41 protein-coding genes, 1 tRNA gene and 1 other RNA gene (1 of these 43 running past the window's edge) are annotated in these 57,671 nt (G+C 68.5%); 22 read left to right on the top strand and 21 right to left on the bottom strand.

The genetic code is table 11. The features are described from left to right. The 4 genes from CDO81_RS11715 to CDO81_RS11700 all read right to left on the bottom strand — a co-directional run. Positions 1–1,741, bottom strand: partial view of a serine/threonine-protein kinase gene (locus tag CDO81_RS11715; protein WP_088483402.1) — the 5' portion only. 947 nt of this gene lie to the left of the window's left edge; only the first 1,741 of its 2,688 coding nucleotides appear in the window; the start codon lies at positions 1,739–1,741; the stop codon falls past the left edge of the window. After that, positions 1,741–2,319 carry an ECF-type sigma factor gene (locus tag CDO81_RS11710; RefSeq protein WP_088483401.1) on the bottom strand — a complete coding sequence of 193 codons (579 nt, stop codon included), beginning with the start codon at positions 2,317–2,319 and terminating at the stop codon, positions 1,741–1,743. Before CDO81_RS11710 ends, CDO81_RS11715 begins: the two co-directional genes overlap by 1 nt. 79 nt (positions 2,320–2,398) lie before the next feature. Next, positions 2,399–5,197 (bottom strand): phosphoenolpyruvate carboxylase, encoded by a 2,799-nt coding sequence (gene ppc, locus CDO81_RS11705; protein ID WP_088483400.1) that lies wholly within the window; start codon positions 5,195–5,197, stop codon positions 2,399–2,401. Between the two features lie 91 nt (positions 5,198–5,288). After that, complete coding sequence (locus CDO81_RS11700; protein WP_088483565.1) at positions 5,289–6,539, bottom strand: cytochrome-c peroxidase; 1,251 nt, start codon at positions 6,537–6,539, stop codon at positions 5,289–5,291. A gap of 115 nt (positions 6,540–6,654) precedes the next feature. Here CDO81_RS11700 and CDO81_RS11695 point away from each other — a divergent pair, with 115 nt between their 5' ends. The 12 genes from CDO81_RS11695 to CDO81_RS11640 all read left to right on the top strand — a co-directional run bounded on the left by CDO81_RS11695 (position 6,655) and on the right by CDO81_RS11640 (position 22,206). After that, positions 6,655–8,118 (top strand): ATP-binding protein, encoded by a 1,464-nt coding sequence (locus CDO81_RS11695; RefSeq protein WP_158218250.1) that lies wholly within the window; start codon positions 6,655–6,657, stop codon positions 8,116–8,118. Next, positions 8,115–8,804 (top strand): response regulator, encoded by a 690-nt coding sequence (locus CDO81_RS11690; RefSeq protein WP_088483398.1) that lies wholly within the window; start codon positions 8,115–8,117, stop codon positions 8,802–8,804. The genes CDO81_RS11695 and CDO81_RS11690 overlap by 4 nt, the downstream gene beginning before the upstream one ends. A 476-nt stretch (positions 8,805–9,280) precedes the next feature. Then, the gene (locus tag CDO81_RS11685; protein WP_088483397.1) at positions 9,281–12,337 is read left to right on the top strand and encodes a TonB-dependent receptor; all 3,057 of its coding nucleotides are present in this window, start codon (positions 9,281–9,283) and stop codon (positions 12,335–12,337) included. Positions 12,338–12,574: 237 nt separating this feature from the next. After that, the gene (locus CDO81_RS11680) at positions 12,575–13,270 is read left to right on the top strand and encodes a SapC family protein (protein WP_088483396.1); all 696 of its coding nucleotides are present in this window, start codon (positions 12,575–12,577) and stop codon (positions 13,268–13,270) included. A gap of 40 nt (positions 13,271–13,310) precedes the next feature. Continuing rightward, positions 13,311–14,249: a cupin-like domain-containing protein gene (locus tag CDO81_RS11675; RefSeq protein WP_241516964.1), complete on the top strand. Its 939-nt coding sequence runs from the start codon at positions 13,311–13,313 to the stop codon at positions 14,247–14,249. A 24-nt stretch (positions 14,250–14,273) separates the two neighbouring features. After that, complete coding sequence (locus tag CDO81_RS11670; protein WP_206602098.1) at positions 14,274–16,517, top strand: DUF6445 family protein; 2,244 nt, start codon at positions 14,274–14,276, stop codon at positions 16,515–16,517. Positions 16,518–16,589: 72 nt separating this feature from the next. Continuing rightward, on the top strand, positions 16,590–17,516 hold the full coding sequence (gene hemC / locus CDO81_RS11665) for a hydroxymethylbilane synthase (RefSeq protein WP_088483393.1): 927 nt from the start codon (positions 16,590–16,592) through the stop codon (positions 17,514–17,516). Then, positions 17,513–18,262, top strand: coding sequence for a uroporphyrinogen-III synthase (locus tag CDO81_RS11660; protein ID WP_088483392.1), 750 nt, complete (start codon positions 17,513–17,515; stop codon positions 18,260–18,262). The genes hemC and CDO81_RS11660 overlap by 4 nt, the downstream gene beginning before the upstream one ends. A gap of 16 nt (positions 18,263–18,278) precedes the next feature. Continuing rightward, positions 18,279–19,436 carry a uroporphyrinogen-III C-methyltransferase gene (locus CDO81_RS11655; protein ID WP_241516963.1) on the top strand — a complete coding sequence of 386 codons (1,158 nt, stop codon included), beginning with the start codon at positions 18,279–18,281 and terminating at the stop codon, positions 19,434–19,436. Between the two features lie 13 nt (positions 19,437–19,449). Further along, on the top strand, positions 19,450–20,697 hold the full coding sequence (locus CDO81_RS11650) for a heme biosynthesis HemY N-terminal domain-containing protein (protein WP_088483391.1): 1,248 nt from the start codon (positions 19,450–19,452) through the stop codon (positions 20,695–20,697). A 123-nt stretch (positions 20,698–20,820) separates the two neighbouring features. Continuing rightward, positions 20,821–20,897 (top strand) — tRNA-Arg (locus tag CDO81_RS11645). A 184-nt stretch (positions 20,898–21,081) separates the two neighbouring features. After that, complete coding sequence (locus tag CDO81_RS11640; RefSeq protein ID WP_088483390.1) at positions 21,082–22,206, top strand: PA0069 family radical SAM protein; 1,125 nt, start codon at positions 21,082–21,084, stop codon at positions 22,204–22,206. On the opposite strand, the gene CDO81_RS11635 is transcribed toward CDO81_RS11640, so the two are convergent. From CDO81_RS11635 to argA, 14 genes are all read right to left on the bottom strand, one after another. Beyond that, positions 22,203–23,873, bottom strand: coding sequence for a phosphoethanolamine transferase (locus tag CDO81_RS11635; RefSeq protein WP_088483389.1), 1,671 nt, complete (start codon positions 23,871–23,873; stop codon positions 22,203–22,205). The two genes, CDO81_RS11640 and CDO81_RS11635, sit on opposite strands and share 4 nt — an antisense overlap. A 78-nt stretch (positions 23,874–23,951) precedes the next feature. Beyond that, positions 23,952–25,598, bottom strand: coding sequence for a response regulator (locus CDO81_RS11630; RefSeq protein ID WP_088483388.1), 1,647 nt, complete (start codon positions 25,596–25,598; stop codon positions 23,952–23,954). A gap of 260 nt (positions 25,599–25,858) precedes the next feature. After that, complete coding sequence (gene dnaJ, locus CDO81_RS11625; RefSeq protein ID WP_088483387.1) at positions 25,859–27,007, bottom strand: molecular chaperone DnaJ; 1,149 nt, start codon at positions 27,005–27,007, stop codon at positions 25,859–25,861. A 67-nt stretch (positions 27,008–27,074) separates the two neighbouring features. Beyond that, positions 27,075–29,063 (bottom strand): molecular chaperone DnaK, encoded by a 1,989-nt coding sequence (dnaK, locus tag CDO81_RS11620; protein WP_277596046.1) that lies wholly within the window; start codon positions 29,061–29,063, stop codon positions 27,075–27,077. Between the two features lie 53 nt (positions 29,064–29,116). Further along, positions 29,117–29,644: a nucleotide exchange factor GrpE gene (gene grpE, locus CDO81_RS11615; protein WP_088483385.1), complete on the bottom strand. Its 528-nt coding sequence runs from the start codon at positions 29,642–29,644 to the stop codon at positions 29,117–29,119. Between the two features lie 80 nt (positions 29,645–29,724). Then, entirely contained in the window at positions 29,725–30,126 is a 402-nt protein-coding gene (locus tag CDO81_RS11610; RefSeq protein WP_088483563.1) for an RNA-binding S4 domain-containing protein, read from the bottom strand. A 17-nt stretch (positions 30,127–30,143) separates the two neighbouring features. Continuing rightward, the gene (gene hemH / locus CDO81_RS11605; protein ID WP_088483384.1) at positions 30,144–31,250 is read right to left on the bottom strand and encodes a ferrochelatase; all 1,107 of its coding nucleotides are present in this window, start codon (positions 31,248–31,250) and stop codon (positions 30,144–30,146) included. Positions 31,251–31,265: 15 nt separating this feature from the next. After that, positions 31,266–32,237, bottom strand: coding sequence for an adenylate/guanylate cyclase domain-containing protein (locus CDO81_RS11600; protein WP_088483383.1), 972 nt, complete (start codon positions 32,235–32,237; stop codon positions 31,266–31,268). 55 nt (positions 32,238–32,292) lie between these two features. Beyond that, positions 32,293–34,533, bottom strand: a complete 2,241-nt coding sequence (gene rpoD / locus CDO81_RS11595; RefSeq protein ID WP_088483382.1) for an RNA polymerase sigma factor RpoD — start codon at positions 34,531–34,533, stop codon at positions 32,293–32,295. A 384-nt stretch (positions 34,534–34,917) separates the two neighbouring features. Continuing rightward, positions 34,918–36,816, bottom strand: a complete 1,899-nt coding sequence (gene dnaG / locus CDO81_RS11590; RefSeq protein ID WP_088483381.1) for a DNA primase — start codon at positions 36,814–36,816, stop codon at positions 34,918–34,920. 9 nt (positions 36,817–36,825) lie between these two features. After that, the gene (locus tag CDO81_RS11585; protein ID WP_088483380.1) at positions 36,826–39,990 is read right to left on the bottom strand and encodes a putative bifunctional diguanylate cyclase/phosphodiesterase; all 3,165 of its coding nucleotides are present in this window, start codon (positions 39,988–39,990) and stop codon (positions 36,826–36,828) included. 274 nt (positions 39,991–40,264) lie between these two features. Then, positions 40,265–40,561, bottom strand: coding sequence for an H-NS histone family protein (locus CDO81_RS11580; RefSeq protein ID WP_088483379.1), 297 nt, complete (start codon positions 40,559–40,561; stop codon positions 40,265–40,267). A gap of 228 nt (positions 40,562–40,789) precedes the next feature. After that, positions 40,790–41,068, bottom strand: a complete 279-nt coding sequence (locus tag CDO81_RS11575) for an oxidative damage protection protein (RefSeq protein ID WP_088483378.1) — start codon at positions 41,066–41,068, stop codon at positions 40,790–40,792. An 80-nt stretch (positions 41,069–41,148) separates the two neighbouring features. Next, positions 41,149–42,492, bottom strand: coding sequence for an amino-acid N-acetyltransferase (argA, locus tag CDO81_RS11570; protein WP_088483377.1), 1,344 nt, complete (start codon positions 42,490–42,492; stop codon positions 41,149–41,151). An 85-nt stretch (positions 42,493–42,577) separates the two neighbouring features. Here argA and CDO81_RS11565 point away from each other — a divergent pair, with 85 nt between their 5' ends. The 7 genes from CDO81_RS11565 (at position 42,578) to CDO81_RS11535 (ending at position 53,099) form a co-directional block, all read left to right on the top strand. Beyond that, positions 42,578–42,970: a VOC family protein gene (locus CDO81_RS11565; RefSeq protein WP_088483376.1), complete on the top strand. Its 393-nt coding sequence runs from the start codon at positions 42,578–42,580 to the stop codon at positions 42,968–42,970. A 25-nt stretch (positions 42,971–42,995) separates the two neighbouring features. After that, the gene (gene hrpA / locus CDO81_RS11560; RefSeq protein WP_088483375.1) at positions 42,996–46,844 is read left to right on the top strand and encodes an ATP-dependent RNA helicase HrpA; all 3,849 of its coding nucleotides are present in this window, start codon (positions 42,996–42,998) and stop codon (positions 46,842–46,844) included. A 102-nt stretch (positions 46,845–46,946) separates the two neighbouring features. Continuing rightward, positions 46,947–48,752, top strand: coding sequence for a protein kinase domain-containing protein (locus CDO81_RS11555; protein WP_158218249.1), 1,806 nt, complete (start codon positions 46,947–46,949; stop codon positions 48,750–48,752). Between the two features lie 10 nt (positions 48,753–48,762). Beyond that, positions 48,763–51,147 carry a serine/threonine protein kinase gene (locus tag CDO81_RS11550; protein WP_088483373.1) on the top strand — a complete coding sequence of 795 codons (2,385 nt, stop codon included), beginning with the start codon at positions 48,763–48,765 and terminating at the stop codon, positions 51,145–51,147. Between the two features lie 175 nt (positions 51,148–51,322). Next, positions 51,323–51,685 carry a DUF4398 domain-containing protein gene (locus CDO81_RS11545; RefSeq protein ID WP_088483372.1) on the top strand — a complete coding sequence of 121 codons (363 nt, stop codon included), beginning with the start codon at positions 51,323–51,325 and terminating at the stop codon, positions 51,683–51,685. A 38-nt stretch (positions 51,686–51,723) separates the two neighbouring features. Beyond that, positions 51,724–52,638: an OmpA family protein gene (locus tag CDO81_RS11540; protein ID WP_088483371.1), complete on the top strand. Its 915-nt coding sequence runs from the start codon at positions 51,724–51,726 to the stop codon at positions 52,636–52,638. A gap of 35 nt (positions 52,639–52,673) precedes the next feature. Next, positions 52,674–53,099: a hypothetical protein gene (locus CDO81_RS11535; protein ID WP_144397218.1), complete on the top strand. Its 426-nt coding sequence runs from the start codon at positions 52,674–52,676 to the stop codon at positions 53,097–53,099. A gap of 36 nt (positions 53,100–53,135) precedes the next feature. Here CDO81_RS11535 and ffs read toward each other — a convergent pair. The 3 genes from ffs to CDO81_RS11520 form a co-directional block, all read right to left on the bottom strand. Further along, positions 53,136–53,233, bottom strand: an RNA gene (ffs, locus tag CDO81_RS11530) — signal recognition particle sRNA small type. Positions 53,234–53,261: 28 nt separating this feature from the next. After that, the gene (locus tag CDO81_RS11525; protein WP_088483369.1) at positions 53,262–53,648 is read right to left on the bottom strand and encodes a SirB2 family protein; all 387 of its coding nucleotides are present in this window, start codon (positions 53,646–53,648) and stop codon (positions 53,262–53,264) included. A gap of 18 nt (positions 53,649–53,666) precedes the next feature. Continuing rightward, entirely contained in the window at positions 53,667–54,776 is a 1,110-nt protein-coding gene (locus tag CDO81_RS11520) for an AIR synthase-related protein (RefSeq protein WP_088483368.1), read from the bottom strand. 70 nt (positions 54,777–54,846) lie between these two features. Here CDO81_RS11520 and dnaX point away from each other — a divergent pair, with 70 nt between their 5' ends. The 3 genes from dnaX to CDO81_RS11505 form a co-directional block, all read left to right on the top strand. Further along, the gene (dnaX, locus tag CDO81_RS11515; protein WP_088483367.1) at positions 54,847–56,778 is read left to right on the top strand and encodes a DNA polymerase III subunit gamma/tau; all 1,932 of its coding nucleotides are present in this window, start codon (positions 54,847–54,849) and stop codon (positions 56,776–56,778) included. A 16-nt stretch (positions 56,779–56,794) separates the two neighbouring features. Beyond that, positions 56,795–57,121: a YbaB/EbfC family nucleoid-associated protein gene (locus CDO81_RS11510; protein WP_088483366.1), complete on the top strand. Its 327-nt coding sequence runs from the start codon at positions 56,795–56,797 to the stop codon at positions 57,119–57,121. Between the two features lie 133 nt (positions 57,122–57,254). Then, a partial coding sequence (locus tag CDO81_RS11505) for a recombination mediator RecR (RefSeq protein ID WP_088483562.1) occupies positions 57,255–57,671 on the top strand: 417 nt, incomplete at its 3' end.

Below are 57,671 nucleotides of genomic sequence, written 5' to 3'. Positions count from 1 at the left end.
AGCGGCGGAACGCGCGCTCGGCGGCGCCGATGTCTCCGGCTCGCCAGTAGGCGCGAGCGAGGTTGTGCATGACCTGCGCGACGTTGAGGCTGAGCTCGCCCTCGGTCGCCGTTCGCCGCTCCAGGGACGATGCCAGCAAGCGGCGCGCTTCGCTCACCTGGCCCAGGTTGGTCAGGCTGATGCCCAGGCGGTTCTCCGCATTGGCGATGCGGCCGATGTCGGGCGGTCGCCCCTGCAGCGAGAGCGCCAGGGCGCGCCGTGCCGGCGCGATGGCGGCCTCGGGTCGGCCGGTGTTGGCATAGGCCAGGGCCAGGTTGGCCTGCAGCCGCTCTTCCTCGTCGGGGGCGAGGTCAGGATTCTTCAGGCCCTGCTCAAACATCTCGGCGGCCTGCTGCATCTGGCCCAGTTTTTCGTAGACCTCGCCGAGCACGGCCTGCAGCCGGGCCCGTTGTGCGGGCTGGTCTTTCAGCGAGTCGGCGAGTTTGGCCCGGCCCTTGTCGATCAGCTCGCGGGCGGTCACGTCATGGCGGGTGCCTGTGGCCGGGTCGGCACCCTGGAAGAGCGAGATCATGAAGCGGCTGACCTCACGCGTGGTGCGCGCTTCGGCCTCGGCGCGGTCGCGCTGGGCGATCAGGCTGAAGGTGAAGGCGGTGCTGCCCGCAGCCACAGCGCTGCCCACCAGCACCCAGGGCCAGCGCCGGCGCAGCCACTTGGTGGCCACATAGCCTGTACGGCGTGGCAGCGCCGCCAGGGGCAGGTGGGCGCGGAAGCGCCGCAGGTCGGCCAGCAGGCCGCTGACGTCAAGGTAGCGGTCCGCGGGCTGGGCTTGCGTGGCATGCGCGACGATCGCGTGGAGTTCGTGCCGGCGCGGCCGCGGGTTCAAGGGCTTGAGCAGTTCCTCCAGCAGGCGGCCGAGGCTGTAGATGTCGGAAGCCGGTGTGGCCGCTTCGCCGGCTTGCTGCTCGGGGCTGGCGTAGCGGGGGGTGAGGCCGGCGCTCGTGCCGCCTGCAAGCTCGCCGTCCTGGCCGTCAAGGTGGGCGATGCCGAAGTCCAGCAGCATGGCCCGACCATCGCTGCCCACCAGTACATTGCCGGGCTTGATGTCGCAATGCACGATGAGCTGCCGGTGGGCATGCGCGACCGCGGTGCAGACCTGCTCGAACAGTGCCAGCCGGGCGTCCAGTCCCAGGCCCTGCGCGTCGCAGTAGCGGTCGATGCGCTCGCCATCGACGTACTCCATCACGAGGTAGGGGCGGCCCCGTGGCGTGGTGCCGCCGTCGATCAGCCGGGCGATGTGCGGATGGTTCAGCGACGCGAGAATCTGCCGTTCACGCGCCAGCTGTGCCAGTGCGTCGGGCGTGGACCAACCCAGCAGCAGCTTGATGGCGGCCCGCTGCCGGTAGTGGCCGTCGCTGCGTTCAGCGAGGTATACGCGCCCCATCCCGCCGTGCCCGAGTTCTTCGGAGAGCGTCCAGGCGCCGAGCCGGTCGCCGGCCTTGAGCTCCGGCGCTGCAGACTCCAGCGCGGCCGCCTTCAGCGCAGCCAGCGGCGCCGAGAAGCCGGTGGCTTCGGCCCGGTCGGCTTCGAGCATGGCCCAGACGCGCTGCCGCAGCGCCTCGTCCGGCTCTGCGGCCTGCAGGCGTGCCCGCTGCTCGGCGGGGTCGCTGATGTCGCAGACCTCGTTGAACAGCGCCTTGACCCGCGCGTGCTCACTGGCGGTGTCGGCGCCGGTGCTCGTCATCAGGCTTCCAGCTCGCGGCCGAGCTGTTCGGCGAGCCAGGCACGGCCGAAGCGCAGCTCGCGGTCGATGGTGCGGGTGGACACCTCCATCACCTCGGCGATGTCGTCGCGGCTCAGGCTGGTGAAGTAGGTCATTTGCAGCACCTGCATGGCGCGCGGGTCGATGGCTTCGAGTTGCAGCAGCAGCCGGTCCAGCGTCAGCACATCGGCCGCCATGGACTCCTCGCCCACCGACAGGCCGCTGAGCGTGAGCTTCAGGGCGCCTCCGCCGCGCTTGTCGCGCAGCCGGGCGCGCGCGTGGTCGCACAGCACGCTGCGCATCGTCAGCGACACCGTGCCGAAGAAGTGGGCCCGGCTTTGCCAGTCCTGTTGCGGCGTGGCCATCAGGCGCAGCAGCGCCTCGCTCACCACGTCCCCGCGGCTCAGGGACGCATCGTTGGCTGCGCGCAGCCGCGAGGCGGCCATGCGCAGCAGGTCGCGGTGCAGGGTGCGAACCAGACGGTCGAAGGCATCGCTGCTGCCGCCTTTCCAGGCCTGCAACAGTTGGGTGAGGTCTTCGGTGTCGTCCGCCGCGTTCATCTGCGGCGCGAGTTTAGTCAGGCCGACAGCCCCGGTGCGACCCGTCTGCAGGTGACAGGCAATACCCGGGGCGGGACGCTCAACCGGTGTTGCGCAGGCCGGCCGCGATGCCGTTGATGGACAGATGGATGCCGCGCTGCACCCGCTCCATCGCCGGGTCGTCGGCCTGGGTGCGGCGGTAACGGCGCATCAGCTCCACCTGCAGATGGTTCAGCGGGTCGATGTAGGGGAAGCGGTGCTCGATGGAGCGGGCCAGCGACGGGTTGGCCGCCAGGCGCTTGTCGTCGCCGGTGATGAGATTCAGCGCCGCCTGGGTGCGCTCGAACTCGGCCTTGATGGCCGTGAAGATGCGCTTGCCGAGCTTCTTGTCCTCCACCAGTTCCACGTAGCGTTCGGCCAGGGCGAGGTCCGCCTTGGCCAGCACCATGTCGAGATTGGACAGCACCGCCCGGAAGAACGGCCAGCCCTTGAGCATGCGCTTGAGCAGGGCGAGGTTCTTGGCGCGCTGCGTGGGCTCCTCACCCAGGAAGGCTTCGACACCGGAGCCAAAGCCGCACCAGCCGGGCAGGGCCACGCGGGCCTGACCCCAGGAGAAGCCCCAGGGAATGGCGCGCAGGTCTTCAATGGCGCGCGTGGCCTTGCGCGAGGCCGGACGCGAGCCGATGTTCAGCTCGGCGATCTCGCGGATGGGCGTGCTGGCGAAGAAGTAGTCGGCAAACCCCGGCGTGCCGTAGACCAGGCCGCGGTAGGCCGCGAAGCTGGCGTCCGACAGTGCCTGGGCGGCCTGCAGGAAGCTCTTGGGCGCGCTCTGCGTGGGGTGCAGCAGTGTGGCTTCCAGCGTGGCGGCAACCAGGGTTTCGAGGTTGCGCCGGCCGATCTCGGGGTGGGCGTACTTCGAGGCGATCACCTCGCCTTGCTCGGTCAGGCGGATCTGGCCGTTCACGGTGCCCGGGGGCTGCGCCAGGATGGCCTGGTAGCTCGGGCCACCGCCGCGGCCGACGGTGCCGCCACGGCCGTGGAAGAGGCGCAGCGTCAGCGGTCCGACGCGGCGCAGTTCGTCGAAGAGCTCCACCAGCGCGATCTCGGCGCGGTACAGCTCCCACGACGACGTGAACATGCCGCCGTCCTTGTTGCTGTCGGAGTAGCCAAGCATGATGTCCTGCTCGCCGCCGGAGCGGTCCACCATGCCGCGGATGCCGGGCAGGGCGTAGAACTCCCGCATGATGTCCGGCGCGATGCGCAGGTCGCCGATGGTCTCGAACAGCGGCACGATGATCAGGTCGCTGGTGGCGTACTCCGACAGCACGCCGCGCAGCAGGCCGGTTTCCTTCAGCAGCAGGGCCACTTCCAGCAGGTCGCTGACCGATTCGGTGTGCGAAATGATGTAGTGGCGCAGCGCCTCGCGGCCGAAGCGGTTGAGCGCCTCGCGGGCGGTCTCGAAGGTGGCGAGCTCGAACTGGGTCTTCTCGGTGTACGTGGCACCGATGACGCGCAGCGGGCGGGCGTCGTTGAGGAGGCGCAGCAGCAGCGCGCGCTTGGTGGCTTCGTCCAGCGCCGAGTAGTCGCCCTCGATGCGGGCGGTGGCCAGCAGTTCGGCGACGACGAGTTCGTGCTGGTCGCTGCTCTGGCGCAGGTCGAGCGTGGCGAGGTGAAAGCCGAACACCTGCACCGCACGGATCAGCGGCGCCAGGCGCGGGGCGATGAGGGCCTCGGCGTGGTGACTCTTGAGGGAAGCCTCGATGGTGCGCAGGTCGGCCAGCAACTCGTCAGGGCTTCGATACGGGTCTTGCGGCGCGACGGCATGGCGAAGGGCTTCGGTGCCGGTCAGCTCGTGCAGCGTGGCAGCCAGACGGGCGTACATGCCGGTCAGCGCGCGGCGATAGGGTTCGTCCAGCCGGTGGGCGTTCTGGTCGGGGCTGCGCTCGGCCAGCAGTTGCATCTCGGGCGACACGCCGGTCAGGCGCAGCGAGATGGACAGCTCGGCCCCCAGTTCATGCAACTCGGTGAGGTAGTGGCGCAGGGCCACTTCACTCTGGCGCTGCATGGCGCGCTTGAGTGTGGCCGCGCCGACGTTGGGGTTGCCGTCGCGGTCACCGCCAATCCAGTGGCCCATGCGCAGGAAGTTGGGCAGGGCATGGCCGGGCAGGTGTTCTTCCAGCTCCGCGTAGAGCTTGGGAATCTGGCGCAGGAAGGTCGACTGGTAGTAGGAGAGCGCGTTCTCGATCTCGTCGGCCACCGTCAGCTTGGAGTAGCGCAGCATGCGCGTCTGCCAGAGCTGGGTGATGCGGGCGCGCAGCAGGCCCTCGACCTCGCGCAGCTCCCGTTCGGTGGCCGCGCGGTCGCGTGCCTCCAGCAGGGCGGCGACGGCGCGCTCGGCGTCCAGGATGCTCTTGCGCTGCACCTCGGTCGGGTGGGCGGTCAGCACCGGCGAGATGAAGCCGCGCTTGAGCACCTCGGCGATCTCGGTCGGCCGCACGCCTGCTTCGTGCAGGTGCTCCAGGCAGTAGGCGAGTGAGCCGGGCTGCAGGCTGCCGGCGCGCTCATGGATGTCGCGGCGGCGGATGTGGTGGCGGTCTTCGGCGATGTTGGCCAGGTGCGAGAAGTAGCTGAAGGCCCGGATCACGCTGACTGCCTGCTCGCCAGACAGGCTCTTGAGCAGCTTGTCGAAGCGCTTGCCGGCCTCCTTGTCGTGCTTGTGGCGGTAAGCCACCGACAGCTGGCGGATGCGCTCCACCAGCTCGTAGGCCTCGCGCCCCTCCTGTTCGCGGATGACGTCGCCCAGGATGCGACCGAGCAGCCGGATGTCGGCCACCAGGGGCTCGTTCTTGTCGACCTTCTTGTCGATGTCTTGGCGGGCGGGGGCAGCGCGAGGAGGCATGGCGGAGCTTCCGGAGGAGGAGTTGCTATAGGAGAAGTAACGAAGTTACCTCCGCGAGACTCTAGCAGTTTCCTCTCCGGCATGGGCCCTCTCACTGCGTGCCGGCAGGCAGGGCGAAGCCGTCGGTCAGCGTCCGCAGGAAGGCCACGATGTCGGCCGCATCCTGGGGCGTGATGGCCGGCGGCTGCCCGGCGCGCCGGAACGGTGCGCCTCGCTGCACGTTGGTGCGCAGGCCAGCGGGCAGGTCGTTGTAGAGCTGGACCTGGCCGTTCACGGTGGGGTACCAGCGCGCGGGATCGAGGTCTCGCGTCGCGTAGAAGGTCACGACGTCTTCGAGCGTGGCGAAGCTCGCGTTGTGAAAGTACGGCGCGGTCAACGCCACGTTGCGCAGGCTGGGTGTGCGGAACATCCCACACAGGTCATTGCGGCCGGCGAGGTCGCTGCGCTGCGGGCCGCACAGCCCCAGGTCGAAGAACGATGGGTCAGCCGTCGCCTGGCTTCGATTGCGAGGCACGCCGAGGGCGTGATAGCTGAAGTTGGTGAAGAGGGCGCGGCCGATGCCGGGCGCGGGGCGGCTGTCGTGGCAGCTGGCGCAATTGCCGCGCTGCGGGTCGTTGAAGGCGGCCAGGCCACGCTGCTCCTGTGCGGTGAACGTGGTGCGGCCGTCCTGCACGGCGTCGAACTTGCTCGTGAACGGGTGGAATCGCGTGTCCTCCGCCTGGAAGCGGGCGAGGGCGTTGACGGCGGCGTCGACGAGCTGGTCGTCGGTGGCGGCCGCGGGCAGGGCGGCGGCAGCGCGCAGGTCGCCCGCATAGGGCAGGGCGCGCAGCCGCGTCGCCAGGGCGGCGACGTCGGTGTTGGCCATCTCGTCGGCATTGAAGAGCGGGCCGCGGGCCTGTTGCTGGCGGGTGTTGGCCCGGCCGTCCCAGAACAGGCCGCCGCGCGGGCGGCCCTGGGCGTCGAAGCCGAAGGCGCCGGCCTGGTCGAGATAGCGCGCACTCGGGGTGCTGCGCAGGCCCTGGTGCGTGCCATCGGCACCGCCCAGCGGCAGGAAGCCTGCGGCGTCGGCATGGCCACGGGTCTCCACGTGGCAGGTGGCGCAGGCGAGCTTGCCGCTGGCGGACAGGCTGACCTCGTTGAAGAGGCGGTTGCCGACGTCGGCCAGCGTGGGCACGGGGACGGGTGTGGGGGCCGGTGTGCGAGGCGTGCGAACCGCCTCGGCATTGGTCGTGGCGTCCTGGCTTTGTGTTGAGGCGTCGACGGTGGTGCTTCCGCCGCCGCAGCCGCTGAGGCCCGCGATCAGCAGGGCGATGAACCAGGCGGGGCGCAGTCGGGTGGGCATGGCGATCTCCGTGTTGTTGTGGCGTCGCCAGATTGCGGGCCGAGCTGGCGGCCAGCATGGAGAAACTGTGGAGGGCGGCTCCACAGTTGCCGGGCAAGATGTGCGGATGCGTCTCGTGCATCAACTGTCTTTGCTGCTGGTGGCCACCGCGTTGGCGTCGGTCGCAGCCGTGGCCGGCCTCGTGGTGTGGAACCTGCGGGCCGGCTTCTCGGACTACCTGCAGGTGCAGGACGGCGAGCACCTGACGCGCCTGATGGAGGCGGCGGAGCGCGACCTGTCGCGGCGCAGCGTGATGCCGACCGACTGGCGGCCGGTGCTGCGCGACTGGCTCGACGCGGCGCGTGTGTCGTCCGGCCGGGGTGGGCCCGCTGAGCCGCTGCCGGAGGCAGAGCCGCCACCGCCCCGCGAGGCCGGTGCCGACCGCCGGCCGCCGCCAGAGGTGCGGCGAGACCCACCCGGGCGGCGTGACCCTGCCAATTTCGGCCCCCGGGTGGTGGTGCTGAGCGCTGATGGCCAGACGCCGCTGGCCGGTCGACGGGAGATGGTCAACCGACCCGGGCAGGTGCGTGCGGTCAAGGTGAGCGGGCAGACGGTGGTGCTGCTGCGCCTGGCCGACCGGGCGGGCCCGGTCGAGGGTGTCGATGCCAGCTTCTTGCGCCGCCAGTATGTGGGTCTGGCCCTGGTGGGAGGCGGTGTGCTGCTGGTGGCCTTGTTGCTGGCGTGGCGGGTGGCGGTGCGCTGGGCCCGGCCGCTGGCGCAGGCGCAGGAGGCGGCCCGGCGGATCGCTGCGGGCGAGTTCGAGGTGCGTCTGCCCACGCCGCGCGACGGGGCGGGGGCCAGCGAGATCGCTGGCTTGCACGGCGACATCAACGCGATGGCGGCCTCGTTGTCGCGTCTGGAGTCGAGCCGGCAGCGCTGGATCGCCGAGCTTTCTCACGAGCTGCGCACCCCACTGGCCGTGCTGCGTGGTGAGGTGGAGGCCTTGGTCGATGGCATCCGGCCGCTGGACAAGGCTGCGGTCGTGTCGCTGCAGGACGAGGTCAAGCGGCTGTCCCGCCTGGTGGAGGACTTCCATCTGCTGGCCACTTCAGAGCTGCGGGCCCTGCCGTGCGACTTCGACGAGGTGGCGCCCGCAGCCTTGCTGCAGGCGGCCGTGGAGCGGGTGCTGCCGCGGGCCAAGGCGCTGGGCCTTGCGGTGGAGTCGGCGGTGCCTGCCGTGTTGCCCGCCGCGCGCTGGGATGCCGGGCGGATATCGCAACTGCTGGCGAACCTGCTGGAGAACAGCCTGCGCTACACCCACGCACCAGGCCGGGTGAAGCTGTCGGCGCGCGCTGTCGGGCCGGCCGTCGAGGTGCGGCTGGAGGACACGCCGCCGGGCGTGCCGGCCGCCGACCTGGAGCGCCTGTTCGACCCGCTCTACCGCGTGGACCCGTCGCGCAGCCGGGCCTTTGGCGGCTCAGGCCTGGGCTTGGCCATCGCCCGCGCGATTGCCCAGGCCCATGGCGGGCAACTGCGGGCCGAGCCGGCCGCACTAGGCGGGTTGGCGGTGGTGTTGACGTTGCCGGTGAGGCCCTCATGACCGATCTCATCCTCGTGGTCGAAGACGAACCCAAGCTGGCCGCCCTGGTGCAGGACTATCTGCATGCCTCGGGTTTTCGCACCGAATGGCTGGCCGATGGCCGCCAGGCGCTCGAACGCTTGAGGACCGGGCCGATGCCGGCGGCCGTGCTGCTGGATGTGATGCTGCCGGGGCTCGATGGCCTGGAGGTGTGTCGCGCGGTCCGTGTCTTCAGCGACGTGCCCATCCTGATCAACAGCGCCCGGGTGGAAGAGCTGGACCGGCTGCTTGGGCTGGAGCTCGGTGCCGATGACTACGTCTGCAAGCCCTTCAGCCCGCGCGAACTGGTGGCCCGGGTCAAGGCACTGCTGCGGCGCGCGCAAGGGCGGCTCGCGCCGGTGTCGTTGGTGCAGGTCGGCGGCGGCTTTGGGGTCGATGAGGCCGGGCAGCGGGTCGTCTGGCGTGATCACGCCTTGGCGCTGACGCCGGTGGAGTTCCGGCTGCTGCGCCAGTTGCTGCAGCAGCCGGGCCGCGTGTTTGAGCGTGGGCAGTTGCTGGATCTCATCCACGAGGACTTCCGTGACGTGTCGGACCGCGCGGTCGACAGCCACATCAAGAACATCCGCCGCAAGCTCGCCGCGCTGCCCGAAGACGCAGCGCGCATCACTTCGGTCTATGGGGTGGGCTACCGGCTCGATCTCGCGTAGAACACGGCCGGGCCGGTGCCGCGTCGAGGGCTTGGACGGCGCTGTCCACCTGGGGATTCGGGAAAACCACAGCCAGCCGGGGCATTGAACCCGGCCCCTGAATCGTCTATCGTAGACAGCGTTGTCAATTTGACTCTCCGGCGACCCAGTGCGGGTGTCGGCTGAAGCATTGAGATCGCTACCAAAGGTGGTGAGGTCAATGCTGCGCCGCCGCACGGTCTGGGCCTGCAGGCCAGGGAGTGAAGAGGGGCAGCATCCGGCTGGCTTGGCGCGAAACCACAACAGCGGCTCGCGTAAACCCTGAAGTGCAGTCGGGAGCAGGTCAATACAGTCGGTCCGCTATCGGGGCGCTCTTTTTTTGATACGGGCTGATATCGCTACCAGTGCACGAATCAGCAGCGTTATCAAGACGGCTCGATCCCATAAGAATTCATCAGCAATCGGCCCACGGGCCGCAAGAGCAAGCAAGGAGACAAATGAAACACCCCCAGACCCCGAAAACCCGGCGTGCGCCCTCGCAGTCGCGCCGCATGAATCCCGTCGCGCTGGCCTCATCGGTGGCGCTGCTGACCGGCGCTGCCGCGGTGCAGGCGCAGCAGGATGCGGCTTCACAGTCGCTCGAAAAGGTCGTCGTCACCGGTATTCGCAAGTCGCTTGACAGCGCTGTCAGCCTCAAGCGCGAGAACCGCGGCCTGGTCGACGGCATCGTGGCGGAGGACATCGGCAAGTTCCCGGACACCAACCTGGCCGAGTCCATGCAGCGCATTGCCGGCGTGTCCATCGACCGCAATGCCAGCGGCGAAGGCTCGCGCGTGACGGTGCGCGGCGTCGGCCCCGACTTCAACATGGTGCTGCTGAACGGTCGTCAGATGCCGACGTCCGCCATCAACCAGCTCAACGGCGGCGCCAGCGGCTCGCGCGCCTTCGACTTCGCCAACCTCTCGTCCGACTCGATCTCCGCGCTGGAGGTCTACAAGACAGCCCGCGCCGAGTCGCCCACTGGCGGCATCGGTGCCACGATCAACATCAAGACGGCCCGCCCGCTGGACCTGCGCGAGCGCGTGGCCAGCATCGGCGTCAAGGCGAACTACGACGCCTCCGTCTCCCGCCTGCCCGAGGAGCTCAAGGGCAGCAAGGTGACACCCGAGATCTCGGGCATCTACAGCGACACCTTCGCGGATCGGACCGTCGGCATCGCCATCAGCGGCAGCTACTCCAAGCGCAGCTCCGGCTCCAACAATGCCTACACGCAAAACGGCTGGAACGCGTCGGCGGCCGGCACCGGCCCGCTGACCACGGTGGCCCCGGCGAGCAACATCAAGAACGCTCCGACCAGCGGCATCTACGCCTACACGAACGACATGCGCTACTCGCTCACCGGGCTGGAGCGCGAGCGCCTGAACGGTCAGGCGGTGTTGCAGTTCGCCCCGAGCAAGGACCTGAAGTTCACGCTCGACCACACGATGGCCGTCAACAAGGTCAAGGCGCTGAACTCCGAGAACTCCGCCTGGTTCGGCGGCAGCTTCTCCGGCGCCCTGGGCAATTCGCCCGCCACGACCTTCACAGCCGGTCCCATCGCGACGCCGATCACCCAGACGGCCATCTGGGACGGCACGCACGACTACGGCATGAACCAGGGCCAGTTCGCGCAGAAGACCAAGCTGAACTCGACGGGCCTGAATGCCAACTGGAAGGTCAGCGACGCGCTGAGTCTCGAGCTGGACGCCCATTCGTCCAAGTCCAAGACCTCGCCAGACAGCCCCTACGGCACCTACGCCATCCTGGACCTGGCGCTGTTCAACCAGGGCAACACGACGGGCTACTACGACCAGAAGCTGCCGATCATGTCCTCGCCGGGCATGACCTACGACCCGAACAAGACCACGGTCACGGGCTCGCAGTTCAACAGCAACCTGGCCGACCAGACGGTGGACCAGTTCCAGACCCGCGCGACCTACAAGCTCGGCGCCGACGACAAGCTGCTCGCCGGCCTGGGCTTCACCAAGCTGAAGAACCGCGCCGCCAGCGCCAACAACTTCCATGGCGACTGGGGCGGTATCGGGCCGCAGGGTTCGTTCAAGAACGTGCCGGTGTCGACCTCCAGCCTCGGCGGCTACTTCAACCGCATTCCGGGGCATGACGACCCGCGCCTGTACGCCAACTTCTATGTGCCCAACTTCGAGGCCCTGCGCGCGCAGGCCGTGCTCAATGCGCAGAAGTACGGCACGTCGAGCACCGGCAACGTGCCGCTGTCCGCGGCTGCCGCCGAGGCCTATTTCAGCGCGCTGCCGGACTACAGCACCGGCAACGACTGGCGCACCACCGAAAAGTCCACGTCGGCCTTCGGTCAATGGGATCACGCCTTCGACACGGCCATCCCGATGAACGTGTCGGTCGGCCTGCGCTATGAAAGCACCAAGGTCGACTCCGCATCGCAGGTCACGTCCTACTCGGGCACGGTCTGGAATGCCGAGAACGAGGTGCAGCTGACGGGCGGCACGAGCACCTTCGGCAGCAAGTCCGGCAAGTACACCTACTGGTTGCCGAGCATCGACTGGGATGCCGACCTGGCCGACAACGTGAAGGTCCGCGCGAGCTACGGCGTCAACATCGGTCGCCCGGGCTGGGATCAGATGCTGGGTGGCGTCTCGCTGAGCCCTAACGCGCGCTACAACATCGGCGGCACGGGCTCCACGGGTGACCCGGCGCTGAAGCCGCTGAAGTCCAAGAACCTGGACCTCTCGGCCGAGTACTACTACGCCAAGTCGTCCTATGTCGCCGTGGGCGCCTTCTACAAGAAGATCAGCGACTTCGTCAGCACGACGGTGGTCAACACCACCGTGGCGGGCCTGAACCAGCCGGCCAGTGGTACCTATTGGCAGGCGGCGCTGGCGTCCGGCCTCACGCCGGACAAGGCCAAGGCGATCCGCAACTACATCTTCAACAACTACAACGGCCAGACCGGCGTCAAGATCACCGACGCGAGCGACCCGAGCTTCATCAAGGGCGACATCACGGGCGCCGTGGCGGGTGCCCAGCCGATGGTGTTCCAGATCACGTCCTACGCCAATGGCGCCGGCGACAACATCAAGGGCTTGGAGTTCAACTTCCAGCACATGTTCGGCAACAGCGGCTTCGGCGTCTCGGGCAACTACACCGCGGTCAAGAGCGGCCTGAAGTTCATCAACACGAGCCTGGGTACGCAGTCGGGCCTGGTGGGCATCAGCGATTCGGCCAACCTGGTGGGCTTCTTCGAGAACGAGACCTGGTCTATCCGAGGCGCCTACAACTGGCGCGGTGAATTCCTGGCCGCCCGCACCGATGGTGCCGGCAACAACCCGGTCTACACCGAGCCCTACGGGCAGCTGGATGCCTCCATCGGCTACAAGATCGGCAAGAACCTGACCCTCCAGGCTGACTTGCTGAACCTGAACGACGGCTACATCCGCCAGCACGGTCGCACGAAGGAGCAACTCGTCTCCGCGCTGCAGACTGGCCGCCGCTACCTGATCGGCGCACGATATCGGTTCTGAGCGCTCAGTGCGACGCGCAGCGCCTGCCCCGCGGGGCAGGCGCTGCAACCGTCGCTCTTGTTGGCCGGGGCAGGCGCTGGACGCTCGCCTCGGCCAAGTCGTTTCCTGAGATCTTGATCAGCGCCTCGGGTGACTGCCTGACGGCAGAATCACCCGACCTGTCTCGGCAACGCGACCCCGTCCAACCGCTTTCGCGCGCCCGGCCTGCCGCCGACGCCGGAACCCCCGACCCATCCCATGCTGCAACTGCTCAACAACATCCAGCACAAGGACCTTCGCATCGTCACCCAGCGCGGCGCACAGTGGGGCGACGACTTCATGTCCGCGCCCGCGACGGTTGACGAATTCCGCAAGCTCCAGGCGCATTACCCGATCGTCTTCCAGCCCGACGACAAGGGCGGCTTCGTGCCCACCGTGCTCTTCGGCCTTGAGGCGGGCGAGAACCTGTTCCTGGACGGCAAGGGATGGGCCGCCGACTACCTGCCGCTGTCGGTGCAGCGCATCCCGTTCGCCATCGGCGTGGCCGAGGACGAGCTGCGCATGATGATCGACCCGGACAGCCGGCGCGTCAGCCGCGGCGCCGAGGGCGAGGCGCTGTTTCTGCCGCATGGCGGTCTGACCGATTTCACCGAGAACGCGAATGCCGTGCTGCGTGCGCTGCATGAGGGGCTGCAGGCCACGACCGACTTCGTGCAGACCTTGATCCGCCATGAACTGCTGGAACCCCTCGTGCTGGACGTCGAGCGGCCCGACGGCTCCCACGGGCAACTGACCGGCTTTCACATCATTCATGAGGAGCGGCTTGCCGGCTTGAGCGCAGACCACGTGGCGCTGCTGCATCAGGCGGACTATCTGATGCCCATCTACATGGCCGTGGCCTCGCTTTCCAACTTCACTTCGCTGATCCAGCGCCATCTCGCCCGCGGGGGTTGAGGCGATGCAGGCCGAGGCACTCGGGGCCATCCCTGCTGACGTGCTGCAGTCCACGCAGCCGGTGTTGCTGCCCGGCCTGGTGGTGCATTGGCCGCTGGTGCAGGCCGCAAGGCGATCGGACGCAGATTTCTGCGACTACCTGCGGGCCTTCGACTCCGGGCAGCGGCTGATGACCTGGCGAGGCTCGCCGGCCATCGGCGGCCGCTTCTTCTACAACGACGATTTCTCCGGCTTCAACTTCGCGCGCGAGGGCCACACGCTGGGCGCGGTGCTCGACGAGCTGTTGGCGGGCTCCGCCGACGCCGTCTACATGGGTTCAACCGCCATCGACGGCGCCTGTCCGGCGCTGCGCCAGCACAACGACCTGCCCGCATTGGCTGGCTTCAACCCGCTGGTCAGCCTGTGGCTTGGCAACCGCATCCGGGTGGCGACCCACTTCGATCTGCCCGACAACATCGCCTGCGTGGTGGCGGGCCGGCGCCGCTTCACGCTCTTCCCGCCTGATCAGGTGGCCAACCTCTACATCGGCCCGCTGGACCTGACGCCTGCCGGCCAGCCCGTGAGCCTGGTGGACCAGGCCCGGCCCGACCTGGCTCGCTTTCCCCGTTACGCCGAGGCCTTGCGGCATGCGCAGGTGTTTGACCTGGAGCCGGGGGATGCGCTCTTCCTGCCCAGCCAGTGGTGGCATGGCGTCGAGTCGCTGGACCCGGTCAGCGGGCTGGTGAACTTCTGGTGGCGCCAGTCGCCGCCCTTCATGGACACGCCGCTGAACACCTTGATGATGGCGTTGCTGACGCTGCGCGACCTGCCGCCGGCCCAGCGCAACGCCTGGCGTGCGCTGTTCGACCATTACGTGTTCGATGCCAACGGCGAGACGGCCGCACACATCCCGCCCGGCGCCCGCGGCATCCTCGACCCCATCAACGACCACAGCGCGCGCCAACTGCGCGCGATGCTGCTGAACCGCCTCAACCGATAGCCGACAGGGCGCCGCCCCATGACCATGCCAACCGCTCCGAAGCCCGTCCGACGTGTCGTCATTGCCGGTGGAGGCACCGCCGGCTGGATGGTGGCCGCGGGCCTGTCCAAATGCCTGGGCCAGCAACTCGACATCTGCCTGATCGAGTCCGACGAGATTGGCACGGTCGGCGTCGGCGAGGCCACCATTCCGACGCTGCACCTGCTGCACGAGGTGCTGGACCTCGATGAGAAAGAGTTCATCCAGGCCACCCAGGCCACGTTCAAGCTTGGCATCAGCTTCGAGAACTGGCGGGACGTCGGCCAGCACTACTTCCACTCGTTCGGCCGCACCGGCAAGGGCCACTGGACGGCCGGCTTCCACCACTTCTGGCTCGAAGGCCGTCAGCGTGGCCTGGCCAGCGACTACGGTGACTACTGCCTGGAGCTGCGCGCCGCGCTCGACAACCGCTTTGCGCTGTTGCCCGACAACGGCATCAACTACGCCTACCACTTCGACGCCACGCTCTACGGCCAGTACCTGCGCCGCTACTCGGAGGCGCTGGGCGTGCGGCGTTTCGAAGGCAAGATCGTCCAGGTGCAGCAGGCGACCGCGGGTGGTGACATCACCGGCCTGCTGCTGGACAACGGCCACCTGCTGGAAGGCGACCTCTTCATCGACTGCACGGGCATGCGCGGCCTGCTGATCGGGCAGACGCTGGGCGTGGGCTACGAGAGCTGGTCGCAATGGCTGCCCTGCGACAGCGCACTTGCGGTGCAGACGACGTCGGTCGGTGAGCCCGTGCCCTACACACGCTCCATCGCCCACCCCTGGGGCTGGCAATGGCGCATCCCGCTTCAGCACCGGGTCGGCAACGGCATCGTCTTCAGCAGCCGCCACGTGAGCGACGACGAGGCCAAGGCCGCGCTGCTGGCCAACGTCCAGGGCGACGTGTTGCGTGATCCGCGTGTCATCCGGTTCACACCGGGCCAGCGCGAACTCGTCTGGCAGCGCAATGTCGTGGCCATCGGCCTGTCCAGCGGCTTCCTGGAGCCGCTGGAGTCCACCAGCATCCACCTCATCCAGAAGGGCCTGACGCGGCTCGTGGAGCTGTTCCCGGCGGACGGGATCTGCCAGAGCGACGTCGACGAATACAACCGCCAGGCGCGTGAGTCCATCGAGCACATCCGCGACTTCATCATCCTGCACTACCACGTCACCCAGCGCGCCGACTCCGAGTTCTGGCGGCAGTGCCGTGACATGGAGATCCCGGCCTCGCTGCAGCACCGCATCCAGCTCTTCCGCGACTCCGCCCGCTTTGCGCCGGTCGCGGGCGACCTCTTCGCGGAGAACTCCTGGGTGCAGGTCATGATGGGGCAGGGCATTGCCCCGCGCAGCCACCATCCGATCACGCGGCAGATGGACAACGCCAGCCTGGGTGACTTCCTCGGCTCGATCCGAAAGGAGGTGGCGCGCACGACGATGAAGCTCCCCAAGCACCACGAGTTCATCAGCCACTTCTGCCCGGCGCCCGCGCCCTGGATGAACACCGCCGCCGACACCCGGGGTGGCCCCAGGCTCAACATCAACCCAGCGGCCGTCTTCGAGACCCTGACCCTCGACGACGGCTCTCGCGTGCTCGTGGTCGACGACTTCGTGCGCGACCCCGACGCGCTGGTGGCCCTGGCCCAGGTCCAGGCGGGTGCCGGACGGTTCAAGCCGGTGCCCGGCCACCCCTATCCTGGCCCGCGGCTTGACCTGCCTGAGCCCATGGCAGGTGAGCTGGCCGAGTTCTTCGAGGCCCAGGTGCGCGGGGCGCTGCGTGCCGGCGAGCCGCTGGGCATGTCCAGCCGCTTCTCGCGGGTGATGCAGGACCCGGCGACGCTCGACCCGCGCCAGCGCCTGTGCCACCGCGATGGTTCGGGCTTGCAAGCCAACGAGACCATCGTGGCCTCGGTGCACTACCTGTTCCGCGACGCGCGGCTCGGCGGCACGGTGTTCTTCCGCTCGCTGATGTCGGACGCTGACACGGCGCAGTTCCTGCGCGATGCCGGCACGCTGGACGGCCCTGCATTCACCGAGCGCTACGGCATCGCGCCGGGCTACATGACAGCCAGCAACCGCTACTTCGAGGTCATCGGCCGGCTGCCCGCGCGCTGGAACCGGGCCGTCTTCTACGACGGCGGCGTCTTCCATACCGGCGACATCCAGTGGGCTCACCGTGACGCCTACCTGCAGGATCCGGGCCGCCTCACGGTCAATGCCTTCTTCAAGCGCCGCAGGCCTTGAGGGATTGCAGGCACTGCAGGCGCTGCACGCCCGCCGCGCCGACGGGCCCGATGTCGCCTTGATAATGGCCCGATGACGACCGCCATCACCATCGCCACCCGCGAAAGCCGCCTCGCCCTCTGGCAGGCCGAACATGTGCAGGCCCGCCTGGGCGCCGAGCTCGGCATCACGGCCTCGTTGCTGGGGATGACGACCCGCGGCGACCAGATCCTGGACCGCACGCTCTCCAAGGTCGGCGGCAAGGGGCTGTTCGTCAAGGAGCTGGAGACGGCGCTCGCGGAAGGCCGTGCCCAACTCGCCGTGCACTCGCTGAAGGACGTGCCGATGGAGTTGCCCGAGGGCTTCACGCTGGCTGCGGTGTTGGAACGTGAAGACCCGCGCGACGCCTTCGTGTCCAACGACTTTGCGTCGCTGGCCGAGTTGCCGCAGGGCGCCGTCGTGGGCAGCTCCAGCCTGCGACGCGTGACTCAGTTGCTCAGCATCCGGCCTGATCTGCGGGTGGAGCCGCTGCGAGGCAATCTCGATACGCGGCTGCGCAAGCTCGACGAAGGCGGCTACCACGCCATCGTGCTGGCAGCTGCCGGCCTCAAGCGATTGGGGTTGGGGCACCGGGTGCGGTCGGTGTTCGAGGTCGAGCAGATACTGCCTTGCGCAGGGCAGGGCGCCCTGGGCCTGGAGATCCGCGCGGATGATGCTGACCTTGCCCAGGCGCTGGGCCGCCTCGTCCACACGCCGACCTGGTTTGCCTGTGAGGCCGAACGGGCGGTATCACGCGCGCTGGGCGGCAGCTGCAGCCTGCCGCTCGCGGCGCACGCCCGCTGGCAAGGCGGCACGCTCTGCCTGGATGCGGCGCTTGGCCACGCTGAGCAGCACACACTGCCGCTGCTTCGCGCCAGCGTGGCGGCCTCGGTCATGGACGCGCCGTCGGCGCGCGCCCTGGGGCAGGAGGCGGCCGAGCGACTGCGCGCGCTGGGCGCCGGCTCCTACCTGCCGGGATGACCACGCCCACGCTCATCGTCACGCGGCCCCGCCAGCAATGCGCGGCCTGGCTGGCGAAGCTGTCGGCGCTCGGGGTGCCGGCCGTGGCCTTGCCCCTCATCGAGATCCTGCCGGCGCGCGACCCCGCGCCTGTGGTGGCCGCCTGGGCAGCGCTGGGTGCGGCGCACCTGGCCGTCTTCGTGAGCCCCAATGCGGTCGAGCAGTTCTTCGCCCACGCCGCCGGCCGCCCCTGGCCGACGGGCACGCTGGCGGCCTGCGTCGGGCCCGGCAGTGCCCAGTCATTGGCCGAGCATGGCGTGCCTGACGCCTTGATCGTCCAGCCCGCCGTCGGCGCTGCAAGCCTCGATTCAGAGCATTTGTGGGAGCAGCTCGCGCCGCGGCGTGACTGGCAGGGCGCCCGTGTGCTGCTGCTGCGCGGCGACGGCGGGCGTGAGTGGTTGGCTGATCGCCTGGCAGCGGCGGGCGCGACGGTCGAGCCCGTGACCGTCTACCACCGCAGTCGCCCGGCGTTTGACGCCCAGGCGCAGGCGCTGCTCGCGGCGGCGCAAGCCGAGCCGGCGCGCTACGCCTGGCTGTTCAGCAGTGCGGAGGCCGTGGGGCATCTGGACGGTGTGCCGCTGTCGCGGCAGCGCGCGATTGCCACGCATCCCCGGATTGCCGAGGCGGCCGAGGCGGCGGGCTTTGCGCCTGTGGTTTTGGCGCGACCGGCCCCCGAAGCGGTGACGCAGGCGCTGAAACGGCTCTGACAGAATCTCCCTCACCGTGAGTGAGCCCGAGCTGAATCCCCCCGTCGTCGTCGCTGCAGCCGAGCCTGCCGTCGCCCCAGTTCCTCCTGCCGCTGCTGCGGCTGCAGCGCTGCCCAACTGGCTCCCCTGGCTGCTGGCCCTGATGGGCGCCGGCATGGTGCTGTGCATCGTGCTGGCCTGGCAGAGCCTGTCGCGCCAGCAATCGCTGGAGCAGGAGCTGGTCCGTCGCCAGGAGGCCAGCCAGGCCCAGGCGACCGAAGCGAGGCTCGCGGCCAAGCAGTCGGCCGATCTGGTGCGGGATACCGCCGCCAAAGTCTCCCTGCTGGATGCGCGCCTGGCCGAGGTCGCGTTGCAGCGCGGGCAACTGGAAGAGCTGATCCAGTCCATGTCTCGATCGCGTGACGAGAACGTGGTCGGTGACATCGAAGCCGCCATTCGCGTGGCGATGCAGCAGACCCAGATCACGGGCAGTGCCGAGCCCCTGGTGGCCACGCTGAAGCAGGCGGACGAGCGTCTGCTGCGCTACAAGCAGCCTCGCATGGAAGGTGTGCGTCGGGCGGTCGCCCGCGATCTGGACCGGGTCAAGGCGGTGGCGGTGGTGGATGTCTCCACGCTCACCATCAAGCTCGATGAGGTCGTGCGCATGGCGGATGAACTGCCCTTGGTGGCGGTCAGCGAGCCGGGCGTCAAGGCGCGCGATGACCGCGGGTCAGACGCGGTCAAGGAGCGCGAGCGGGCCCTGCGCCTGCAGCGCGAACAAGCCGCCGCCGCGGCGGACGGCAAGCTCTCGCTGTGGTGGTGGCAGGCCACCCAGCAGTTGTCCAGCTGGACAGGCATGGTCTGGAGTGAAGCGCGCACCTTGTTGCGCGTGACACGCATCGAGCATCCCGAGGCGGCCCTGATTTCGCCGGACCAGAGCTTCTTCCTGCGCGAGAACCTCAAGCTGCGGCTGCTCAACGCGCGTCTGGCGCTGCTGAGCCGTCAGTTCGATACCGCGCAGTCGGATCTGCGCGACGCGCAGGAAATGCTCAGCCGCTACTTCGATACCCGCTCGCGCAAAGTCAGCAGCGTGACGGAGCTGTTGCGCCAGGTGGCCGGCCAGGCCCGCCAAGTCAGCGTGCCGCGCCCGGACGACACGCTGGCGGCACTGACGGCTGCGGCCGCCGGCCGCTGAAGGAGCGCCGAGCATGCGTTTCGTCATCTGGCTGGTCCTGCTCTTCGTCGTGGCCGTCGTGGCCGCGTTGACCCTGGGCTCCAACGACGGCCTCGCCAGCTTCTACTGGGCGGGTTGGCGCGTCGACATCTCGCTGAACCTGTTTCTGCTGCTGCTCGTGGCCAGCTGCTTTGCGCTGGTCACCGCCATCCAGGCCATCGAGGCGCTGACCACGCTGCCCAAGCGAGCCCGTGAATGGCGCCTGGCCCAACGCGAGCGCAACGCGCAGCTCGCGCTGCGCGAGGCCCTGGTGGAGCTGTTCGGCGCGCGCTACAGCCGGGCGCAAAAGGCGGCTCAGAAGGCGCTGAACATCCAGTCCGCCACACCTGAGCTGGCGGCTGATCAATCCTTCATGGCACTTGCCCACCTGCTGGCGGCGGCGAGCGCCCACCGGCTGCAGGACCGCCGCCATCGCGACGAGCAACTGAACCAGGCGCTGGACCTGGCCCAGCGTGCCGGTGGCACCCGGGCGCACGAAGACGGCGCCCGCCTGTTGGCCGCCGAATGGGCCCTGGACGACCGCGATGCAACGCGGGCCCTGGCGGTGCTGGGCGAGCTGGCGCCCGGCGTCGCGCGCCGCACGCAGGCCCTGCGGCTTCGGCTGCAAGCCTCGCGGCTCGCGCGCCAGCCACTGGAGGCGCTGCGCACGGCCCGCCTGCTGGCCAAGCACCAGGCCTTCTCCAAGGCGGCTGCCCAGAGCCTGCTGCGCTCGCTGGCCTTTGAGGCGCTCGATGGCGCGCGTGATGTGGATCAGTTGCGCGCCGCCTGGCAGCAGCTGGATGGCGCCGATCGCCGTGATCCGCTGGTGGCCTCGCGCGCGGCCCAGTGCGCGGCGCAGCTCGGCGCACCGGACGATGGCCGTGGTTGGCTGCGCCCGTTCTTCGACAACCTCGCCGAGCTGCAGGCTGACGACCGGGCTGCGCTCGCCACGGCACTGGTCCCGGTGCTGGCTGGCTGCGGCCCCGACTGGCTGCAGCGCTTGGAGGCTGCACAGACCCGCTTCCCGCGTGAGCGGGCGTTGGCCTATGCCCTTGGCCATGCACTCGCCGAGCGCCAGTTGTGGGGCAAGGCGCGCCTCATGCTGGAGACGGTGGCCGAGGACAGCGGCATGCCCAACGCCTCACGCCGCCGCAGCTGGCTGGCCCTGGCGGCACTGGCCGAACAGGAAGGCGACGACGCGCGCCGCGCCCGCTGCTTCGAGTCCGCGGCCCGCCTGCCTTGAAGGTTGTCACACGCCGGGGAGCTTCGTGCGCCGGACTCGCCAGCATCCCTTTCGAACTTTTTTCGAAAAAAACTCGAAACTCTTGCTGAGGGCTAAAAAATCTGGCTATACTGTGAGGCTTCAGCGGCTGTAGCTCAGTTGGATAGAGTACTTGGCTACGAACCAAGGGGTCGTGGGTTCGAATCCTGCCAGCCGCGCCAACAATAAGAAGAAAATCAACGGGTCAGATACGAAAGTATCTGACCCGTTTTCCGTTTGGGGCTGCGCTTGTCTGTGAGGCGGTCCGAGGGTCTCGCCGGGTCCGTGCGATGCGCGGTGAAGTTGCCTCGCGCACGGGGCGTTGCGATACGCCTTTGGTGGGCAAATGCTGTATAAATAAACAGCATGTCGCCCGCCCGCACCCGCATTGCCGCCGCACAGCCTGCCATCGTGCCGCTCGACTCCATCAAGGGCCGCGGCAGCGCGACGGCCATGGCGCATCGGTTCGAGCGGCATGAGCGCGAGCAGTACGACGACGGCTGGGGATCGCTGGACCAGGCGGCCACCGAAGAGCACCTGCCGCCTGCGACGCAGATCATCGAGGAGCAGGCGAAGTCCATCCTCAGCCGCAATCAATCGCCCGATATCTCCTTCGACTATTCGATCAACCCCTATCGCGGCTGTGAGCACGGATGCATCTACTGCTTCGCGCGCCCGACCCACAGCTACCTGAACCTCTCGCCGGGGCTGGACTTCGAAACGCGCATCGTCGCCAAGATGAATGCCGCCGAGCGTCTTCGGGACACCTTGGCGGGAGCGCGCTACGAGCCACGTTCTCTGGTGATCGGCACCGCGACGGACGCTTACCAGCCCGTTGAGCGCAAGCTGGGCCTCACCCGGCGCGTCATCGAGGTGCTGGCCGAGGCGCAGCATCCGTTCTCGGTGGTCACCAAGTCGTCAGGCATCGAGCGCGATCTCGACCTCATCGCCCCGATGGCGGCGCAGGGCCTGGTGTCCATCTATCTGTCGGTGACGACGCTGGACAACGACCTGTCCCGCATCCTGGAGCCGCGGGCGGCAGCGCCGGCGCGGCGGCTGCGCACGATCCAGGCGCTGGCCCAGGCGGGCGTGCCGGTGGGTGTGAGCGTCTCGCCGATCATCCCGTTCATCAACGAGCCCGAGTTGGAACGCATCCTGGAGGCCGCCGCCGAAGCCGGTGCGAGCAGCGCCTTCAGCATTCCGGTGCGATTGCCCTGGGAGGTGAACCCTTTGTTCCAGGATTGGCTCCAGCGCCATTTCCCTGACCGTGCCGAGCGCGTGATGGCCCGGATCCGCGACATGCGTGGCGGCAAGGACAACGACGCGCGCTTCGGCACCCGCATGACGGGCGAGGGCCTGTGGGCTGACCTGCTGCGTGCCCGCCTGCGCCGGGCGGCTGCCAAGCACGGCCTGCGGACGGAGCGCCGGCCGGTGCAACTGGCGCTGTTCGCGCCGCCGCGCAAGGCGTCGGCGCAGGGCAGCCTGTTCTAGCGTCGACAGGCAGCCAGCAGGTCGCGCGCCGGTTGGTACACATCGGCCCGCGCGCCGACCCAGCCCATCACCGTGTGGAAGAGGTTGTCGTGCGAGGCCGGCTGGTTGATCAGCCCCTGCAGGCAGCCGGGCTTGAGCGAGGCCGCGAGTGCGCCGCCCTCAGGCACCCACAGGATCATCGGCACGTGCGTCTGCTCGCGCGGGGCGATCGCGTAGGGCATGCCATGCAGGTACAGGCCGTTCTCGCCGAGGGATTCGCCATGGTCGGAGACATACAGCATGCCGGTGTCGAAGCGGGCCTGTTGGGTCTGCAGCCACTGTACCGAGCGAGCCAGCAACCGGTCGGTGGTGGCGATGGTGTTGTCATAGCCATTGACCACCTGCTCGCGCGGGCACTTCTGCAGCTCGTTGCTGCGGCACTCGGGTTGGAAGTGCTTCAGGTCGGGCGGTGAGCGCTTGAAGTAGGCCGGGCCGTGGCTGCCCATCTGGTGCATCACCAGCACGAGGCCACGCTGCAGGCGTGCCGGGTCGAGGGCTGCGATGCGCTTGTCGAGTTCATGCAGCAGGGCTTCATCGAAACACTCTTCACCGTCACAGAGGCCGGCGGGCAGCGGCGTGGCGCCTTCAGGCAGCTTGGCGGTGAAGCTGTTGGGTACGCGGTCGCACAGGCCCTTGCAGCCGCTCTGGTTGTCCAGCCACAGCACGGCCAGGCCGGCGCGCTGCAGCACGTCCAGCAGGTTTTCCTGGGGCTTGTCGGCATCGAAGGCCTCGCGGCCCTGAGGCGCGAACATGCAAGGCAAGGAAGCCGCGGTGGCGGTGCCGCAGGAGGTCACGTCCCGCAGGCTGAACAGGCTGGTGGCCGGCAGCTTGGCGAGCTCCGGGTTGGTCGGGCGCGCGTAGCCGTTGAGGCTGAAGTTCATGGACCGCGCCGTCTCGCCCACCACCAGCAGCAGCAAGGGCGGCTTGGCCCCTTCTGCGCGCGGCAGCAGTTGCGCGTCCGCACCGATCACCACGGGCGGACCCTTCGGACCCGACAGGCTGCGCACGCCGACCGCGCTGACCGAATAGACGGCATTCAGGGGCGTGACCATGTAGCGGATGGTCTTGTGGTTGCGCATCGTCGACGACAGCGTGGCAAACACGCTCAGCGCCAGCACCACCATCGCCACGATGCCGAGCGTGAAGGACACCAGATTGCCGCCCAGGCGCCGCGGCAGGCTTTGCGCAGGCGCTGCCGGGCGGCGCAGCAGCCACCAGGCGGGCAGGGCGCCGAGCAGCAGAAGGCTCACGCCCAGGCGCCAGCTGAGCAGGTCGCGCGTCTCCCGCACATCGGTCTGGATCATGTTCACGACCATGGTCGGGTCGAACACGATGCCGTAGGCGCCAATGAAATAGGCGAGTGCACCGGCGGCCAGCAGCAGCAGCACGATCACGCCCTTGATCAACCGCGGCCACGCCAGCAGGCTGAGCACCGCGCCGGTGGCGGCGATCACCATGCCGGCAAAAGCCAGCGTGAAGCCCAGGTTGATGCCCGGCAGGGTCTGCAGCTGCTTCCAGAGCGGCCAGTTGGCCAGCAGGCCCATCCACAGTGCGGCCAGCCAGGCCTGGGTCAGGGGGCGAGTCGTGTCGGGCTGGAACCAGGCCAGCAGGCGCTTGAGCAGGGGCATCGGGTCAGAGCAAAGCGGAGGCGGCCCGCATTCTCGCGTGCCTGCCTTGGGCGAGGATGAAGGGCGACGCTCGGCCTGTCAGGCCGGCACGGGCGCCGTGGGCGAGGTGCGCAGCACGACGCCGCCCGGGGAATGCGCCTTCTGTGCCTGGTTGGCTGCCATGGGGCGCACATAGCGGCCGTTCAGCGCCTCGATCTGTTCGGCCAGCTGACCGGCGTTGTCGATCTTCTCGGCGTGGCGCTTGAGCACGGCGCCGGCCATGTCGATCAGCTTGGCGTTGCGTGAGCGCTCGCCCTGCTGGATGAGCAACTCGACGGCGATCTGCGCGCTGCCCCGCATCGAGTGGCGCATGGCGGTCTCGGCCACCTGGAACACCTGCTGGTGGCATTCCCGGAATTGCTCGGCCGCGCCTTGGTGGGTCTCGGTCATCGAGACAAGGATTTCCGTGCTGGCCTTGGTCGTGCAGTGGCGCATGCCCAGCCCTTGCAGGATGGGCATCATCTCCTCGAGCTCCACCTCCTGGCTCGACAGGCGGATCCACAGCGCAGTCAGCAGCGACGCCGCTTCGAGGTCGAAGTTGCCGGCGTCGGCGTGGCCCGTGAACTCGCGGGCGACGACCATGGCCTGGCCCACCCGGCGCTCCAGCAGGTAACCCAGCCCGCGGAAGACCAGGTCGAAGCGTTGCAGGCGGATGGAGCCCGGTGCGCGCTCCAGCGCGGCGGCCAAGGCGTCATGGGCGTACTTGAAGCCCTTGTAGTCCTTGTTGTCGAAGCGCATGAGCCCGATCAGCACCAGGCTCAGCATGTCGAAGAGCTTGGAGCGCAGGCCCTGCGACATCGCACGCTCCAGCATGCGCAAGGCCTCGGCGCGCTCGCCGGCATAAAAGCCCAGCGCGCCGCAGCGTTGCAGCCGCAGCAGGCAACCGGGTGTCAGCGTGGCAGCGGTCTGGTAGGTCTTGAGGGCCTCCAGAAGGTCGCCCTGTTCCATCTGCACATGGCCCATCAGGTCGTGGGAGTCGGCGTAGTCGGGCAACTCGCCGATCAGGTTCTCCAGCGTGCGGCGCGCCGCCTGCAGGTTGCCGCTGGCCACCTCGGTGCGCGCCACGCCCAGTCGCGCCCAGGGCACGGTCTTGGCGGCGATGATGGCTTCATAGAGCTTCTTGGCGTCGTCGAAGCGCTTGAGCCGCAACAGCAGCTCCGCGCCGATACGCGCCGCGTAGAGCCAGTACTTGCCTTTGGCCTCGAAGCGCGCCATGCACAGGTTGGCGGCGGTTTCGAAGTCCTGGTTCTCGATGGCCTCGAAGATGTCCTTGAGGATGCGCTTGCGCAGCCGCGCAGAGGCCAGGCGCTCGGCCAGGTTGGCGCTGGTGTAGGGCTTGATCAGGTAGGCGTCGAGCGCCGCTTCCGCGGCCTCGGCCACCTTGGCGTAGGTGGCTTCACTCGTCACCATCACGAAGACGGTGGAGTAGGGCAGCAGGCCTTCGCGGCGCAACTCGTCCAGCAGGTCCTGGCCCGAGGTGTCGCTCATGTCGAAGTGGTAGTCACACAGGACGATGTCAAACGTCTGGTGCTCCAGCATCACCCGTGCGTCCTTGACCCGCGGGGTCTGGCGCACGGTGCCCACGCCAAGGTCCCGGAGCTGGGCCGACATCAGGCTGCGTGAATTGGCGTTGCTGTCGATGATCAGCGCCGACGCGTCCTGGATGGTGTCGTCCATCAGGAACATGCGTCCTCCTTCCCCGGCGCCGGGCCGTGGACTTTGATCGAAAGTCGCTGGAGAGGAATCACTTATGAGTCATCGGAGTGACAGTCCTTTGACTTTAGGACGTTCTCCGCCGCTCAGGGGGATGGCGACACGCCTGAGCATGGGGGACGTGACATCCGCCGCACGCGCAAGCCGTGAACTTGTTGCGCAGCAAGGCAAAAGAAGGCCGCAGGGCCCTTGCGGGGCGCTGCGGCCGGCGGTTCAGCGAAACCAGGGGTGGCTTACTTGAAGAGGTCCTTGACGCGGTCCGTCCAGGTCTTGGCGTTGGGCGAGTGCTTCTCGCCGCCCTTCTTCAGGGACTCGTCGAGTTCTTTCAGCAGCTTCTTCTGGTGCTCGGTCAGCTTGACCGGGGTCTCGACGGCGATGTGGCAGTACAGGTCGCCCGGATAGCTGGAGCGCACGCCCTTGATGCCCTTGCCGCGCAGGCGGAAGGTCTTGCCGTGCTGCGTGCCCTCGGGCAACTCGATCTCGGCCTTGCCGCCGAGCGTGGGCACCTCGATGCTGCCGCCCAGCGCCGCCGTGATCATCGACACCGGCATCGTGCAGTGCAGGTCGTCGCCGTCCCGCTCGAAGATGTCGTGCTGCTTGATGCGGATCTCGATGTAGAGGTCGCCGCTCGGGCCGCCGTTCACACCAGGCTCACCATTGCCCGCGGAGCGGATGCGCATGCCTTCGTTGATGCCGGCCGGGATCTTGACCTCCAGCGTCTTGGTCTTCTTGACCTTGCCCTGGCCATTGCAGGTGGTGCAGGGGTCCGGAATGATCTTGCCGCTGCCGTGGCAGTGCGGGCAGGTCTGCTGGATGCTGAAGAAACCCTGGCGCATGTGCACCGTGCCGGAGCCGCCACATGACCCGCAGGTCTTGGCGCTGGTGCCCGGCTTGGCGCCTGTGCCGCCACAGGTCTCGCAGCCTTCCCAGCTGGGGATGCGGATCTGGGTTTCCTTGCCGCGGGCGGCCTCTTCCAGCGTGATCTCCATCGCGTAGCTGAGGTCGCTGCCGCGGTAGACCTGCTGGCCACCGCCGCGACGGCCGCCGCCCTGGCCACCGAAGATGTCGCCAAAGATGTCTCCGAAGGCCTCGGCGAAACCGCCGAAGCCTTCCGCGCCCGGCCCGCCCCGGCCAGCGCCCATGTTGGGGTCGACGCCGGCGTGGCCGTACTGGTCGTAGGCCGCCCGCTTCTGGGCGTCCGTGAGCATCTCGTAGGCCTCCTTGGCCTCCTTGAACTTCTCTTCGGCCGCCTTGGCACCGTCACCCTGGTTGCGGTCAGGGTGGTACTTCATGGCCAGCTTGCGGTAGGCCTTTTTGATGTCGTCTTCCGTCGCGTTCTTGGGAACGCCGAGGATTTCGTAGTAATCGCGCTTGGAAGCCATGCTCGTCTCTTAAAGCAGCAAAGGCCCGGAGGCGTGTTGACGCATCCGGGCCGCAGTCATCGGATGCTTACTTGCCGTCCTTGACTTCCTTGAACTCCGCGTCCACGACGTTGTCGTCGGCCGGACGCTTGGCTTCGCCTTGCGGCGCTGCCTGCGGCTGCTCGGCGCCTGCACCGGCCGCAGCACCTGCAGCAGCCTGGGCGGCCTGCTGGTCGGCGTAGATCTTTTCGCCGAGCTTCTGGCTCGCGGTCATCAGGGCTTCGGACTTGGCGTCGATCGCGGCCTTGTCATCGCCCTTGATGGCTTCTTCCAGTTCCTTGGCGGCGGCTTCGATCTTGTCCTTCTCGCCAGCATCCAGCTTGTCGCCATGCTCGGCCAGTGACTTGCGCACGCTGTGCACGAGGCCGTCAGCCTGGTTGCGGGCGGTGACGAGCTCGACCTTCTTCTTGTCCTCGGCGGCGTTGGCCTCGGCGTCCTTCACCATCTTCTCGATCTCGGCCTCGGACAGGCCCGAGTTCGCCTTGATGGTGATCTTGTTCTCCTTGCCGGTGCCCTTGTCCTTGGCGCCGACGTGCAGGATGCCGTTGGCGTCGATGTCGAAGCTCACCTCGATCTGGGGCACGCCGCGCGGGGCCGGCGGGATGCCTTCGAGGTTGAACTCGCCCAGCGACTTGTTGGCCTGGGCCAGCTCGCGCTCGCCCTGATAGACCTTGATGGTCACGGCCGGCTGGTTGTCGTCGGCGGTGGAGAAGGTCTGGCTGAACTTGGTCGGGATGGTCGTGTTCTTCTTGATCATCTTCGTCATCACGCCGCCCAGGGTCTCGATGCCCAGGGAGAGCGGGGTGACGTCCAGCAGCAGCACGTCCTTGCGCTCGCCGCCCAGGACCTGGCCCTGGATGGCGGCACCCACGGCCACGGCTTCGTCGGGGTTCACGTCACGGCGCGGTTCCTTGCCGAAGAACTCCTTGACCTTGTCCTGCACCTTGGGCATGCGGGTCATGCCGCCGACCAGGATCACGTCGTCGATGTCCGACAGCGACACGCCAGCGTCCTTCACGGCCGTGCGGCAGGGGGCGATGGTGCGCTCGATGAGCTCGTCCACCAGCGACTCCAGCTTGGCGCGGGTCAGCTTGACGTTCAGGTGCTTGGGGCCCGAGGCGTCCGCCGTGATGTAGGGCAGGTTGACGTCGGTCTGCGAGCTGTTGGACAGCTCGATCTTGGCCTTTTCGGCGGCTTCCTTCAGGCGCTGCAGGGCCAGCACGTCCTTGGTCAGGTCGACGCCCTGTTCCTTCTTGAACTCGCTGATGATGTAGTCGATGACGCGCTGGTCGAAGTCCTCGCCGCCCAGGAAGGTGTCGCCGTTGGTCGACAGCACTTCGAACTGCATCTCGCCGTCCACATCCGCGATCTCGATGATCGAGATGTCGAAGGTGCCGCCGCCCAGGTCATACACCGCGATCTTGCGATCACCCTTGCCGTGCTTGTCCAGGCCGAAGGCCAGGGCCGCGGCGGTGGGCTCGTTGATGATGCGCTTGACGTCCAGGCCGGCGATGCGGCCGGCGTCCTTGGTGGCCTGGCGCTGGGCGTCGTTGAAGTAGGCCGGCACCGTGATGACGGCTTCGGTCACTTCCTCGCCGAGGTAGTCCTCGGCGGTCTTCTTCATCTTGCGCAGCACCTCGGCGCTGACCTGCGGGGGCGCCAGCTTCTTGCCGCGCACTTCCACCCAGGCGTCGCCGTTGTCGGCCTTGGCGATGGTGTAGGGCATCAGGTCGATGTCCTTCTGCACTTCCTTCTCGTCGAACTTGCGACCGATCAGGCGCTTGACGGCGTAGAGCGTGTTCTTCGGGTTGGTCACCGACTGGCGCTTGGCCGAGGCGCCGACGAGGATCTCGCCGTCTTCCTGGTAGGCAATGATGGACGGCGTGGTGCGGGCACCCTCGGCGTTCTCGATGACGCGCGTGGTGTTGCCTTCCATGACCGCGACGCACGAGTTCGTGGTGCCGAGGTCAATGCCGATGATCTTTCCCATGTTGTGCTCCTGAAGAGATTGCTTGATGCTGTTCGATTTGTGGATAACTCCGCCGCCTTCAAGGGGCAGCGGGTTGTGAATTACTTCGGGGCGGAGACCGTGACGAGGGCCGGGCGCAGCACGCGGTCGGCGATCAGGAAGCCCTTTTGAAGCACGGTGACCACGGTGTTGGCGTCCTGCGTGGGCGCCGGCACGACCGAGATGGCCTGGTGCTGGTGGGGATCGAACTTGGCCCCTTGGCCCGGGTTGATCTCAACCACCTTGTTGCGCTCCAGCGCGGCGGAGAGCTGCCGGCGTGTGGCGTGCACGCCTTCCAGCACGGTCTCAACGCTCGCGTTGGGCGTGGCGATCGCAGCTTCCAGGCTGTCCATGATGGGCAGCATGGCTTCCGCGAAGCCTTCGACCGCGAACTTGCGCGCCTTGCTGATGTCTTCATCGGCGCGACGGCGCACGTTCTCGACTTCGGCCTTCGCGCGGAGGTAGGCATCGCTCATCTCGGCGAGGCGACCCTCCAGTTCGGCGATCTTGATCTCGGGATTCAGCTCGGCGGCGGTCGGTTCAGCGGCGGCGCCGGCGGCGTCTTCGGGCAGGGGCGTGTCAGTCGTCATGGCAGAAAGGTTCCGAATCGCGTCGACATGGGGCGCGATATCCCGGTTTCAAGAGGGGAGATTGCAGGGAGTGATCCGGGTCAACCCGGAGATTCGTCATCCAGCGAGACCGACCAGCGGTCCCAGTCGGCCAGGCGGCGGCGGTCCTGCTTGGTCGGCCGGCCCTGCTGGATGGTGGCGGCCGGCTCAGGGGCCAGGCGCCGGGCCTCGGCGGCGGCTTCGCGAGCCGTGATGCTGGCGGCGGTCTCGGCGTAGAGCAGCTGCGCCTGCGGCGCCGGGCCGCGCTGGTGGGACAGGCCGCGCACCTCCACCTCACGGGCGACCGTGCCGATTCGGATGCTGAGCACGTCGCCCACCTTCACGTCCCGCGCGGGCTTGACCGGCTGGCCGCCGACCCGCACGCGGCCCAGATTGATCTCGTCCACCGCCAGGGCCCGGGTCTTGTAGAAACGTGCGGCCCAGAGCCATTTGTCCAGCCGCATGCTGGCCGGCGCTTCACTCACTCTTTGGCTCCGGCGGCGAGGGCGCGTTCACGCTGGGCGGCCAGGGCGGCGGCGTCCGGGGCCGCCAGCGGCCAGCCCTGCAGATGCCGCTCGGCGAGCGAGGCGAGGGCGCGGATGCCGGCCGGGTGGTCATTCAGGCAAGGGATGTAGGTGAAGCGTTGGCCGCCGGCGTGCAGGAAGGCTTCGCGAGCCTCCTGGTTGATTTCTTCCAGCGTCTCCAGGCAGTCGGCCGAGAAACCGGGGCAAATGACATCCACCGACTTGCAGCTGCCTTGCGCGAGCGCGATGAGGCTGGGCTCGGTATACGGCTCCAGCCACTTCGCCTTGCCGAAGCGGCTCTGGAAGCTGACCAGCCATTCGTCCTTGCGCAACCCGAGCGCCTCGGCCAGCAGGCGGCCGGTCTTCAGGCATTCGCAGTGGTAGGGGTCGCCCAGGTGCAATGTGCGTTCGGGCATGCCATGAAAGCTCATCACCAGCTTCTCGCCGCGGCCCTCGCGCTGCCAGTGCTCGCGCACGCTCTGGGCCAGCGCGCCGATGTAGGCCGGGTCATCGTGGTAGCGGTTGATGAAGCGGAACTCGGGCAGGTGGCGCGTCTGCAGCGTCCAGCGGGCGACGTCGTCGATCACGCTGGCCGTGGTAGCGCCGGAGTACTGCGGGTAGGCCGGCAGCACCAGCACGCGGCGGATGCCCTCACGCTTGAGGCCGTCGAGCGTGGCGGCGATGGCGGGTGCGCCGTAGCGCATGGCGGGCGCGACCCGGACGCGCAGCCCCTGTTCACCCAGGCGGCCTTGCAGGAGCTTGGCCTGCTTTTCCGTCCACACCTTCAGCGGCGAGCCATCCGGCGTCCAGACGGTGGCGTACTTGGCCGCCGACTTGGCCGGTCGCACGCGCAGGATGATGCCGTGCAGGATCACGAGCCAGATCAGCTTCGGGATCTCGACCACCCGCGGGTCCGACAGGAACTGCGCGAGGTAGCGGCGCAGCGCCGGCGCCGTGGGCGCCTCGGGTGTGCCGAGGTTGCACAGCAGGATGGCCGTGTCGGTTGCCAGCGGGCCGGCGGGGGCGGCGCCATGGCGCTGCGTCGGTTCAGGCAGGAAAGGCATTCGGGAGGTGAAGGATCAGCGGCGCGAGCGAGAGCTGCCGAAGGGCTGCTGGGGTTCGGTGTCGGCGAAGTGCAGCACCTCGAAGCGAACGATGGGTGACTGCTCGTCAGTGGGCAGCCCGCCCAGGCCGATCACACCGCTGCCGTGCAAGGTGCAGCTGCCGCGCTTGAGGCTCAGGATCTCGCCCGAGGCGCCAAAGCGCACGTAGGTGCCGTTGTAGGAAAGGTCGGTCAGCTCGAAGCTGCTGCCCTGCCAGTCGATGCGGGCATGCGAGCGGGACACGCGGGCGTCGGTGATGCAGTAGGTGGCCTGCACGCTGCGGCCCAGCACGATGGGCATGGCGCCGATGTCGAAGACGCGATCCAGGTCGTGCCAGATCAGGCGCATGCCGTCAGGCTCAACCGAGCGCATCGGTTCGCCGAACTGCGTGGCCGCGTCATCGGTGCTGAGCAGCGGTCCACCGTCCATGCGGTACACATGCACCGGTTCCACACGGCCACGCACCGAGATGCGATCCAGGCTGCGGAAGCGCCCCTTGGAGGCCCTGTGCAGGCCGGCCAGTACTTCGGCCGTGATCAGGATCTCGCCGTCGCCCGCATGGTCGATGAGCCGCGCAGCCACATTGACGGCGTCGCCGAAGCAGTCGCCGTTGAGCTCGACCACCTCGCCGCGTGCCAGCGCCACCTGCAGCCGCAGCGCGAGCATGGCCGGGTTGTTCAGCCGGCGGGCGCGCTGCACGGTGCGCTCCAGCATCTCCTGCATGCGTTGGGCGGCCCGCACGCCGTCGCGTGGCGTCTCGAACGCAGCCATCAGGCCGTCGCCCAGGGTCTTGATGAGGTGACCACCGCTCTCCAGCACCGCTTCGCTGACCTGGCTGACGGTCTGCGTGACCATGGCGCTCGCCTCGGCATTGCCGAGCGATTCGTACAGCCCGGTGCTGCCGCGCAGGTCGGCAAAAAGGACGGTGCGCTCGCGGATCGCGGTCATGTCGTCAGTGTAGGTCGCAAAAAAGGCCGGAGAACCGGCCTTGGGGTGGCACCGATCAGAGGTTGTCCAGGTAGGTGCGCAGCTTGTCCGAGCGGCTCGGATGCTTGAGCTTGCGGATCGCCTTGGCCTCGATCTGGCGGATGCGCTCACGGGTGACGTCGAACTGCTTGCCGACTTCTTCCAGCGTGTGGTCGCTCTGCATCTCGATGCCGAAGCGCATGCGCAGCACCTTGGCCTCGCGGGGCGTGAGCGAATCGAGGATGTCCTTCACCACGTCGCGCAGGCCGGCCTGCATGGCGGCTTCGATCGGCGCGGTGTTGTTGGTGTCCTCGATGAAGTCACCCAGGTGGCTGTCGTCGTCGTCGCCGATCGGCGTCTCCATGGAGATCGGCTCCTTTGCGATCTTCATGATCTTGCGGATCTTGTCTTCCGGGATCTCCATCTTCTCGGCCAGCGTCGGGGCGTCCGGCTCGTAGCCGAACTCCTGCAAGTGCTGGCGCGAGATGCGGTTCATCTTGTTGATCGTCTCGATCATGTGAACCGGGATGCGGATGGTGCGGGCCTGGTCGGCGATGGAGCGCGTGATGGCCTGGCGGATCCACCACGTCGCGTAGGTCGAGAACTTGTAGCCGCGGCGGTATTCGAACTTGTCGACCGCCTTCATCAGGCCGATGTTGCCTTCCTGGATCAGGTCCAGGAACTGCAGGCCGCGGTTGGTGTACTTCTTGGCGATGGAGATGACCAGGCGCAGGTTGGCCTCGATCATTTCCTTCTTGGCGTCACGAGAGGCCTTCTCGCCCTCGTTCATCTTCTTGTTGATGTCCTTCAGGTCATCCAGCGGCACCACGGCCTTGGCCTGGATGTCGATGAGCTTTTGCTGCAGTTCCTGCACCGGCGGCAGGTTGCGGCTCAGGATGACGCTGTAGGGCTTGCCGGCCGCCACTTCCTTCTCGGCCCACTTCAGGTTGAGCGCGTTGGGCGGGAAGGTCTTGATGAAGTAGTCCTGCGGCATGCCGCACTTGTCCACGACGATCTTGCGCAGTTCGCGCTCGTAGCGGCGCACGTCGTCGACCTGGCTGCGCAGGATGTCGCACAGCTTCTCGATGGTCTTGACGGTGAAGCGGATGGTCATCAGCTCGCTGCTGATGGTCTCCTGGGCCTTGTTGTAGGCCGCCGACTTGTAGCCTTCCTTCTCGAAGGCCTTGCGCATCTTCTCGAAGCCGGTGTTGATCAGGTCGAACTTCTCGAGCGCGGCGGTCTTGAGCTCTTCGAGCTTCTTGGTCAGCGCCTTGGAGCCGCCGTTGCCGTCGTCATCGTCTTCTTCGTCGAACTCGTCGAAGTCTTCCTCGGCCACGTAGTCGTCGGCCTCGTCTTCGGCCACGAAGCCGTCGACGACGTCGGAGATCTGCATCTCGCCGGCGCGGATCTTGGCGGCCATCTCCAGGATGTGGGCGATGGTCGTGGGCGACGCCGAGATGGCCAGCATCATGGCCTGCAGGCCACCTTCGATGCGCTTGGCGATCTCGATTTCGCCTTCACGCGTCAGCAGCTCGACCGTGCCCATCTCGCGCATGTACATGCGCACCGGGTCGGTCGTGCGGCCGAATTCGGAGTCGACCGTGGAGAGCGCTGCTTCGGCAGCTTCTTCGGCTTCTTCTTCGGTCGACGTGGTGGTGGCGTTGCCCTGGATCAGCAGCGTGGCGGCGTCGGGCGCCTGCTCGTACACCGCGATGCCCATGTCATTGAGCATGGAGACGATGGCTTCGAGGATTTCCTCGTTGACCAGCTTCTCGGGCAGGTGGTCGTTGATTTCCTGGTGTGTCAGGAAGCCGCGCGTCTTGCCCATCTTGATGAGGGTCTTCAGCTCCGTGCGGCGCTTGACGGCTTCTTCTTCGGTCAGGGCGGTTTCTTCCAGGCCGAATTCGCGCATCAGCGCGCGCTCCTTGGCGCGGCTGACCTTCATGCGCAGCGGCTTGGCCTTGACGGTTTCTTCCTCGACCGCCGCCGCCTCCTCGACTTCGGGCTCTTCGCCTTCGAGTTCGGCGTCGATGTCGGAGAAGTCCTCTTCGTCGTCGGACTCCTTCTTGGCAGCCTTCTTGGAGGTCGTCTCGGCCTTGGGCTTGCGACCGCGCTTGGGCTTGTCCTCGTCGGTGGCCTTGGCCGCCTTCGCAGCCGGCTTGGCAGCAGCCTTGGCCGCCTTGGCGGGCGCTTCGGCAGCAGCCTTGGCGGCCGTCTTCTTCTTGGGCTCCTCGGCGGGAGCGGGGCTGGCCTTGGGCGCGGTCTTCTTGGCGGTCATGCAGGTCCTTCGGGTTTGCGCGGTCAATTCAGAAATGCAGCAGCCACCGCGGCCAGCCCGGGCTCGGCGACAAACCGGCGGGGCAGGGGGCGGTGGCTTTCGTCGTCACGGTATCGGTCGTCAAGCGACCCAGGGACCCTGGCGTGGCGCGAACAAGCTGGCGTGATCGTTTGGTATGCAGAGCTGGCGGATAGTTTGGCCATCAAAACCCTGAATGGGTTGCCCAGTGTCGCTGGGTGGCCGGGTCCGGCATTTCTCTGCCGTCACTCTTGTTGACGCGCGCGGAAAACACGAGATTATCAGCGATGAATCGCTGAATTGCAAAACTGTGACAGGTAAAACCCTAGGCGACCGCGCGGCAGAGCGTGAGGCCCGCGCAGGGGCCTAGCGCCCGACGCCATGGCGCTCGCGAAGGCGGGCCAGCGCCTCCAGCGCGCGTCGGCGGTCGTCTTCGGTGGCGCTGGTGCCCGACGGCAGCGCTGCCGGCCGGTTGACCCGCAGGTCGGATACGGCGCGGTGCAAATCCCCAGCCGGGTCGGATTCCTCAATGCCCAGCTCCTGGAAGCTGCGCGCCAGCCGGTTGGCGGGCTCGCCCAGCCCGTCCGCCGCCAGGCCCGCCTGCACGACGGCCCAGGGGCTGGCGCCATGGTGGGTCAGGTGGCGCTCCAGCCAATGCACCAGTTCGCCATGCTGACCGGGCAGCTCGTGCAGCAGCGCGCGGTCTTCCTCGGGCAGGGTCTCCCACAGCTCGCTGTGCTGCAGCAGCAGCCGGGTCGCGTTGTCAGCGGCGGTAGCGGGCAGCACGCGCGGGCCTTCCGGGCGTGGTTCGGCATCGCGGCGTGATTTCCAGTCGCCCTTGCCCTTCCACTCGCCCTTGGGTTTCCATTCCCCTTTGGGCTTCCATTCGCGCTTCGGGGGCGCACCGGCCGAATCCGGGCCATGGCCGGCCTGGTCGGCAGGCGAAGCCGCAGGGGCCGACTCACCCAGCCACAGGGACTGCAGCTCAGCCTCGGGCATCTGGCCTTGGCGGGCGAGTTCGCCGAGCAGCTGGCGCCGCAGCAGGCTGTCCGGCAGCAGGTTCCACAGCGGCCGGGCCTGCTTGAGCATGCGGGCGCGACCCTCGGGTGTGCCCAGGTCGCAGCCTTCGCCAGCCACCGCCACCAGCTGGCGTGACAGCGGCACCGCCTGTTCGATGCAGCGCTCGAAGGCCTCGGCGCCCAGCTCCCGCACATACGAATCCGGGTCGTGCTCTGGCGGCAGGAAGAGGAAGCGCACCGTGCGGGTTTCGGTGGCGTGGGGCAGGGCGGCCTCCAGGGCTCGGCTCGCGGCGCGGCGGCCCGCCGCATCGCCGTCGAAGCTGAACACCACCGACTCGGTGTGCCGGAACAGCTTGTGCACATGATCGGGCGTGCAGGCGGTGCCCAGGGTGGCCACCGCATTGCCGATGCCATGCTGGGCCAGCGCGACCACGTCCATGTAGCCCTCGACGACCAGCACATGACCACGCTGGCGGATCGCCTGTCGCCCTTCGAACAGCCCGTAGAGCTCGCGGCCTTTCACGAAGACCGGGGTCTCTGGCGAGTTCAGGTACTTGGGCTCGCCCTTGTCCAGCACCCGTCCGCCGAAGCCGATGACCTCGCCCTGCACATTGCGGATGGGGAACATGATGCGGTCGCGGAAGCGGTCATAGCGCTTGGCGTCCTGGCCTGGCTCGGCTTCCGGCGTGATCACCAGGCCGCTCTCCACCAGCTGCGGGTCGTCGTAGCTTGGGAAACCGCTGGCCAGGGAGCGCCAGCCTTCGGGGGCGTAGCCCAGGCCAAAGCGGGCTGCGATCTGGCCGGTCAGGCCGCGGCCTTTGAGGTAGCGGATGGCGCGGTCGGAGTGCCGCAACTGATCCTTGTAGTAGCCGGCCGCCCGGGCCAGCACGTCGGTCAGGCTTTGCTGTTTCTGCTTTTCTGCCTTGGCACGTTCGCGCTGTTCGGGGCTGCGCTCATCCTGCGGCACCACCATGCCGACCTGCTGGGCGAGGTCTTCCACGGCCTCGACGAAATTGGCGCCGGTGTGCTCCATCAGGAAGCCGATGGCATTGCCGTGCACCCCGCAGCCGAAGCAGTGATAGGTCTGCCGGACCGAGTTGACGTTGAAGCTCGGTGACTTCTCACCATGGAAGGGGCACAGGCCCTTGTGGTTGGCGCCGGCCTTCTTGAGTTCGACATGGCGCCCCACCACGTCGACGATGTCGACGCGGGCGAGCAGGTCCTGGATGAAGCCTTGGGGAATCACCCCGGGAGTTTAAAGACGCGCCTGCGTGGGCGGCCGCAGCTGGCTGACCCAATCCCCGCGGGTGAACTGGTCGACCCAGTCGGGCAGGGCCTTGGGCGGCATGGCCGCGGCAATGCCGTTACCCTGGCCCAGGCGGCATCCCAGGCGCAGCAGCTCGCGCGCATGGGCACGGCTTTCCACGCCCTTGGCCAGCACGGCGCAGCCGATGTTGCGGCCCAGGCCGATGACGCTCTCCACCAGGGAGAGGTCCTGCGCATCGCCCAGCATGCCCTGCACATAGCTGCGGTCGAGCTTGAGGGTGTCGACCGGCAGGCGTTTGAGCGAGCTGAGGTGCGAGTAGCTCGCCCCGAAGTCGTCCAGCGCGATGCCGACGCCCAGGCCGAGGCAACGCTGGATGAGCGCCTGGGCGGCGTCAGTCTCGGCCAGCGCATCGGCCTCGGTGACATCGAGGTGCAGCAGATGGGCCACAGCGGCCGGCTGGCGTTGCACCAGCTCCTGCAGGCGCTGTGGAAAGTCGGGCCGGTTGAGCTGGCGCAGGCCGACGTTCACACTGACTGGCAGGCCCTTGCCGCCGTTGAGCCCGGCCTCCAGCCATTCCGCCGCCTGTTGCAGCGCCTTCTCGATGACCCAGTCGCCGATCTGGATGGACAGGCCGGTAGGGGCTGCCAGTGGCAGGAAGTGCGCCGGCGCCAGCAGGCCGCGTTCCGGATGCTGCCAGCGCAGCAGGGCCTCCACGCCCATGACCTGACCCGTGCGCAGGTCGATCTGCGGTTGGTAGTGCAGCAGCAGCTCGTCGCTGTCCAAGGCCTGCTGCAGGCGCGCCAGGCCGATCAGGCCGGCCTCGTTGCGCAGGTCCAGCGTGGGGTCATGGAACTGGATGCCGCCCCGGCCGGCGCGCTTGGCCCGGTAGAGGGCGTGTCCGGCGTGGCGCAGCAGGGTCTCGGGGTCGGCGTCGTCCTGCGGGTAGATGGTGGCGCCCAGGCTGGCACTGATCTCGAGCGCCAGGCCGTCGCCCATGCGGTTCTCGCGGATGGCAACCGGCGTGCCCACCACGGTGAGGAGTCGCTCCATGCCGCGCTGCGCCTCTTCGGGGGATTGCACGCGCATCAGCACCGCAAACTCGTCGCCGGGCAGGCGGGCGAGCTGGTCCGCGGTGTCGGGCTCGGCGCCACGGGCGCCTCGCAGCGTGGCCTGCAACCGGCCGCTGAGCTGCAGCAGCACGGCGTCGGCGGCCAGCTGGCCGTATGCCACGTTGACCTGCCGGAACTCGTCCAGGTCGATGGCGGCGATCACGAGCTGGAAGCCGTCACGGTTGGCTGCCGCCAGGGACTGCTGCATCAGGCGCATGAACTCGTCGCGGTTGGGCAGGCCGGTGGCGAGGTCGTAACGCAGGCGGCGGCGCAGCAGGTCCTGCTGGCGCAGGGTTTCGCCCAAGTCGGTCAGGCTCAGCAGCCGCCAGCGCGGCGTGACGCCGTCGGGTTCGGGCACGGGGCTCAACTTGGCAGCGAACACATGCTGGCCGCCGTCGTCGAGTTCGGCCTGCAGCTGGCCATTCCAGCTGCGGCCCTTGGCCATCTCGGCCAGCAGTTCGGAGGGCTCGAACCCGCTGCGCCGCAGGTTCGCGGTGCTCAGCGGCGTGGCGGCACGGCCAATCAAGGCTTCGCGCGGGGCATGGACGATCTCGCAGTAGGCCGGATTCACCTCCACCACCCGCCAGTGCGAGTCCACCACGGCAAGACCCTCGCCCGCCTGCTGGAACAGCGTGGCCGACATGCGCTCGCGTTCCTCAGCGGTGCGTCGCCAGCTGATGTCGGCCAGGGTGGCGATCAGGCCACGTGCGCGGCCCTGGCGGTCCCGCAGGGGAACATGGGCCTGCAGCTCGTGCCAGCGCCAATCGCCCCCATCCGCGGCCATGCGCAGCGACACGCCGACGTGGTTGCGCTTGGGGTCGGCCAGCATCTCGCGCAGGGCGCGTCGCACCGTCTCGCGGTCGCGCGGGTGGGCCAGCCGCACCCAGTCCAGCGGTGCACTGCCGGTGGAGGAACCGTCAGGCGGCGTGGTGAGCGCCACCCATCGCGCCGAGGCATGCCGGCGGCCCTCGGGCAGGCGCCATTCGGCCAGCGCCAGGCCTTGGGCGTCGAGTGCGCTGCGCCAGGCGTCGCGGTCGCGAAAATGCTGCTGGCTCAGGCCGATGATGGCCAGCGGCAGCAGGGCCAGACCGGCCCCCAGACCCAGCGCCATGGCCGTGTCGGGTGCGCACAGGGCCCACAGCGCGAGCAGCGTGGATGCCAACAAGGCCTGGGTGCGCGGCGCGGCCTGCAGGGCATGCAGGCACAGCAGGACATGGGGCAGCAGCGACAAGGCGCCGGCATCGGGCCACCAGCTCAGGCTGATCTGCGCCGCCACAGCCGCAGCGGCCAGGCCATGCGCCAGCCGCCGGCTCCCGCGGCGCGGTCGCTGAATGCTCGCCTGCATGACAGTACCCGCGCTCACCAGTGCCAGGGCCCAGGCCAGTGCCAATTGCAAGGCAGCCAGCCCGGCCGCTGCGGCCGACGTGCCGGCCAACCACAGCACGCCCCAGGCCAGCAGCCCGGCCAAGCCGGGCGCGGCAACCACGGCCAGGCCAGCGAACAGGCCGACCTCCCGCCAGCCGCCCAGGCGCCCGGTCAAGCCAAGGCGCCGCAGCAGGGCCCGGTTGAGCACCAGGGCCATCAAGGGCAGCGCCAGCGCGGTCAGCACGGGTGCGGCCATGAGCAGGTCGGTGCCCGTGCTTGTACTGCCGATCGGGCGAAGCAGCAGGGGAACGCCGCCGCCGAGCAGCAGTCCGGCGACGACCAGTGGCAGCACCCAGGTGCTCAGGCGCCAGAGGGTGACAAGCCCGATCGCAGCCAGCAGCATCGGCACGAAACGGTCTGCCGCAGCCAGGGCCAATGCGGGTTGCGGCAGCCGCAGCAGGGCGGGCAGCGCGTCCCCGGCCAGGCTCCAGGCGGTCAACAGGCCGCCCGCCGCACCGGCCGCAGCGGCCAGGCCGACGCGGCGCAGTCGTCGCCAACCCCGACGGGGGTGGATGCGTCGCGGCCCGGGTGGCAGCGTGGTCGTCGGCGGCGGCTGAACGCTGAGGTCAGCGCCCAGGTCGCTGGTGCTGTTTTCGGGCGGGCTGGTGTGCAGATCCATGCTCAATCCGCGTCCCGGGCCATCAGGCGTTCAAAACTGAGGCCGAGCAGCGGTTTCGCCCTCCGGAGAAACCCGGGGTGGTGAGCTGAGAACCCGCGAACGTGACGCATGTCGCAGTTTAGGCCGGGGTGCCCTCGCAATGAAAAGGGCCATCCCGCAGATGGATGGCCCGTTGATCGCCCGTTTGGGCGGGTGTAGTTGCAGGAACGGAGCTTCGGAAAGTGACCTCGAAACGCCCGGTCGGGCTATTTGGAGGTGCCCGCCCTGCCCGCCGTCAAACGGCGAAATCGGTCAGCTTGGCGCCGCCGGCGATGGCTGCCTTCAGCCATTTGGGTTGCAGGCCGCGGCCGCTCCAGGTTTCGCCGGTGGCTTGATTGCGGTATTTGGCCGCGACCTTGGACACCTTGGCCGGCTTGACCGTGCGCATGCTGAGATCGGCGATCGTGAGCCCGTATTCGCTCATCAGGGATTTGACCTTGGCCACCGCCTCGGCGCGTTCGCGCTCTTTGGTCTGGTTGATCTGTTCATCAAGCGCGGCGCGCTGGGCCAGGAGTTCCTTGAGATTCGACATGCTATTCCTCTTGCGAATTGACCGGTGAGACGCGCGATGCCGGGCATCGAGTCTCGGAGAACACGACCTGCGGGGTAGGTGATTATCTCCGTGGCGCGAATTAAATCGCGGACCGGGAATTCAGGCAAGGGGTTTTCGTGGGGCGCCTGCGACGGGTATCCAAATGCGACAAGGGTTTATGGATTCATCGGCTGCGCCCTGCTGCACGCCGTTCCTTGAATCAGGGAATCAGTTCGAGGGAGGGACGTAGCCCGCCACGGTTTCGGCGCCCGCGCCGAAGAAAAACTGATCGGCCTGGCGCATGAGGTATTGGCGGGCGCGCAGATCGGCAAGATTCAAGCGGTTCTCGTTCACCAGCATGGTCTGGTGCTTCATCCAGGCCGCCCAGGCTTCCTTGCTGACGTTTTCCCAGACTTTCTTGCCCAGTTCGGTATGAACCGGGTAGGGCGGGAAGTCCAGGCCTTCGGCTTCCTTCTTCAGATAGGCGCATTGAACGGTGCGGGGCATGGCGGGACTCCTGGAACTGGGACTGACAAAACAACGGCCGGCACTTTAACGTGCCGGCCGTGTCACGGTGGAAACGGGGCTTAGTTGAATCTCTTGACGAGCACCAGCGAACGCCGGTCCCAGTTGTATTTGCGCTTGCGCTCTTCGGGCAGCCATTCGGGGTCGACCTGCTGGAAACCACGCTTGATGAACCAATGCATGGTGCGCGTCGTGAGGACGAAGATGCTGTCCAGGCCCATGGCTTTGGCGCGCTGCTCGATGCGCTTGAGCAGCCGGTCGCCGTCGCCCTGGCCTTGCACTTCGGCCGACACGGTGAGTGCGGCCATTTCAGCGGTGCGCGCCTCGACATACGGGTAGAGCGCGGCGCAACCGAAGATCACACCGTCGTGCTCGATGACGGTATAGAGCTCGGCATCGCGCTCGATTTCAGTCCGGCTGCGCTTGACCAGCGTGCCGTCGCGCTCGAAGGGCTCGATCAGCTGGATGATGCCGGCCACATCGTCGGCGCTGGCTTCGCGCAGGCTTTCCAGCTTTTCGTCCACCACCATGGTGCCGATGCCATCATGGGTGTAGACCTCCTGCAGCAGCGCCCCGTCGACCGAGAACGGGATGATGTGCGAGCGCTCCACACCGGCGCGGCAGGCTTCGGCGCAATGGCGCAGGTAGAAGGTGACGTCGGTCGGCTCGGGCGTGGGCGTGGCGGTGGCCAGCATGCGGTCGGCATCGGCCAGGGCCAGTTCGGTGTCGATCGGGCTTTCGGGGTCGTTCGGGTTCTCGGGGACGCCGGGCACCTCACAGACGAACAGCAGCTTGTCGGCCTGCAGCGCGATGGCGGCGGAGGTGGCAACGTCTTCCATGCTGAGGTTGAACGCCTCGCCCGTAGGCGAGAAGCCAAACGGCGACAGCAGCACGATGGCGCCGATGTCGATGGCCCGCTGGATGGCAGCACCGTCCACCTTGCGCACCAGGCCGGAGTGCTGGAAATCGACCCCGTCCACGATGCCGACCGGCCGGGCGGTCAGGAAGTTGCCCGAGACGACACGCACCGTGGCGTTGGCCATCGGGGTGTTGGGCAGGCCCTGGCTGAACGCGGCCTCGATCTCGAAGCGCAGCTGGCCGGCGGCCTCCTGGGCGCAGTCCAGGGCAACGGCATCGGTGATGCGCCGCCCATGGCTGTAGCGCGGCACCTGGCCCTTGGCGGCGAGCTGTTCATTGACCTGCGGCCGAAAGCCGTGCACGAGCACGATCTTGATGCCCATGGCGTGCAGGATGGCCAGGTCCTGCACGAAGTTGTTCAGCTTGCCGGCGGCGACGAGCTCGCCCGGCATGCCGACGACGAAGGTCTCGCCCCGGTAGGCGTGGATGTACGGCGCCACGGACCGGAACCAGGGCACGAAGGTATGGGGAAAGACGAGACCGCTCATGGGCGGGATTGTGACCCGGGCCGGGGCCGCTTGACGTGGCCCGACGGGCTGCCGAGCATCGGCGCTCCACCACTCGGAGACGGCGATGAAGGCCTACCAGGACATCTACACCACCCCCGGCGCGTTCAGCTGGAACGAGCTGTCCAGCCCCGACCCCCAGGCGGCCTGCAACTTCTACGCCGCCCTGTTCGGCTGGCGCTATGACGCCATGAATATGGGCCAGGGCGACTACCACGTCGTCAAGGTGGGCGATGTGGCCGTGGGCGGCATCATGACCCAGCAGCAGCCCGGGCCCGCGGTGTGGGGCGCCTATGTGACGGTGGCCTCGTGCGACGCCACCGTGGCACAGGCCCAGGGGCTCGGCGCCACGCTCTGCGCCGGGCCGTTTGACGTGCCGGGCGTCGGCCGCATGGCGGTGCTCCAAGACCCGCAAGGCGCCGTGATCCAGGTCATCAGTTACTTCCCGCCCGCGGCGTGAGCGGGTGCGGGACAATCCCGCCCCGATGAGTTCCGAACGATCCGAGAGCCGGTTGCCTCAACCGGCTCTTTCCATTTCCTTCCCCGAAAGCCTGCCGGTCTCTTCGCGCCGCGAAGAAATCATGCGGGCGATGGCCGAGCACCAGGTCGTCATCGTCTGTGGCGAGACGGGCTCGGGCAAGACGACCCAGCTTCCGAAGATCGCGCTGGCGATGGGCCGTGGCCGCCTGAACGGTGGCGGCCTGATCGGCCACACCCAGCCGCGCCGGATTGCGGCCAGCAGCGTGGCCAAGCGCATCGCCGAGGAGCTGAAGACGCCGCTGGGCGACGTGGTGGGCTACAAGGTCCGCTTCCAGGACCGCCTCTCGCGCGACGCCTCGGTCAAGCTGATGACCGACGGCATCCTGCTGGCCGAGACCCAGAGCGACCCACTGCTCAAGGCCTACGACACGCTGATCATCGACGAGGCCCACGAGCGCAGCCTGAACATCGACTTCCTGCTGGGCTACCTGCGCGAGCTGCTGCCGCGCCGGCCCGACCTGAAGATCGTCGTCACCTCCGCCACCATCGATGCGGACCGGTTTGCGAAGCACTTCGAGAGTGCCAAGGGCCCGGCGCCGGTCCTGATGGTGAGCGGGCGGCTGTTCCCGGTGGAGCAGCGCTACCGTCCCTTCGAGGAAAGCCGCGAGTACGACCTCAACAACGCGATCTGCGATGCGGTGGACGAACTCTGGCGCGAAGGGCCGGGCGATGTGCTGGTCTTCCTGCCGGGCGAGCGCGAGATCCGTGAGGCCGCCGAAGCGTTGCGCAAGCACCATCCGCCGGGCGTGGAGATCCTGCCGCTGTTCTCGCGCCTGTCGGAGGCAGATCAAAACAAGGTCTTCGAGCCCCACGGTGCCCGTCGTATCGTGCTGGCCACCAATGTGGCCGAGACCTCGCTGACGGTCCCGGGCATCCGTTACGTCATCGACCCCGGCCTGGCGCGCGTCAAGCGCTACAGCTACCGCAACAAGGTCGAGCAGCTGCTGATCGAGAACATCAGCCAGGCGGCGGCCAACCAGCGTGCCGGGCGCTGCGGCCGGGTGAGCAACGGCATCTGCGTGCGGCTGTACAGCGAGAAGGAGTTCAACGAGCGGCCGAAGTTCACCGACCCCGAGATCCTGCGCAGCAGCCTGGCCGGCGTCATCCTGCGCATGAAGTCGCTGCATCTGGGCGACGTGGAGCGCTTTCCGTTCCTGGAGGCGCCGCGCCCCAAGGCGATTGCGGACGGCTACCAGCTGCTCAACGAGCTCGGCGCCACCGACGATGCCAACGAGCTCACGCCCCTGGGCAAGGAGCTGGCCCGGCTGCCGCTGGACCCGCGCGTGGGGCGGATGATCCTGGAGGCGCGCCAGCGCCAGGCGCTGACCGAGGTGCTGGTGATCGCCTCCGCACTGTCCGGCCAGGACGTGCGCGACCGGCCGCAGGAGCAGGCCCAGGCCGCTGACGAAAAGCACAAGAAGTTCGACGATGAGAAGTCGGAGTTCATGGGCTACCTCAAGCTGTGGAAATGGCTCGGCGACAGCAGAGGCGGCGAGGGCGAACACAAGCTGTCGCACCGCAAGCACGAGGCCCTGCTGCGCGAGAACTTCGTCAGCCCTCGCCGCGTGCGCGAGTGGCGCGACGTGCACTCCCAGCTGCAGACCGTTGTGGCCGAGCATGGCTGGAAACTCAACCAGAGCCCGGCCACCTACGAGCAGGTGCATCTGTCCATGCTCGCCGGGCTGCTGGGCAACATCGGCTGCAAGAGCGACGACGAGGACTGGTACCTCGGCGCTCGCGGCATCAAGTTCTACCGCCACCCGGGCGCGCACCTGAGCAAGAAGCCGGGCCGCTGGATCGTGGCCGCCGAGCTGGTGGACACCTCACGCCTGTACGGCCGGGGCCTGGCCAACATCGAGCCGCAGTGGCTGCCGCCGATCGCCGGCCACCTGATCAAGACCCAACTGCTGGAGCCGCACTGGGAGAAGAAGGCCGCCGAGGTCGTGGCGCTGGAGCGCGCAACGCTTTACGGCATCGTGCTCTACAACAACAGGCGCGTGAACTTCGGCCGCGTCGACCCCAAGGCCGCGCGCGAGATCTTCATCCGTGAGGGCCTGGTCAACGACGAACTGCCGGAGGACCTGGCGCGCCAGCTGCCCTTCATCGGTCACAACCGCCGCCAGATCGCCAAGGTGCAGGCGCTGGAGCACAAGTCGCGCCGCCAGGATGTGCTGGTGGACGACGAGCTCATCTACGCCTTCTACGACGACAAGCTGCCGCCGAACGTCTTTTCGGGGGCGACGCTGCTGAAGTGGTGGCGAGACGCCAGCAAGGGCGACGACAAGCTGCTGCAGCTCAGCCAGGACGAGCTCATGCGTCATGAGGCCGCCGGCGTCACGAGCGAGGCCTTCCCGAAGATCATCCGCCTCGGCGGCGTCGACTGCGCGGCCAACTACCTGCACCAGCCGGGCGATGCGCGCGACGGCCTGACCGTCACCGTGCCCATCTTTGCGCTGAACCAGGTCAGCGACGAGCGCGCCGAGTGGCTGGTGCCCGGCATGCTGGCGCAGAAGGTGACGGCGCTGCTGAAGAGCCTGCACCAGAAGCCGCGTGCCCGCCTGACGCCGCTGCCGGACTTCGTCGATGAGTTCATCGAGCTCCACCCCTTCGGCCAGGGCAGCCTCATGGAGGTGCTGCTCAAGGCGGTGAAGGAGCGCACCCAGCTCGCCATCCAGCGCAACGACTTCAAGCTGGAGCAGCTGGCGCCGCACCTGTTCATGAACTTCCGGGTCGTCGATGAACACGGCCGCCAGCTCGGACAGGGGCGCCAGCTCGCGGCCCTGAAGGCCGAGCTGGGCGGGCAGGCGCGCTCGGCCTTCCAGGCTTTGGCGGCGCTGAAGCTGCCCGCAGCCGAAGCGCCCAAGCCGGCACCCGCCCCTGCGGCGGCCGCAGGCCGTGGCGTGAGGGCCGAGATCATCAAGAAGCCGGAACCGGTGCGCGATGCCACCCAGACCTACACCGACTGGACCTTTGGCGAACTGCCCGAGCTGCTCGAAGTGCGCAAGGGCGGCCAGACGCTGATCGGTTTCCCGGCGCTCATCGACAAGGGCGCGCATGTCGAGATCGAGGTGTTCGACGAGCCCGAGGTCGCCGCGGCGAAGCACCGGGCAGGCCTGCGCCGGCTGGTGGCCCTGCAGCTCAAGGAGCCGCTGAAGTTCCTGGAGAAGAACATCCCCGACCTGCAGCGCATGTCGGTGCTCTTCATGGGCCTGGGCACGGCCGAGGAGTTGCGCGACCAGATCATCGGCGTGGCGCTGGACCGCGCCTTCCTGGGCGACCCGTTGCCGACCGACGCGATGGGTTTCAAGAAGCGCGTCGAGGAGGGCCGCAGCCGGCTCAACCTCATTGCCCAGGAAGTGGCGCGCGCCGCGCACACGGTGTTGCAGGAACTGGCCAACGCCAGCCGCAAGCTCAAGGACAGCCGGCCCCCGAAGGAGGTGGCGGACGACATCGCTGCCCAACTGCAGCGCCTGGTGCCCAAGCGTTTCGCGTTGGAGACGCCCTGGGCCCAGCTTCAGCACTTGCCGCGCTACCTCAAGGCCATCACGGCGCGGCTGGACAAGCTGCGGGCCGACCCCGGGCGCGACGCGAAGCTGATGAGCGAGGTCAAGCCGCTGGAGCAGCGCTACAGCCGCCGCGTGGCCGAGCTCAAGGGCACCCGCGACGCGCGGCTGGAGGACTTTCGCTGGCAGCTGGAGGAGCTGCGGGTCAGCCTGTTCGCCCAGGAGCTGCGCACGCCGCAGCCGGTCAGCGTCAAACGGCTGGACAAGGTCTGGGCGCAGATCGTGAGCTGATGCACACGGGCGGCCCCTGGCGAGCAGCTGGGGAGGAAATCCGTCGCATTTCGGCGCTTGGCTGCAAGGCCAGCGCTGTCAGGCTGGAGTCCAATGCGGTGATTGCATTTGTTACATGCCACCGCCCCGACCGTGTCCGACACCCCGCCCGCCGCTTCACCGCTGAAGAGCTTCGGCCGTTTCGAGCTGCGCGCTCTGCTGTCCAAGAGCGCCCGCAGCCTGATCTGGCTCGTCCATGACCCGCGCCATGGCCAGGCCCTGATGCTGTGCATGCCGCGCGAGAAGCCCAACAGCGCGGCGGCCCTGGAGCACTGGCTGCGCATGGCCCACGGCGGCGAGCGCGTCCAGCATCCGAACGTGGCGCCGGTGTTCGAGATTGGCCAGGTCGAGAGCTGGCCCTATGTGGCCTACGACCGGGGGCTGGGCGAGACGCTGGAAGAGCGGCTCGCGCGCCAGAAGGCACCGCTGCCCTTGGACGCGGCGAACTGGATCGCCCAGCTCCTGGAAGGGCTGGCCTTCGCCCATGAAGCGGGTCACGCTCACCGCGACATCCAGACGGCCAGCCTCGTCATCGATGCGCAGGACAAGGTGCGCCTGGTCGGGTTGGAAGTTGCGCAGGAGGTCTTTCCGGCCAGCGTGGACTTCAACACCGTCACCCGCCGCGCGGTGCGCGAATCGGCCGAAGAGGACGTGCTGTGCGTGGGCCTGCTGCTCAATCGAATCCTGAGCGGCCGGCCCGTGCTGGAAGAGAACGACCTGCAGCAGGTGGTGCAGCAGATGCAGCCGATCGGTCGTGAACTGGTGCGCCTGGGCTGGGAGACGCCGCACCCCATCCCCGACCCGCTGCGCGCCATCTGCAACCGCGCCACCGACCGCCAGCTGCGCCAGCGCTACCACCTGGCCCGCAGTTTCTGGCGCGCGCTGGACGGCTGGCGCCAGGCGGCGGCGTACGACAGTGGCGGCCCCATCGTGCTGTTGCTGGACAAGCTCCAGCGCGGCGGCCATCTGCCCACCACCATCTCGGGCCTGCACCGCTTCACGGCGGGTTCGGGCCTGGAGACCCAGCATGCCAGCGCGCTGTCAGAGTTCGTGCTGAAGGACATGGCGCTGAGCCTGGAGCTGGTGCGCCGCGTCAACAACGCCCTCAAGCAGGCCGGGCATGCCGGCGAGACGGTGCTCAACATGCAGCGCGCCATCCAGATGCTGGGCCTGGACGGGCTGCAGTTCGCCGCCAACGGGCTCAAGCCCTGGCCGGGCACGCTCGCGCCGGTGGCGGCCGAGCTGCTGCGGCAGTTGATGGCCCGCGTCACCAAGGCCGCCGAAGTGGCTCAGGCCCTGCGGCCGGCCGGCTATGACGGCGAGGTGGTGCAGCTCATCACGGTCATGCAGAACCTCGGACGCCTGCTGCTGCAGTACCACTTTCCGGACGATGCCCAGCAGATCCGCCAGCTGATGGTGCCGCCGGAGCCGACCGAGGACCAACCCAACCCGCCCGCCATGAGCGAGCAGGCTGCCGCCTATGCCGTGCTCGGCTGCGACCTCGAGGCCCTGGGCGCTGCCGTGGCCCGGCATTGGGGCCTGGGTGACGAGCTGCTGCAGATGATCCGCCGCCAGCCGCTGGATGCGCCGGTGCATCCGCCCCGCACCGATGCGGACACCATCCGGCTGACCTGCAGCTTCGCCAACGAACTCGTGGATGCACTCGGCCTGCCCGAGCCGCGCCGACGCCCCGGCGTGGAAGTGGCCACGCGCCGTTACGCCAAGGCCCTCGGCGTGGGGCTGCGGGAGGTCATGGAGGCGCTCAACCCGGGCGCCCACAAGCCGTCGACCGCGGCCCCGCGCGCGGGCGACACGGCAGCGCCAGCCCCCTCGCTGCGACAGCGGTTGACCCAGCGCAGCGGCTCCTGAGCCCATCACCATGGCCGACGACCTCCCACCCCAGCTCGGCCGCTTCCGGTTGCTGCAGCGCCTGGGGGAGGGGGCGCAGGCGGAGGTCTGGCTGGCGCACGACCCGCTGCTGGATCGCGAGGTGGCGGTCAAGCTGCTCAAGCCCGAGGCCACCGGGCCCGGCACGGTCGACGAATGGCTGAACGAGGCCCGCGCCGTCAGCCGGCTGACCCATCCGAATGTCGTGCCGGTGTTCGAGGCCGACACCCAGGGCGGCCGCTCCTACCTCGTCTTCGAGTACGTCAGCGGTGGCACCTTGAGCCAGCGCCTGCGCCAGCCGCCGCTGCCGACCGCCGCCGAGGCGGTGACGCTGACGCTGGGCATCCTGGACGGCCTCGTGGCGGCTCATGCCGCGGGCCTGGTGCACCGCGACCTCAAGCCCAGCAACATCCTGCTCGATGGCCGCGGCCGGCCGCGCGTGATGGACTTCGGCATTGCCGTGCGGGTGTCGCCGGACGCCAACCATCCGTCGCGCATCGTGGGCACGCCGGGCTACATCTCGCCGGAGGCCGCGCGCGGTGCGCCGCCGCATCCTCAGATGGACGTGTTTGCCGCGGCCATCATGCTGGCCGAGATGCTCAGCGGCCAGCGCCTGAACCACGACCCCGACCCGTGGCGCACCATCCAGCGCGTGCAGACCACCGACCTGTTGCTGCCGTCGGGCCTGGCCCCGGATGTGGACGACGCCCTGCGCGCCATCGTGCAACGCGGCCTGGCCCGCGAGCCCTCGGCCCGCTGGCCGAGCGCGGCGGCGATGCGGGATGCCTTGGCCGCTTGGCTGCATCCGGTGGCGGAGCCGGATGCCGAGGCCCAGCAGGAAGCCCCGGTGCTGGACTTTCTGCTGCGCCGCATGCGCCATCGCAGCGATTTTCCGGCGCTGTCCGATGCCATCCAGCGCATCCAGCGCCTGACACAGTCGGAGGACGAAAGCCTCGCTAGCCTGTCCAACGAAATCCTGAAGGACGTGGCCTTGACGCAGAAGCTGCTGCGCCTGGTCAACACGGCGGCCTACCGGCACACCGGAGGCGGCGGCATCAGTACCGTGTCGCGAGCGGTGGCGCTGATCGGCTTTGCCGGCATCCGCAATCTGGCGCTCAGCCTGGTGCTGCTGGAGCGCATGGAGAACAAGAGCCATGCGGCGCGGCTGCGCGAGGACTTTCTGCGCTCGCTGATGGCGGCCGAACTGGCGCGAGAGCTCTGCGGCAATCCGCGCGATGCCGAGGAGGCGTTTCTCGGGGCCATGCTGCATCACCTGGGGCGCACGCTCACCGAGTTCTACTTCCCGGAGGAGGCGGATGCCGTGCGCCGGCTGGTCACACCGCTGGAAGACGGCGTGCCACCGCTGTCGGAGGCCGCGGCGTCGACCCAGGTGCTGGGCATGAGCTATGAAGGCCTGGGCCTGGGCGTCGCGCGCCAGTGGGGGCTGCCGGAGAGCCTGCAGCGGGCCATGCGGCGCCCGGCGGGCGAATCACCACCGCGGCTCATCGACGACGGCCCCGAGCGCCAGCGCTGGCTGGCCCGCGCCAGCAATGACATGGCCGACCTGATCTTGCAGACGCCGCCGGAGCAGGCCCATGCCCGGCTGCGCGCACTGGCGCAGCGGCATTCGCGGGCGCTCGGCCTGACGGCAGAGAGCTTCGAGCAGGCCGCCGACACCGCACGGCGTCATCTGGCGCAGATGACCGAGGCGCTGGGCTTGCAACTGGCGCGGGAGTCGCGCGCGCAGCGGCTGTTGGCGCCGCTGACGCCGTCCGTGCAAGACACGCTGACCGAGCACGAACTCGTCGCGACCCAGGTGCTGGAGCGCACCGAGCCCGGCGCCTTGCGGCCTCCCGCACCCTCGGGCGACCTGCTGGCCGCCGGCATCCACGAGATCACCGAGGCCATGGTCAATGGCAGCCAGCTCAACGCGGTGCTGCGCATGGTGCTGGAGACGATCTACCGGGCGCTGTCGGTGCGCCGCGTCATCTTCTGCCTGCGCGACTCCCGCGGCCAGACGCTGACCGGGCGACTCGGCGTAGGGGCCGACGTGGAACGCCTGGCGCCGCTGATGCGGGTGGACCTGTCGGCGCAGCCCGCCGACCTGTTCGCCGCCATTTGCCTCAAGGGCGCCGACACCCTCATCCATGATGCGAGCGCGGCCAACATCGCGGCCCGCCTGCCGGCATGGTCGCAGGGCGAACTCGCCGCACCCAGCCTGCTGCTGCTGCCGCTGATGGTGAAAGGCGCGCCGCTGGGGCTGATCTATGCCGACCATTCGAAGGTCGGCGGCATCGTCGTCGACGAGAAAAGCCTGGCGCTGCTGCGCACGCTGCGCAACCAGGCCGTGATGGCCTTCCGCACCACACCCACCTGAGCCTCGGCCAGGCGCTGCGGTCTGTCAGGCGATTCCGACAGGCACTGCCGCCTGCGACTGACGGGCTCAGCGCTGCCCCTCGCGAATACTGATTGGCACCACCAGGACACCTCCTGGCTCCGGTGCCCACCGTCGTGTGTGGCGACCGGCTTCCATCCACTCAGCAGGAGCCCGTATGACGTTCCATCCGATGCAAGGCAAGACGCTGCTTGCCCTCGCCGCTGCCCTGGCCCTGGCCGCGTGCGCGTCGACGCCGCCCCCGAAGGAGCAGCTCGCCGTCGCCAACTCGGCGGTCGACCAGGCCGCCAGCAACGCGGCCGACGCCCCGGCCGAACTGGCCTCGGCCCGCGACAAGCTGACCCGCGCCAACGCCGCCATGGCGGCCAAGGACTATGTGGCTGCCCGCCAGCTGGCCGACCAGGCCGCCGCCGACGCTGCGCTGGCGCAAGCCAAGGCCCGATCCGCCCGCTCCGATCGCGCGCTGACCGAACTGCGCGAAAGCATCCAGGCGCTGCAGACCCAGCTGAACCGCTCGTGAGCGGCTCGCCCCCGAGTGACCCACCAGGAATCAAAGCCATGAAGAAGCTCATCCCCGCCCTGTCCACCCTGACGGCCGCCGCTCTGCTGGCCGCCTGCGCCAGTGCGCCGACCGTGACGCCGCAATTGCAGGAAGCCCGCGACACCGTGTCGCGCGCCTCGTCGGACCCGGCCGTGTCGAAGTACGCCGCGCTGGAAATGAAGAAGGCCACCGACTCGCTGCGCCGCGCCGATGAACTGAGCGCCAAGCGCGAGTCGCCGGCCGACATCGACTCGGCGGCCTACGTCGCGATGCAGCAGGCGCGCACGGCCCAGACGCTGGCCAAGGCCGCGTCGGATGAAGACGCCATCAAGGCCGCCGAAGCCGAACGTGAGCGCGTGCGTGCCGACGCCAATGCCACGGCCGCCGCGCGTGCCCGCAGCCAGGCCGAGACCGCCCAGGCCCAGGCCGCCATGGCCAGCGCTGACGCCAGCAACGCCCGCGCCCAGGCCGCGAACGCGCAGGCCGATGCCGCCAATGCCCAGGCGCAGGCGGCGGCCCTGCAGCGCGAGCTGGCCGACATGCAGGCCAAGCAGACCGACCGCGGCATGCTGGTGACCTTGGGTGACGTGCTGTTCGAGTTCGGCCGGGCCGAGGTCAAGCCCAATGCGGATGCCGCCATCGGCAAGCTCGCCGCCTATCTGCAGCAGCACCCCGACCGCCGCGTGCTGATCGAGGGCTTCACCGACAGCGTGGGCAGCAATGCGGCCAACCTGACGCTGTCCCAGCGCCGCGCCCAGGCCGTGGCCGCCGCGCTGCGTGCCCGGGGCATCGACGGCTCGCGCATCGATACGCGTGGCTATGGCGAGGCCTTCCCGGTGGCCAGCAACACCAGCACCTCCGACCGCGCCATGAACCGCCGCGTGGAGGTCTACATCTCCAACGACAACCAGCCGGTGCGCCCGCGCGCTTGAGCGGGCAGCGACCCGGTTCCTGAAAGGAGTCAGCGATGAAAGCGAATCGATCGATGCGATGGCCGGGTGCCGTGGTCGCCGCCAGCCTGCTGGCGGTGGCCAGCCTGGCCCAAGCCGCCGGCCCCAAGCCCAAGCACGTGGACCCGGCCCGCATGGCCTATGAACGCGAACGCGCGAACTGCCTGACGGGCCAGTCGAGCGAGCCCCGCGACGTCTGCCTGCGCGAGGCGGCTGCCGCCTATGCCCAGGCCCGCCAGGGCAAGCTCTCGGCGCCCGGCGACGGGCCGGAGCAATGGGCGGCGAATGCGCTGCGCCGTTGCCAGGGGCAGCCGCTGGAAGACCGTGAGATGTGCGAGCGCCGTGTGCGCGAGGGGCAGGTCAGTGGCAGCGTGCAGGGCGGCGGTCAACTGACCACGCTCACCGTGCGCTCCACGGACATCCCGAAGGAACCGGGTCGCTGAACAAGCGTCAACGACCGCAGAGGGTGGGGAGGGGAGGGTGACGAGCCTTACCCCCGGCACTGGTTGCAACGCTTAGGGCTGCTTGGTTCCCCACCTGACCCGGTTGGGCGCGCTTCCATGCGGGGAGGCCCGTCACAGCGCATTCTACTTGCGCTCGCGGGCTCAGCCGGGAAGGAACTGTCGATTGATGGACAAATCCATCGCCAACGCCAGCAGGGCCAGTGCGGTGAGGTAACCCAGCAGGTGCAACCGGGCCTGGCTCATGGCCCAGTGGCCACAGGCGGCATAGCCGATCAGGGCGATGAATTTCACGCCCAGCCACCAGTCGCGCACCGGGTGGTAACCGATGGAACCCCACAGGCTCAGCCCGGTCACCACGAGGCAGGCGTTCACGCCGAACACCAGCACCAGCAGCCGCGCGTCCTTGGCGGCGCTCTGCAGCCGGGGTGTGCCGAACTGGAACAGCAGCCCGCGCCCGAAGAAGAGCGCGATGCTGCACCAGGCCAGCACCACATGCCACTGGACCATCTCGGTGTAGTACCACGTCATGGCGCGTGATACGCCCGGTCAGCGCAGGTGCAGGTCGTTCTCGCTGAAGCGGATGCCCAGCGGCTCGATCAGCAGCTGCTTCTCGCCTGCCTCGACGGTGCCCGCCACCCAGGCGTCGATGCCGCAGTCGCGGGCGACCTGGGCGGTGCGCTCGGCGTCAGCGGCCTTCACGAAGATGGCGAAGCCCGCGCCCATGTTCAGCGTGGAATAGGCCTCGCGGTCGTCCTGGCCGGCCTGCTTCTGGATGAAGTCGAGCACGGCGGTCTTGGGCGGCACGGTGTGGATACGGTAGGTCAGGGCCGAGGGGTGGCGCAGCAGCTTGCGCCAGCCGTGACCCGTGATGTTGGCGCAGTAGTGCGGCGCGATGCCGGCCTTCCACAGCGCCTCGGTCACGGGCGAGTACAGGGCGGTGGGCGCCAGCAGGGCCTCGCCGTAGGTCAGGCCCGGTTCGATCTCGGTCAGGTAGCCCTGCGGCAGGCGTTCGGCCAGCTTGCGCGCCAGGCTCAGGCCGTTGGCATGGATGCCGCTGGAGGCCAGCAGCACGATGGCGTCGCCAGGGCCGAGCTTGTCACCCACGGACAGCCGCTCCTTGGGATTGATCAGCCCGGTGCAGGAGGCCGCGAGGTCGATGCGACCGTCTTCGACGATGCCGGCCAGGGCCGGTGTCTCGCCGCCGCCCCAGGCGACCTGGCAGGTGTCGCAGGCGGCCTTCCAGCCGGCCACCAGTGCCTGGGCGCGCTGGGCGTCGCCGAACCAGTCGCTGCCGCCAGCGGCCCAGTAGGCCTGCACGACCAGCGGCGTGGCGCCGACGGTGATCAGGTCATTGACCGCCATCGCGATGGTGTCCTGGGCGATGCCGGCGAAATAGCTCTTGCCGGTCAACTTGGCCATCTCGTCGGCCACCAGGGTCTTGGTGCCCAGGCATTCGACGATGGAAGCGACGTAGAACGGGCCGACGTCGACGACATAGGCCGATTCGCCGCGAGAGGCCTTGACTTCGCTGAAGCCGTGCCCGGCTAGGTGCGAAGCGGTGGCGGCGGCGGCGCGCTGGGCGGTGACCTTCAGGGGGTCGATCAGGTCGTAGTTGACGCCGGCCTGGTCGTAGGTGAGGGGGGCGGTGGAGCTCATGGCGCGGGATTATCCCCGGTGGACCCGCGGCCGCGGGTCAGGCGGCTGCAGCCTCCTAGAATCCGCGCCCATGAGTTATCAGGTCCTGGCCCGCAAATACCGTCCGCAGAGTTTCGAGCAGCTCGTCGGCCAGGAGCACGTCGTGCAGGCGCTGGCGAACGCGCTGACGCAAGGCCGCCTGCACCATGCCTACCTGTTCACCGGCACGCGCGGCGTCGGCAAGACGACGGTCTCGCGCATCCTGGCCAAGAGCCTGAATTGCACCGGCGCCGATGGCCAGGGCGGCATCACGGCGCAGCCCTGCGGCGTATGCGCAGCCTGCCGCGACATCGACTCCGGCCGCTTCGTGGACTACGTGGAGCTGGATGCTGCCTCCAACCGTGGCGTGGAGGAGATCTCGCAGCTGCTGGATCAGGCCATCTACAAGCCGGTGGTGGGGCGCTTCAAGGTCTACATGATCGACGAAGTCCACATGCTCTCGAACACCGCGTTCAACGCGATGCTCAAGACGCTGGAAGAGCCGCCGGAGTACCTGAAGTTTGTGCTCGCCACGACCGACCCGCAGAAGGTGCCGGTGACCGTGCTGTCGCGCTGCCTGCAGTTCAACCTGCGCCCCATGGCCGCGGCCGACGTGCAGATGCACCTGGGCAATGTGCTGGGGGCCGAGCAGGTGCCGGCCGAGCCGGGCGCGTTGCGGCTGCTGTCGCGGGCGGCACGCGGTTCGATGCGGGATGCGCTGTCGCTGACCGACCAGGCGATTGCCTTCGGGGCCGGCCAGCTCACCGAAGCCGGCGTGCGCCAGATGCTCGGCAGCGTGGACCGCGGGCATGTGGTGGCCATCGTCGATGCGCTGGCCGCAGCCAGCGGCGAGGCGGTGGTGGCCCAGGCGGATGCGCTGCGCGGCGCGGGCCTGTCGGCCGCCGGCACGCTGGAAGACCTGGCCACGCTGTTCCAGCAGATGGCCCTGGCCCAGGCGGCCCCCGCCGCGCTGGACGATGCCGATGCGGAGACGGCCGAGATCCGGCGCCTGGCGGCTTCGCTGCCGGCCGACGAAATCCAGCTGATGTACAGCATGGCCCTGCATGGCCGTGCGGAGCTGCACCTGGCGCCGGATGAATACGCGGGGCTGCTGATGGTGCTGCTGCGCATGCTGGCGTTTCGCCCGGCAGGCACCCAGCCCAAGGCCGTGAAGACCGCCGCGCTGGTGCGTCCGCCCGCGGTCGCGAAGGCCGCCGTGCCGGTGCCCCTGCCCAAGGTGACGCCGCCCCAGGCGGCCCTCTCGCCGGCACTGGCAGCTGTTCCGGTGGCTGAGCCGGCGCCTGCGCCGGTGGTGGCGGCGCCGCGAGCGGTGGTGCTGGAGCCCGTTGCCGCGCCGGCGCCGGTCGTCGCACCTGCGCCCGCGGCGGTTGCCGAGCCGGCGGCCCCGCGGTTGAGTGACCGCCTGCGTCCGCGCCCCGTCGAGCCGCAGGCCCAGGACGACGATGACACCATGGCCTTCGACGGCCCGCCGCCGGATGACGCGCCGCCACCCTGGATGGACGCCGACGACACACCCGCCGCGCCCACCAACAACCCCTTCATCGAGCCCGAGGCGCCACGCCGCGCCGAACTGCGCGAGACGCCCGAAGGCGCCCAGTGGGCCGAGCGCATTGCCGCGGTCTCGCTGGTCGGCATGACGGGCGAACTCGCCCGCCAGGCCCAGGCCCTGGGCTGCAGCACGGTGGACGGGCGCGAGGTCTGGCGACTGCGCGTGGAGCGCGAGTCGCTGCGCGCGCCCGCGCTGGTCGCCAAGCTGGAGGCCGCGCTGAATGCCCGGCTCGACATCGAAGCCGGCGTGGCCGAAGACTCCATCGCGCTGCGCACCATCGCCCGCGCTGAAGCCCAGCAGCGCGCCGCCGAGGAGCTGGCTGCCCAGCACCCGATGACGCGCACACTGATGTCGCAATTCCCGTCAGCCCGCATCCTGCCCGGCTCGGTGCAGCCGCTGACCCCCACACCCTGACCAAGGACACACGATCATGATGAAAGGCCAACTCGCCGGCTTGATGAAGCAAGCCCAGGCGATGCAGGACAACCTGAAGAAGGCGCAGGAAGAACTCGCCAACATCGAGGTCGAGGGCCAGAGCGGCGCCGGCCTCGTGAAGGTCGTCATGACCTGCAAGAACGAGGTCCGCCGCGTGACCATCGACCCCAGCCTGCTGGCGGACGACAAGGACATGCTGGAAGACCTCGTGGCGGCCGCCTTCAACGACGCCGTGCGCCGCGCCGAGGCGACCAGCGCCGAGAAGATGGGCAAGCTGACCGCCGGCATGCCGCTCCCTCCCGGCATGAAGTTTCCGTTTTGACCCACGCGGCCTTGAGGCTTTGTTCACCCACACAGCCACAGAGACACAGAGACACAGAGGCCGTGTGCCTGATCCAGTCTCTCTGTGACTCTGTGCCTCTGTGGCCAGCGCCTTCTCGGCACCACTTCAGGGCCTGCCGTTGAACGCGCTCGATAGCCTCATCGACGCCCTGCGCCGCCTGCCGGGCGTGGGCCAGAAGTCGGCGCAGCGCATGGCCTATCACCTGCTGCAGCATGACCGTCAAGCCATGCCGCAGCTGGCCGCGGCGCTGACGGCCGCGGGTGAGCGCATCAAGCACTGCGAGCGCTGCCACACTTTCAGCGAGACGCCCATGTGCGCCGTCTGCGCCGACCCCGAGCGGGATGGCCGGTTGCTGTGCGTCGTCGAGACGCCGGCTGACCAGGCAGCGCTGGAGCGCACCGGCTCCTACCGCGGCTACTACTTCGTGCTGCTGGGCCGGCTGTCGCCGCTGGACGGGGTCAGCACCCGGCAGATCGGCGCGGCCGAGCTGCTGCTGCGCGCGGCCGAGGCGGGGGTGGAGGAGGTGATC

The organism is Roseateles puraquae, assembly GCF_002205845.1.
Classification (GTDB): domain Bacteria; phylum Pseudomonadota; class Gammaproteobacteria; order Burkholderiales; family Burkholderiaceae_C; genus Pelomonas; species Pelomonas puraquae.
Note: the sequence above shows the minus strand (reverse complement) of the source record. Positions and strands in the feature narration are given on the sequence as shown.

Coding starts and splice junctions, on each gene's coding strand:
- hemC (WP_088483393.1), top strand. CDS start 16,590: ATGACGACCGCCATCACCATCGCCACCCGCGAAAGCCGCCTCGCCCTC.
- argA (WP_088483377.1), bottom strand. CDS start 42,492: ATGAGCGGTCTCGTCTTTCCCCATACCTTCGTGCCCTGGTTCCGGTCC.
- CDO81_RS11660 (WP_088483392.1), top strand. CDS start 17,513: ATGACCACGCCCACGCTCATCGTCACGCGGCCCCGCCAGCAATGCGCG.
- dnaX (WP_088483367.1), top strand. CDS start 54,847: ATGAGTTATCAGGTCCTGGCCCGCAAATACCGTCCGCAGAGTTTCGAG.
- CDO81_RS11635 (WP_088483389.1), bottom strand. CDS start 23,873: ATGCCCCTGCTCAAGCGCCTGCTGGCCTGGTTCCAGCCCGACACGACT.
- CDO81_RS11585 (WP_088483380.1), bottom strand. CDS start 39,990: ATGGATCTGCACACCAGCCCGCCCGAAAACAGCACCAGCGACCTGGGC.
- dnaJ (WP_088483387.1), bottom strand. CDS start 27,007: ATGGCTTCCAAGCGCGATTACTACGAAATCCTCGGCGTTCCCAAGAAC.
- CDO81_RS11565 (WP_088483376.1), top strand. CDS start 42,578: ATGAAGGCCTACCAGGACATCTACACCACCCCCGGCGCGTTCAGCTGG.
- rpoD (WP_088483382.1), bottom strand. CDS start 34,533: ATGACCGCCAAGAAGACCGCGCCCAAGGCCAGCCCCGCTCCCGCCGAG.
- CDO81_RS11700 (WP_088483565.1), bottom strand. CDS start 6,539: ATGCCCACCCGACTGCGCCCCGCCTGGTTCATCGCCCTGCTGATCGCG.
- CDO81_RS11520 (WP_088483368.1), bottom strand. CDS start 54,776: ATGAGCTCCACCGCCCCCCTCACCTACGACCAGGCCGGCGTCAACTAC.
- hemH (WP_088483384.1), bottom strand. CDS start 31,250: ATGCCTTTCCTGCCTGAACCGACGCAGCGCCATGGCGCCGCCCCCGCC.
- CDO81_RS11670 (WP_206602098.1), top strand. CDS start 14,274: ATGCCAACCGCTCCGAAGCCCGTCCGACGTGTCGTCATTGCCGGTGGA.
- CDO81_RS11640 (WP_088483390.1), top strand. CDS start 21,082: ATGTCGCCCGCCCGCACCCGCATTGCCGCCGCACAGCCTGCCATCGTG.
- CDO81_RS11510 (WP_088483366.1), top strand. CDS start 56,795: ATGATGAAAGGCCAACTCGCCGGCTTGATGAAGCAAGCCCAGGCGATG.
- CDO81_RS11710 (WP_088483401.1), bottom strand. CDS start 2,319: ATGAACGCGGCGGACGACACCGAAGACCTCACCCAACTGTTGCAGGCC.
- CDO81_RS11525 (WP_088483369.1), bottom strand. CDS start 53,648: ATGACGTGGTACTACACCGAGATGGTCCAGTGGCATGTGGTGCTGGCC.
- grpE (WP_088483385.1), bottom strand. CDS start 29,644: ATGACGACTGACACGCCCCTGCCCGAAGACGCCGCCGGCGCCGCCGCT.
- CDO81_RS11580 (WP_088483379.1), bottom strand. CDS start 40,561: ATGTCGAATCTCAAGGAACTCCTGGCCCAGCGCGCCGCGCTTGATGAA.
- CDO81_RS11610 (WP_088483563.1), bottom strand. CDS start 30,126: ATGCGGCTGGACAAATGGCTCTGGGCCGCACGTTTCTACAAGACCCGG.
- CDO81_RS11690 (WP_088483398.1), top strand. CDS start 8,115: ATGACCGATCTCATCCTCGTGGTCGAAGACGAACCCAAGCTGGCCGCC.
- CDO81_RS11600 (WP_088483383.1), bottom strand. CDS start 32,237: ATGACCGCGATCCGCGAGCGCACCGTCCTTTTTGCCGACCTGCGCGGC.
- hrpA (WP_088483375.1), top strand. CDS start 42,996: ATGAGTTCCGAACGATCCGAGAGCCGGTTGCCTCAACCGGCTCTTTCC.
- ppc (WP_088483400.1), bottom strand. CDS start 5,197: ATGCCTCCTCGCGCTGCCCCCGCCCGCCAAGACATCGACAAGAAGGTC.
- CDO81_RS11535 (WP_144397218.1), top strand. CDS start 52,674: ATGAAAGCGAATCGATCGATGCGATGGCCGGGTGCCGTGGTCGCCGCC.
- CDO81_RS11650 (WP_088483391.1), top strand. CDS start 19,450: ATGCGTTTCGTCATCTGGCTGGTCCTGCTCTTCGTCGTGGCCGTCGTG.
- CDO81_RS11685 (WP_088483397.1), top strand. CDS start 9,281: ATGAAACACCCCCAGACCCCGAAAACCCGGCGTGCGCCCTCGCAGTCG.
- CDO81_RS11680 (WP_088483396.1), top strand. CDS start 12,575: ATGCTGCAACTGCTCAACAACATCCAGCACAAGGACCTTCGCATCGTC.
- CDO81_RS11575 (WP_088483378.1), bottom strand. CDS start 41,068: ATGCCCCGCACCGTTCAATGCGCCTATCTGAAGAAGGAAGCCGAAGGC.
- CDO81_RS11550 (WP_088483373.1), top strand. CDS start 48,763: ATGGCCGACGACCTCCCACCCCAGCTCGGCCGCTTCCGGTTGCTGCAG.
- CDO81_RS11545 (WP_088483372.1), top strand. CDS start 51,323: ATGACGTTCCATCCGATGCAAGGCAAGACGCTGCTTGCCCTCGCCGCT.
- CDO81_RS11630 (WP_088483388.1), bottom strand. CDS start 25,598: ATGTTCCTGATGGACGACACCATCCAGGACGCGTCGGCGCTGATCATC.
- CDO81_RS11540 (WP_088483371.1), top strand. CDS start 51,724: ATGAAGAAGCTCATCCCCGCCCTGTCCACCCTGACGGCCGCCGCTCTG.